A 56291-nucleotide genomic window follows, 5' to 3' on the forward strand; every position below is an offset into this window, starting at 1 on the left:
GGCCGCATCATCTTCGACAATCACCAGCAGGCGATCCGTCATGGTCCCGTCTCCTCCTCCAGCGCCACTGTACCGAGCGGTAGCCGCAGCAGGATGAGCGCACCGCCATCCGCGCCGTTGCTCGCGCTGACGCTTCCGCCCAGCTTGCGCACGACATTGACAACAAGGAAGAGGCCCAGGCCGTGGCCCTGTTTGCCTTTGCTCGACCGATAGGGCTTGCCGAAATCTTCCAGCATGGCGTCGGAAAAGCCGCCGCCATTGTCGCGCACGGCGATATTGAGCGAGCTGCTGTCCCGTCCGATCAGCAGGTCGATATAGCTCGCCCCGGCTTCCCGCGCATTGTCAAGCAGGTTGCCAATGGCCTGGCGGATGACCGGATCAGCGATGATCCGCGGATAGTCATGCGGTCCGAAATCGCAGCGCAGGGGCATGCCGGGATTGGCCCTGCGCCATTCCGTGGCGATGCCTTCGATGAAATCGGGCACATTGGTCACCGCCGGCGCCTCGCCCCGCGCCTCGCCCGAGGAAAGGAGTATGCCCGTAACGATTTCCTTGCAGCGCTGGACCGCCGCCTGCATTTCCTCGACCTCTTCGATCAGCGAGGGATGGACCGTGATCTCCGGCATATGCTTCCAGTCGCCCAGCACGACCGCAAGCTGGGAGAGGGGGGTGCCCAGCTCATGCGCCGCACCGGATGCAAGCAGGCCCATGCGAACGATATGCTCCTCCTCCGCCGCCTGTTGCCTCAGACGGGCGAGATAGGCGTCCCGCGCCTGGAGATTGCGGGTTACCGGCAGCACGAAGAGCACCAGCAGCACCGCGATCATCGTCAAACAGACCCAGGTGCCGACGATATGCAGGTCGAACAAATGCCCTTCCAGCGCGCCGTGCAGGTCAAGCGGCCGATAGTGCAGCGCCAGCAGCCCCGCGCATAGTGCCGATACGAAGACGATGCCCCAGATGCTCCAGCGGTCCAGCAGCACCGCGCCCAGTGCTACCTGCACCAGATAAAGCGAGATGAACGGGTTGGTCGCGCCCCCCGAAAGATAGAGCTGCGCCGTCAGCAGCAGCACGTCGAACAGCAGCGACAGGAACAGTTCTGCGTGGGAAACGTCCGTCCGCTTGCGCAGCGCGCCGAAACTGAGGCCATTCATCAATATCGCCATGCCGGCGATCAGCAGCATCGGTGCGATCGGCAGGCGGATGTCCATGACAAAATGCACGGCGAGGATGGTGATCAACTGCCCCGCAATAGCCAGCCACCGCAATTGCACCAGCAGCGCCAGATTCTTGCGACCCGCCGCGTGGGCGGGCCACTGGCTGGGCTGCCAGAGGGTGCTGATCGGCAGGTTCCGGTTCATTCCCGACGGTCTTTTCGCTCCTGGCGCATAACGAAGATGTACGCGCCCGCGACCATCGCCGCCAGCGCGAACCATGTGATCGCATATTGCAGATGATTGTTCGGAAATGCGACGACGGTCAGGCCGCCGACAGGGAAGGCGTCGGGATCGGCGGCGGCATCGGCGTCGATGAAATAATTGGCCAATGGTCCCCTGATCCCGCGTGCCACAGCGATGGCCGCGACGTCGCGGGAAAACCAGCGGTCGCTTGCCGGGTCGTTGGAGCGCAGGAAACCGCCGCCCGGCTCGCTGAGCCGCAGCAGGCCGGAAACCGTCACTTCTCCCGAAGGACGCATATAGTCGCGTCGGCGGTCGGGCGGCACGAATCCACGATTGATGATGACCGTGAACCCCTCATCGGTGATGAGGGGCGTCAACACCCAGAAACCCGCCCCCCGCACCGTGACGGCCTGCACCAGGGCAACGCTGTCGTGCACGAAGTGGCCGGAAATCCGTACCCGGCGATATTCGTCGACCCTTGCGGCCGTGCGGGGAGCGGGGATGGCGGGGGCATGAATGCGCGCGTCGACACGGGCGATCAGGTCACGCTTCCAGGCGAGGCGCTGAACCTGCCAGGCGCCGAGGGCACAAAATCCTGCAAAAAAGAAAAGGGCGATCAGCGTCAGGCCGATCAGAAAGGCCGGGGAGCGCCTGGAGCGCTCCCCGTCTTGGGCCGTTGTCACGGCATCTCGCTCATATTCTGCATGACGCGCATTTCCTGAGTCGGACCCATGTCCATCTCCATCTGCGCATGTGGCATCATGTTCGCGTTCAGATGATACATGACCCACAAGGATCCCGAGAGGACGATGACGACCAGCACCACGGTCAACATCATGGCCATGAACGACCAGCCCCCTTCGACGCGGGTGTTCATGTGCAGGAAGTAGATCATGTGGACGACGACCTGTACCGCGGCGAAGCCCATGATGACGATGCCGGTCAGTTGCGGATCGTGCAGCGCGCCGCTCATCACCAGCCAGAATGGAATGGCCGTCAGGATCACCGACAGGCCGAACCCGATCATGTAGCTGCCGATGCTGCCGTGCGAATGGGCGTCATGATGATCGTCATGATGGTGGTCATGGCCACCGTGCGGATGGACGGCGTCGTTCACCGGAGCACTCCCATCAGATAGACAAAGGTGAAGACGCCGATCCAGATGACGTCGAGAAAGTGCCAGAACATCGACAGGCACATCAGCCGCCGCTTGTTGGCCGGGATCAGGCCCTTCTTCGCGACCTGAACCATCAGCGTGATCAGCCAGACCGAACCGAAGGTGACGTGCAGTCCGTGGGTGCCGACCAGCGTGAAGAAGGAGGACAGGAACGCCGAACGCCACGGCCCCGCGCCCTCATGAATGAGGTGCGAGAATTCGTAGAGTTCGATGAACAGGAACGCCCCGCCGAACAGCAGCGTGACGAACAGCCAGCCCTGCGTCGCGCTGACCCGGTTCTTCTCCATGGCCAGCATGGCAAAGCCGTATGTGATCGAGGAAAAGAGCAGCATCGCGGTGTTGAGCGCGACGAGCGGAAGGTCGAACAGGTCCTTTGGTCCCGGTCCGCCGGCAAAGCTGCCGCCCAGCACCGCATAGGTGGCGAAGAGGATGGCGAAGATGAGACAGTCGCTCATCAGATACATCCAGAAGCCCAGCATGGTGCTGTGGCCTTCATGGAGGTGCGGTTCCTCAGGCAGGTGATAGGCCCGGGGTTCCATCGTTGCAGTGGCGCTGCTCATGCGTGTCAGACTCCCGCCGCGAGGATTTGCGTGCGCTCTTCCTCGGTGCGCGTCACATCCTCCGCCGGGATGTAGAAGTCGCGCTTGTAGTTGAAGGTGTGGCCGATGGCGACCGCGACGATCCCGATGAAACTCAGTGCCGCGAGCCACCAGATGTACCAGATGAGGGCGAAGCCGCACAGCGTCGCCAGCCCCGCCAGGATCACGCCTGCACCCGTGCTGCTCGGCATGTGGATCGGCTTGTAGCCGCTCAGCGGGCGCTGATAGCCGTTCTTCTTCATGTCCGCCCATGTGTCGCCGTCATACACGACGGGCGTGAAGGCGAAATTATACTCCGGCGGGGGTGAGCTGGTCGCCCATTCAAGGGTACGGCCGTCCCAGGGATCGCCGGTCGGATCGCGAAGCTCCTCGCGTTTCCAGATGGACACGGCGAACTGGATCAGCATGGCGCCGATGCCCATCGCGATGATGCCGGCGCCGATCGCGGCGATGACGAACCAGGGCTGCAGCGAGGGGTCGTCCAGCACGCGCAGACGGCGCGTGACGCCCATCAGGCCCAGCACGTAAAGCGGGCCGAAAGCCAGCCAGAAGCCGATGTTCCAGCACCAGAAGCTGACCTTGCCCCAGAAGACGTTCAACTTGAACCCGAAGGCCTTGGGCCACCAGTAGTTGATCGCCGCGAACAGGCCGAACAACACGCCGCCGATGATCACATTGTGGAAATGCGCGATCAGGAACAGCGAGTTGTGGAGCACGAAGTCCGCAGGTGGGACCGCCAGCAACACGCCGGTCATGCCGCCGACCGTGAAGGTCAGCATGAATGCGACGGCCCACATCATCGGCAGTTCGAAACGGATCTTGCCGCGGTACATGGTGAACAGCCAGTTGAACAGCTTGGCGCCCGTCGGGATCGAGATGATCATCGTCGTGATGCCGAAGAAGCTGTTGACGCTGGCGCCCGAACCCATGGTGAAGAAGTGGTGCAGCCACACCAGATAGGACAGCACCATGATGGTGCAGGTCGCATAGACCATGGAGGTGTAGCCGAAGAGCCGCTTGCCGCAGAAGGTCGAGACCACTTCGGAGAAGACACCGAACAGCGGCAGTATGAGGATGTAGACTTCCGGATGGCCCCAGATCCAGATGAGGTTGACGTACATCATCGGATTGCCGCCAAAATCATTGGTGAAAAAGGCGGTGCCGGCATAGCGGTCCAGCGATAGCAGGACGAGCGTGGCGGTCAGGATCGGGAAGGAGGCGACGATCAGGACGTTGGCGCAGAGCGAGGTCCAGGTGAACACCGGCATCTTCATGAGCGACATGCCCGGCGCGCGCATCTTGACGATGGTCGCGATCAGGTTGATGCCCGATAATGTCGTGCCGACGCCCGCCACCTGCAGCGCCCAGATATAATAGTCGACGCCGGTCGCCGGACTGTATGCGATGCCCGACAGCGGCGGATAGGCAAGCCAACCGGTCTGCGCGAATTCGCCCAGGAACAGCGACATCATGACCAGCACCGCGCCGCCTGTCGTCATCCAGAAGGAAAAATTGTTGAGGAAGGGGAAGCTGACGTCGCGCGCGCCGATCTGAAGCGGGACGATATAGTTCATGAGGCCGGTGATGAACGGCATCGCCACGAAGAAGATCATGATCACGCCGTGGGCGGTGAACACCTGGTCGTAGTGATGGGCATTCAGATAGCCTTCGGAGCCGTTGAAGGCCCAGGCCTGCTGGATGCGCATCATGATCGCATCGGCAAAGCCGCGCAGGAACATGACGAGGCCCAGCACCATGTACATGATGCCGATCTTCTTGTGATCGACGCTGGTGAACCATTCCTTCCAGAGATAGCCCCAGAGCCTGAAATAGGTGAGCGCCGCGACCAGCGCCGCGCCGCCCAGCACCACCGCGACGAAAGTCGCGACGACGATGGGCTCATGCCATGGGAAGCTGTCCCATGTCAGACGACCGAAGATCATCTGTGCTGTTGTCATTGTGCCAGTCATGGGCCTTACCGATGCTGCGCGTGCGCATCAGCGCCGCTGTGGGAAGAGTGATCGCCCGGAATCCGAGATGCGCCCCTTGCGCCATCGGCAGCCGGAGCGTCGGGAGCCGTCTCCTGCCCCTTGTTCTGGTCCGACTGTTCGATCACATGGCTGTCGGGAAAGTCGTAGCGCAGGCCGTTGGTGTCGCGCGCCGATTCCTTGCCTGCGCCGCCCATCATGTTGACGTGCATCAACTCGCTCATGCAGCGCTGGCCGGGGCGCGGGCAAAGATTGACCACGGCGTCGAACAGCTTGGGATCGACGGCCGAGAAATAGGCGACCGGCGCCTTCTCGCTGGGCTTGGCCAGGGTCAGATAGACGTTGCGGTCAAGGCTGGCACGGCTTGCCTTTACCCTGGCGGCCCAGGCGTCGAATGCGGCCCTGTCCAGCGCTCTGTAGGCGAAGCGCATGTGGGTGAAACCGGCGCCCGAATAGTTGGCGGATATGCCGGTGCCCGCGACCGGACGGTTTGCAACCGCGTGCAACTGCGTCTTCATGCCGGGCATGGCATAGATCTGGCCCGCGAGTTCAGGCACGTAGAAGCTGTTCATCACGGTGGAGGCGGTGATGTCGAACCGCACCGGCACATTCACGGGCAGCGCCAGCTCGTTGACCGTGGCGATGCCCAGTTCGGGGTAGATGAACAGCCATTTCCAATCGAGAGCGACGACCTCGACCGTCAGCGGCTTCACCTTGGGGTCGATCGCCGTCCTGGCGTCGATGCGCTCCAGCGGCCGATAGGGGTCGAGCTTGTGCGTGCTGACCCAGGTCAACGCGCCCAGGCAGATGATGATCAGCAGGGGCGCCGACCAGATCAGCAGTTCCAGCTTGGTGGAATGGTCCCAATCCGGATCATAATCCTTGTCCGCCGCCTGGTTCGCTGCGCGGTAGCGCCAAGCGAAGAAGACGACCAGCGCCATGACAGGGACGACGATCAGCAGCATCAGCGCGGTCGAAATCAGGATCAGATCGCGCTGCTGCACCGCAATATCGCCCGACGGGTTCATGACGACCCAGTTGCAGCCCGTGAGCGGCAGCGCCAGAATCGGAGCGGGCCAACGGAAAATCCAGGCCCGATCAAAGGGGAGGGGGTTTGACATGATCGGGCGCCTATCGTTTCCGCAAGGAGTCGAACAGTGGGCAATTTGTCCCATAGTGCGCAGATGCAAAAAATGCTTGAAGCATGGGATACTGCTTAGATTCCGTGGGTTTTCTGCTATGTTGGCTATCCGTAGCCGCCGGCAGAACAAAAGATGGTTCCGGTGGCTTAGCCAAGGAGCGGATGCCGATGAGTTCACAGGCCATGACCTTCACCTCCCGATCGCTGGAGGATGATGCGCGCCTGATCAATGCGCGGGACCACAAGATCGCGCCGGGTGATATTTCCATTGGTGTGATCATTGGTCGCACCTCCGAATTTTTCGATTTCTTCGTTTACGCCATCGCCTCGGTCATCGTGTTTCCGAGCCTGGTGTTCCCCTATGTGGATGCCCTGACCGGCACCCTCTATTCCTTCGCGATCTTTGCCGTCGCCTTCATCACGCGGCCGATCGGTTCGCTGATCTTCATGGCGATCGATCGTCGCTACGGCCGTGGAACGAAGCTGACCGTCGCGCTGTTCCTGCTCGGCGGTTCGACCGCGTCCATCGCGTTCATGCCCGGTTATGCGACCATTGGCCATTATGCTGCGTTAGTGCTGATCATCTTGCGAGCCGCACAGGGCATTGCGCTTGGCGGCACCTGGGATGGTCTGGCTTCGCTGCTGTCGCTGAACGCGCCGCAGCATCAGCGCGGCTGGTACGCGATGGTGCCCCAACTCGGTGCGCCGCTGGCCTTGCTGGTGGCGAGCGGGCTGTTCGCCTTCTTCCTGCTTACCCTGACGCGCGCGGACTTCCTTGACTGGGGCTGGCGCTATCCTTTCTTCGTCGCCTTTGCCATCAATGTCGTCGCGCTGTTCGCCCGGCTGCGCATCGTGGTGACGCATGAATTCGAGCGCCTGTTCGAGCAGAAGGACCTTCAACCGTCCGAAATCCTGCCGACTGTCAAGGCGGAAGGGCGCAACATCATCATCGGCGCCTTCGCTCCGCTGGCCAGTTTCGCCCTTTTCCACATGGTGACGGTGTTCCCGTTGAGCTGGGTCGCGCTCTTCACCAACCAGCCGCTGGAACGGTTCCTGATCATCGAGATGATTGGCGCGTCCGTGGGCTTGCTGGCGATCGTCGTGTCCGGCTTCATCGCCGACCAGATCGGCCGCCGCTCGCTGCTGGCATGGTCGGCGCTTGGGATCGCGATCTTCAGCGTCATGGCGCCGCTGCTGCTGAACGGCGGCGACCTGGGTGAGGTAGCCTTCATGATCCTGGGCTTCATGCTGCTCGGCCTCGCTTTCGGCCAGTCGTCCGGCGTGGTCGCGTCCAATTTCGCAACGGAGGCGCGCTATACCGGATCGGCGCTGACGTCCGACCTGGCCTGGCTGGTCGGCGCCGGTTTCGCGCCTTTGGTGGCCTTGCTGCTATCGGTGAAATTCGGGCTGGCCGCATCGGGCATCTACCTGCTGTCCGGCGCGGTGGCGACGATGGTAGCCCTTTACATCAATAAGGAACTGGCGGGGCGCGATCGCTAAGACGGCGACGCCATCCATGAAAAGGGGCCAGGAAAGGAAGCTTTCTCTGGCCCTTTTCATATTCGCCGGAATTGCGCAGAGGCAGCGGTCCTGTTCAAGGGCGCCGACATTTCCATCGGCGCGCATTCACATGTTTCGGACGGAATCCCGCATGCGCGCCAACGCCTTCCGGTCGAACCAGCCTGTCGGAAGGGAGCGGGGCCGGAACTGCGGCAACCATTGGGCATATAGGCTGTCCATACGCCCCGGCAGTCCCGAAACGCCTTCGCGGGCCATGATGTCCGAAACGATCCGGTTCTGATAAAAACGAACCGAATAATTGATCATCCGTCGATATTGCATGCGCAGGGTGGAAGGCCTCAGCAGGCTGACAGGCTCGCAGCGGAAACCCGCCTCCTCGCAGGCCAGGATGCGCTCCCGCCGCCAATCGGCGTCGCAACCCAGATCGGTGTGTGCCCATGCCGCCACCAGACCGTCGTCGCCGATCAGGTCCTCGGGCAGCCGCAGCCGCGTCGAACGGATCGCCGCGACGAAACGCCCCGACAGGGCGTAGAGATCGCCGAACAATCCCCGTTCCTCGCGCAACCGCTGGCGATAGGATTGTGCGGAACGCCCGTTCATCGGCATTCCAGCGGCCGCATTCGCCTCAGGCTGCGCGGCGAGATCGGACACCAGTGCGTCGATCGATCCAGCCTCGATCTCCGCATCGCCGTCCATGAAGACAACCGCATCCTCTCCGCCGCCCAGCAGGTGATGGACGAAATGGTTCCAGGTTCTTGCCTTGCCCCCAGCCGCCAGATCGTGAACGATGACATGGGCCCGCCCGCCGGATGCTTCCCGCGCTCGCGCCGCAGTATGATCGCTCGACCCGTTCACCAGAACATGGAACACGGTGTCCGCCCGATCGAGCGGCAGGGAAGCGAGGCAGAGTCCGATCCGCCGTTCCTCCTGATGCGCGAAGATGCCGACCGCGACGTTCATGATCCCTGGCGGAAATCCCAGCTTGGCTGGCCATGCCGGGTGACGTCCAGCCCCTCCGCCTCTTCGCGCGCGCTGATCCGGGCGGGACTGACCACAGACAGCATCAGCGCAATGATCGCTGTGCCGGCCATTGCCCAAAGCGCCACCGCCAAGATGCCGATCGACTGAGCCACGAAGGCGCCGCCAAGGCTGATGCCCGTTGCGAAACCGACTCCGCCCAAAGCGGGCAGCACGAAGAAGAGCAGCAGCAGCACGCCCGTCAGCCCGCCCAGTCCGTGGATCACGAAAATGTCGGCCGCATCGTCGATGCGCCGGCCCAGCAAGGCCTTGGCCAGACGGCAGATGATGGCGGCGATCATCCCGATCGCCATTGCCCCGCCCGGCCCGACCAGGGGAGCGCAGGCGGAGATCGCCACCAGCCCTGCCAACAGGCCCGAAACCAGCCCATTGGCGGTGACGCGTCCCTTGTCGATCCGTTCTACCAGCATCCATCCGAAGAGGCCCGCGCAAGCGGCGAAATGGCCGTTCAAAACAGCCGTCGCCGCATTGTCCGTCGCGCCGAACGACCATCCGCCCAATATGCCGGCCCAGCCGATCCACAACAGCAGGCCGCCTGAAATGCCCAGCACCGGGGCATGTCCCGAAGAGGGGGCGCGCCGTTTGCCGACGACGAGCGCCAGCGCCAGCGCGGAAAATCCGGCGGTCAGATGAACGACGAGCGCACCAGCGAAATCCATGACGCCCAGATTGGCGAGCCACCCGCCGCCCCAGACCCAGTGCACCACCGGCGCATAGACCAGCAACAGCCACAGCAGCGTGAACATTGCCATCCATCCCAGCCGCACCCGCCCGGCCACCGCGCCGGGTAGCAGGCCCGCGGCAAGCATCGCCAGCGCCATCTGGAACAGCACGAAAGTCGATTCCGGCACGGTCAACCCGTCGCGGAGCGCACCCAGATTGGCCAGCAACAGATGCGCCCTTCCGCCCAGCCATCCGCTGCCCGGCGCATAGGCCAGGCTGTAGCCGACAAGCGCCCACAGCAGCGAAACGCTGGCGGCAACCACCAATCCCTGCACGCCTGTCGTCAGGGCGCTACGCATGGGAGCCAGCCCCGCATGGCGCAGCGCCAATCCCGGCAGTGCCGCCAGCAGCACCAGCAGGGCGCACAGCATCATCCAGGCCGTATCGCCGCTGTCCGCCACGGCGACTTGCGCAAAAGCGGGCTGGGGCGTCACCATGATCAGGAACAGGGTAATGGCGGGCAGGCGATGCATAAGGAAATCCGGCGGTCCATATCCTGCCCGCCCTACCGCATCTGAGGTAAAGACTTGCCTAACCCTGGCTATTTCCTGGACGTTCCGGAGTTCATGAAGCCTAATAGGCCTCCCCGCCGCAACTGATCCGGCCCGTTCCGCGATTGTCGACGCTGCAGGCCGCTTTGCCGGCCACCGTCACGTCGCCTGATCCGGATGCCGAAACCTTGGCCGATACCTCCGCCGTTAGCGCCACATTTCCCGGGCCGTCATTCGCCACGGTGGCCTGGCGGACCCGCAGGCCTTCCGCCATCACCGCTCCGGGACCGGTGACCCGGATGGACGCGACGCCGGTCCGACCGGAGAGGGTCGCCCGGCCGGCTCCGGCCACGCCCAGGCTGAGTTGATCAAGATCCACCGCCGCGACGCTGATGTCCCCATTGCCGCCCAGCACGATCTCCCCGCGCAGCCCTTTCATCCGGCTGACCGACACCGATCCGCCGCCGGTCAGCACCACGCGGCCGAGATCTCCCGTCGATAGGCGCAACACCGCGCGCCCGCCGGATTTTTCGCCCGGCCGGGGCCGCTCCATGGTGACGGAGAGGAGGCGGCCGGACACGTCCACCTTCAGCCGGTCCAGCACTCCCTGATCGCCCTCCGCCCGGGCCGAAGCGCCCGCGCCAGTCGTGATCACCACCTCAACCGGTGCATCGACGCGGATGGCGTCAAAGCTGGTGATGGTGAAGCCGCGCGTGGCGGCCATGGCCGGAGCGATCCATGCCATCATGGCGCCTGACAGGAGCAGCAAACGAGGCAGCGACATGGCGATCTCCCAATCTTTAGCGTCGATTCTGATAGGGACGGGCCGTAGCGGTTCCAAGCCCCTTGTTCGTCGCACCGGATCAGGCAAGATCGTCCGGGTTTCGAAAAGGGGCATGTGGCTGATGCGCAAGTGGATTTTCGCTCTTCTGCTGGGCTTGATCAGCACTGCGGGCGCTGCCGCGCCGGATGATCGGGGCCAGGCCTGGTGGAACCATGTTCGCACGCTCGCCGACGATGGCTTTGAGGGGCGGGGCACTGGCAGGCCGGGCTATGACAGGGCGGCCGACTATGTGATCGGTCGGCTTCGGGCGCTGGGGCTGAAGCCTGCGGGAACCCACGGTTACAAACAGCCCATTGCCTTTACCGAGCAGGTGATCCTGTCGAAGGAGAGCCACGCTTCGCTGAAGGGAGCAGGTGGAGAGACTGCGCTGTCGGTGCCGGCTGACATCATTTTTTCCGGAGGAGGCGGCCCGGTCCCGGAAACCGTGACTGCGCCTCTGGTCTTCGCCGGCTATGGCCTGCACCTGCCGGAGGTGGGGCATGATGATTTTGCGGGCCTGGACCTTAAAGGCAAGATCGTGGTGGTCATATCGGGCGGCCCGGTCGGCATCTCCGGTGCGCTCAAGTCCCATGCGCGTTCGGAACGGGCGGCATGGTTGGCAAAGCAGGGCGCGCTGGGGCTGGTCCAGCTTGTGACGCCCAGGCAGGTCGAGATTCCCTGGGACAGGCGCGTGGCGCTGGCCAGCCAACCGGCCCTGTACTTCCGCGACGCGGCCCTGCGGGAGACCCTGACGCCCTTCCTGGTCGCTCAGTTCGACCCAGCGAAATCCGCGATGCTCTTTGCCGGTTCGGGCCATGATTTCGATCAGATCGCTGCGGCTGCCGACAGTTCCGGTCCGGTCCCGGCTTTCCCGCTTGCGCAGCATCTGGACGCCAGGGTGGCGGCGAAGCGAGCGGATCTCTCCTCGCCCAATATCCTGGCGGTCATGCCCGGCGCAGACCCGCGGCTCAAAAAGGAATATGTCGTCCTGTCCGCCCATCTCGACGGATATGGCATCGGCACGCCGATCAACGGGGATGCGATCTACAATGGCGCGCTCGACAATGCATCTGGCGTGGCAAGCCTGCTGGAAATTGCGCGGACGCTGGTCGGCGGGAAGGTGAAGCCGCGCCGATCCATCCTTTTCGCGATCGTCACTGCCGAGGAGAAGGGCCTGCTCGGCTCCAGCTATTTCGTGCGGCGTCCGACAGTGCGGCAAAGGGCGATGGTGGCTGACCTGAATTTCGACATGGCGCTGCCGATCTTCCCGCTCACCAGCGTGACCCCGATCGGCTATGACCAGAGCAGCCTGGGCAAGGACGCCGAAGCGGTGAGCATGGCAATGAACCTGCCAATCACGCCCGATCCCTTCCCTGATCGGAACGTCTTCGTCCGCTCCGACCAATATAGCTTCATCCGGATGGGTATCCCCGCGCTGTTCTTCAAATATGGGTTCAAGGCGGGCACGCCCGAGGCGGTGGTCGAACGGGCATGGCGCGCCAATATCTACCATTCGCCCAGGGACGATGCGAACCAGCCGGTGATGCCGGCCGAAGCGGCCAGGCTCAACGATTATGTCGCCGCCGTCGCGCTGCGTATCGCCAATGCTGATCGGCGACCGGCCTGGAACGAAGACAGCTTCTTCCGCCGCTTCGGCAAATAGAGCGCTGCTGCTTGATCCGAGGAGGGCAGGGGCCTAAACACCGGGCCATGACCCATGCCTCCTATCCGGCGCTTCGCCTGCGCCGCACCCGTGCCTCCGCCTGGAGCCGGGCAATGCACGCCGAGAACCGCCTGACGCCCAGCGACTTCATCTGGCCCCTGTTCGTCACCGAGGGACAGGGGGTGGAGGAACCGATCGGGTCGCTTCCCGGCGTTTCGCGCTGGTCGGTGGACCTGATGGTCGAGCGCGCGAGAGACGCGCAGGCGGCGGGCATTCCCTGCCTCGCGCTTTTCCCCAATACGCAGCCGGAGCGTCGCAGCGACGATGGGGAGGAGGCGCTCAATCCCGATAATCTGATGTGTCGTGCCATTCGCGCCATAAAGGATGCGGTGCCCGACATCGGCGTCCTTACTGACGTGGCCCTCGACCCCTATACAGCGCACGGGCAGGACGGGCTGCTGGACGAAGCGGGCTATGTCGTCAATGACGCCACCATCGACGTGCTGATCGGCCAGGCGCTGAACCAGGCCGCGGCAGGCGCGGACATCATCGCGCCCAGCGACATGATGGACGGCCGCGTCGGCGCCATCCGCGAGGCGCTGGAGGAGGAAGGCCACGCCAATGTGCAGATCATGGCCTATGCCGCCAAATATGCGAGCGCCTTCTACGGTCCGTTTCGCGATGCGGTGGGCTCCGGCGGGCTGCTGAAGGGCAACAAGAAGACCTACCAGATGGACCCCGCCAACAGTGCGGAAGCGCTGCGCGAGGTTGCGCTGGACATTGCGGAAGGCGCCGACAGCGTGATGGTGAAGCCGGGCCTGCCCTATCTGGACATCATCCGCCAGGTGAAGGATCGGTTCGAAGTACCGGTCTTCGCCTATCAGGTGTCGGGTGAATATGCGATGCTGGAGGCCGCCGCCGCCGTGGGGGCGGGGGACCGCGATGCGCTGGTGCTGGAAACCTTGCTGGCGTTCAAGCGTGCCGGCTGCTCAGGCGTCCTGACCTATCATGCGCTCCACGCGGCGCGGCTGCTGGGAGCCTGACATGGCCGATCATCCCCGCCATGAACATCCCGAAGTTTCGATCATCCCCTTCAACGGCAAGGCGCCCAGGATCCACCCCAGCGCCTTCATCGCGCCGGGATGCCGGATCATCGGAGATGTGGAGATCGGCCCGGACGTCAGCATCTGGTATAATTGCGTGATCCGGGCGGATGTGAACTTCGTCCATATCGGCGCCCGCACCAATATCCAGGACGGTTCGGTCGTGCATTGCGACAGCCCCGGCGATCATATCGACGGGCGGCCGTCCGAGGGTTGGCCGACGATCATCGGGGAGGATGTGCTGATTGGCCATATGGCGATGGTTCATGGTTGCGTGCTGAAGGACCGCGCCTTTGTGGGGCTGGGCGCCATCGTCATGAGCGGCGGTACGGTGGAGAGCGATGCCATGCTCGCGGCGGGCGCGCTGCTCTCGCCGGGCAAGACGGTGCCTCACCGCCAGCTTTGGGCTGGCCGCCCGGCCAAATATATGCGCGACCTGTCCGACGAAGTGCTGATCGACATGCGTGAAGGGGTCGAACATTATGTGCATAATGGCAAGGCGCATAAGGGCGCGGTGAAGGCAGCGTTCTCGGGGGAATGAGGCGCGCCTGCCGCGGAGGCGGGCCTGCCTTGCTGCGCATTACGGTTGAGCCAGTAGCCCCTTGAGCACATCGAGCCGGTCATTCTGGCTGTCGACAATCGCCAGCACCGATGCGCGCGCAGCATCGATCGTTTCGATGCCGCCGCTGACCTTCCCTTCGGCCGCCGCATTGCTGCGCTCGACATAGAGTACGTCCAGGCTGGCAAGCGCCGAAACGCTGCCGTTACGCGCCGATTCCAATGCGCTGAGCGCGGTCTGTGCCGCCACCCAGGCCTCGCTGGAAACCGCCGATCCCGAAGCAGCCCGCGCTGCCTTGTCCGCTGCTGGCCAGGCTTTGTCGAATGCGGTGCCGCCCGCCTGCGCCTGCGCGGTCAGCCGGTCGACACTCTGGACAAGCTCCGGTTCAGGCGCGACCGGGGAGGGCTGCGCCGCCGCCTCAGCAATGGGCGCATCCTCTATGGCGCGCTTGGCGAGCGAGGGGTAGCCCTGGAAGCTGCTGGCGCAACCAGAGAGAAACAGTGCCAGGGATGGAAGCAGCCGACGCAGATTCATGCTTCGCATCTAGGATGAGCCGTGCCGGGAGGCAAGCTTAGCGAGGCAGGGCGGCGGCTTCCCGCGCAAGCGCCTCGATCTTCGCCGGATCGACCGGCCCCTTGGGCACGACCCAGCTTCCGCCCACGCATTTGATGAAGGGCTCTGCCAGCCATTTGGGCGCGCTTTCCGCCGTGATGCCGCCGGTCGGGCAGAAGCGCGCCTGATGCAGCGGCGCCGCCAGCGCCTTGAGGGCCGGCAAACCGCCCGATGTTTCCGCGGGAAAGAATTTGAAGTGCGACAAGCCCATGTCCATGCCGCGCATGATATCGCCTGCCGTCGCCGTGCCGGGCAGGAACGGAATGCCCGCCGCGATGGCCGCCTTCCCGAGGGGTTCGGTCAGGCCGGGGCTGACGATGAAGCGCGCGCCCGCCTCCATTGCTTCATCCAGTTGCGTCGGATTGAGGACAGTGCCCGCACCGACGACGGCACCCTCGACCTGCGCCATTTCACGAATCACGTCCAGCGCCGCTGGCGTTCGCAGCGTCACTTCCAGCGCGGGCAGTCCGCCCTTCACCAGCGCCCGTGCGATAGGCAGGGCATCCTCGACCCGGTCGACCACCAGCACCGGGATCACCGGCGCCAGTTCCATCACCTGTTCAACGCTCAAGGCCATTATTTCTTCTCCCGAAAGGCTGCAGCCGCACCGTACAGCCCGATTTCGTCATGCAGGGCGAAGCGGATCGGCACCGACTTCATCAGGCTTTCAAATCGCCCCTTGGCAGTGAAGCGCTGATGGAAACTGGATTGCGGCAATATGTCCTTCATCCGCTGGGTCAGTCCACCCGCCAGCACCACCGTATGCGGTCCCTGCGCCAGCGCCAGGTCGCCCGCGACCGAGCCGTAGGACATGCAGAACCGTTCCAGCGCCCTGCGCGCAAATTCGTCGGTTCCCTCTATGGCGGCCTGCCACAGCTCGGCATCCTCCATCAGAACGACCCGGTCGTGGCCGATGGTCGCCATCGCCTTGTAGATGTTGTTGAGGCCCGGTCCCGACACGATACGTTCGGTCGATACGCGCAGGAACTTGTCGCGCAGATAGGCGAGGATCTTTTCCTCCAGCGGGTCGAGCGGGGCGAAGTCCAGATGTCCGCCCTCCGTCGCGATGACATGCGGCTCGCCATCGTCAAAGGCGATCATCGCAACGCCCAGCCCGGTACCGGGGCCAAGGATCGTCACTCCGCCATCGCGTGGAAAGGGCCTGTCTTCGCCGAACAGCAGCGGCAGATTTTCCTTGGGCAGGCGCGCCACGGCGTGGGCGACCGCCTCGAAATCGTTGACCAGCCGCAAATGCCGGAGGCCCAGTTCCTCGTCCAGCGTATCGGGCCGGATGACCCATGCGCTGTTGGTGAGCTTGATGACCTCGCGCCCGATCGCCGTCGCGAAGGCTATGGAAGCGGAGCTTGGCAGATTGCCGCCCTCGTCCTTGACGAAGGCCGCCCAGCAGGCCTGGAGGCTTGGATAGTCGGCTACCTTATATTTGCGCGCCTTTCCCAATGTGGGCACATTGCGGGCATCGAGCCGCGCGCGGGCGAAACGGGCGTTGGTGCCGCCAATGTCGGCGGCGATGATGTCGGTCATATCACTCTCCTCCCGTTCGGGCTGAACATGTCAGCGCCCTGCATTTCTCTTCAAGAAAATGAGCAGCCCTTCGACAGGCTCCGGGTGAACGGGAATAATTCAGTTTAAACTTCGGTTTCCATGGCTGCCAGTATGGGCGATGCGCCCGCTTCGGCAAGATCGCTATGGTGGCGGAACAGCGCGAACAATTCGCGGCCGGTGTCATAGGGGGCGGGGGGAGGTGTCGGCATTTCGCGACTGTCCCATTCGGCCGTGTCGACCAGCGCCTCGATCTGGCCGTTCTCGGCACAGACTCGCACCAGATCGCCGTCGCGCAGTTTGGCGATGGGGCCACCGCCCAAGGCCTCCGGCGACAAATGGATCGCCGCGGGCACCTTGCCCGAAGCGCCTGACATGCGCCCGTCCGTCACCAGGGCGACGCGGAAACCCCGATCCTGCAACACGCCCAGCGCAGGGGTCAGCTTGTGCAATTCCGGCATGCCGTTTGCCCTTGGCCCCTGGAACCGCACCACGACGATCACATCGCGTTCCAGTTCACCCGCCTTGAAGGCGCGCAGCACATCGTCCTGATCGTGGAAGACGGCCGCCGGAGCCTCGATGGTCCAGCGCTCCTTGTCGACCGCGCTCACCTTCATGACGCAGCGCCCCAGATTGCCGGCCAGAAGCCGCATGCCGCCGTCCGGATTGAACGCATCGGACACCGGCCGGAGGATCGACAGATCCCGCGATTCGGGCACATCCTTCCAGACCAGCGCTTCATTCTCCAGCACCGGCTCCTTGCCGTAATCCGCCAGGCCTTGCCGCGCTACGGTCAGGATGTCGCCGTGCAGCAGTCCGTTGCCGAGCAGTTCGCGGATCACATAGCTGATGCCGCCCGCCGCATGGAAATTGTTCACATCGCCCGATCCGTTGGGATAAACCCGCGCCAGCAGCGGCACGACGTCGGAAATCTCCGCGAAATCCGTCCAGTCGATGACAATGCCCGCAGCCCTTGCGATGGCCGGCAGGTGGATCGCGTGATTGGTCGATCCGCCGGTAGCCATCAGGCCGATGATCGCGTTGACGATCGCCTTTTCGTCGACGCAGTGTCCCAATGGTCGATAATCATCATTGGACTGTCCCTCCTTGGTCCAACCGATGCGCGACAATTGATGCACCGCCGCCCGCGTCAGCTCCTGTCGCAACTTAGTACCCGGATGGATGAAGGATGCGGCGGGCATGTGCAGTCCCATCATCTCCATCATCATCTGGTTACTGTTCGCCGTACCGTAAAAGGTGCAGGTGCCCGCGCCATGATAGCTGGCGCTTTCAGATTCCAGCAATTCCTCCTTGCCGACCTTGCCCTCGGCATAGAGCTGGCGGATGCGCACTTTCTCCTTGTTGGCGAGGCCGGAAGGCATCGGCCCCGCCGGAACCAGAATGGTCGGCAGGTGCCCGAAACGGAGCGCGCCGATCAGCAGGCCCGGCACGATCTTGTCGCAGATGCCCAGAAGCAGCGCGCCTTCGAACATCGCATGGGACAGGGCGATGGCGGTTCCCAGCGCGATGGTGTCGCGGGAAAAGAGCGACAGGTCCATGCCTGCCTGCCCCTGCGTCACGCCGTCGCACATGGCCGGAACGCCGCCTGCGACCTGCGCGGTGCAGCCGACCTCCCGCGCCGCCAGCTTGATCTGCTCGGGGTAGCGGCCATAGGGCTGATGCGCGGAGAGCATGTCGTTATAGGCAGTGACTATTCCGATGTTCATCGCTCCGCCCGTGCGGATGACAGCCTTGTCTTCGCCGCTTGCGGCAAAGCCGTGCGCCAGGTTTCCACAGGATAGTTGGTCACGATTGGTGCCCGCGTCACGGCCGCGCTCGATCAGGTCCAGATATTTCCGCCGCGATGCTGCGCTGCGCTGCGTGATGCGTTCGGTGACCTTGGCGATCACCGGATGAAGATCAGTCATTCCAACTTGCTCCGTCTCGTTCGATTAGGGCAATGGCTGAGGATGGCCCCCAGTTCCCGGAAGAATAGGGGGAGGGCTTCACGCCCGCTTCCTTCCACCCGTCGATGATCGAATCGATCCACGTCCATTGCGCCTCGACCTCGTCCCGGCGCACGAACAGCGTCGCGTCGCCGACCAACAGGTCCAGGATCAGCCGCTCATAGGCGATGCGGCGGCGTTGCCCGGCAAAGGCGGCGGTCAGCGACACGTCCAGCGTCACCTCCTCCAGATGCACGTCGCGCTCCAGCCCCGGTCTTTTGCTCATGATCAGCAGGCGGATATATTCCTCTGGCTGCAGGCGGATGATGAGCGTGTTCGGTTCCAGGCCGGTTCCGCCGTTGCGCCCGAAAATGGAATGGCGCACCGGCTTGAACTGGATCAATATTTCCGACTGGCGCGTCGGCATGCGCTTGCCCGTGCGCAGGTAGAAGGGGACGCCCTGCCAGCGCCAATTGTCGATATAGGCCTTCAGCGCGACGAAGGTTTCCGTGTCGGACGGCTTGCCCAATTCGTCGGCATAGCCGGTGACGATCTGCCCGCCGACCGCGCCCGGCGTATACTGGCCGCGCACGCTATGGGTCTTGACCGTCTCGGCGGTCATGGGGCGGAGCGAGCGCAACGCCTTCACCTTTTCGTCGCGCACGGCCGTGGGGTCCATGCGCGCCGGCGGTTCCATGGCGATGATCGACAGGATCTGGAGGACGTGGTTCTGCACCATGTCGCGCAAAGCGCCCACGCCGTCATAATAGGAAACCCGGCCTTCCAGCCCCACCGTCTCACCCACGGTAATCTGCACATGGTCGATGGCCGTGGCGTTCCACAGCGGTTCGAACATCACATTGCCGAAGCGCAAGGCGAGCAGGTTCTGGACCGTTTCCTTGCCCAGATAATGGTCGACGCGGAAAATCTGTTCCTCGGCGAACAGGGCGCCGATACCGTCATTCACTTGCTTGGATGATGCCAGATCCTTGCCGATCGGCTTTTCCATGGCGATTCGCGTGCGGGGGGTGATCAGGCCTGCTTCGGCCAGTCCCTGGGCGGTCGGCGCGAAGAGAGACGGGGGCGTCGAGAGATAAACGGACACGCCCTTGTCCAGCCGCCCGTCGAGCCGCTCTGCCAACGCCTTGAACTGGGCGCCATTGCCCGCCTCCACCGGTTGATAGACGATGATGTCGCGCAACTGCTTCGCGACTTCCGCATCATAGCGGTCAGCGGCAAGGAATTTCCGCAGCGCTTTGTCGATATCGTCGCGAAACTGGTCATCGGTCAGTTCTGACCGGCCCGACGCGATGATCAGGAAATCCTCCGGCAGCAGGGCGTCGGCCAGCAGATTGTACAGCGACGGGAAGATCATCCTGTGCGCCAGGTCGCCCGTGGCTCCGAACAACAGGAATGTGGCAGACGGTTCGGTCAAAGGTCTTCCCTTTTCCGTTAGTGTTTCAGGTCTGCACGAAAGCGCCCTTACACTTGGCCGCCCTCGTTACGCAAGCAGGCTATCCCGGCAAGGGTCATCTCGCAACCGCGAGAGGATGGAGGGAGTGTTTTTTGGCTGGACGCTGGCCGCCGATTTTGCCATTGGCGCTCCACCCTTGGCGTTTTCGAGGAAGATGGACCATCTTTCTCGCGGAACGCGGTTGAAGGGCATGCGGGCGTGGTGAAACTGGTAGACGCGCCGGACTCAAAATCCGGTTCCGAAAGGAGTGTCGGTTCGATTCCGACCGCCCGCACCATCTTTTTCGGATCCTGGCATCCGGCTGCCGGCCCGATGCAGGTTGCCTTCATTCATGGCTGGCTGATTTTTCTGCCTTGACCGGGGAGGTCAATTCCTTGCTGCGCCCTGCTGCCTGAACCAGGGGATCATCCGGGTGATGGCGTCTTCCACCCGGTCTGTGGATACAGCGAAGCTGAAACGGATGTGCCTGTGCCCGTCGACCGGGTCGAAATCGATTCCCGGCGCCGTCGCCACCCCGGTTTCGCGCAGCAGTTTCTGGCAGAAGGACAGGCTGTCGTTCGTGAGATGGCCGACATCCGCATAAATGTAGAAGGCGCCGTCCGGGGGAGCGATCTCCTCCAGTCCCAGGGCGGGCAGGGCAGCGAGCAGCAATTCGCGATTGCGCCGATAGGTCGCGACATGCACCTCCAGTTCATCGATGCAGTCAAAGGCCTTCAATCCGGCATGCTGGGCCAGGGAAGGGGGCGTCAGGAACAGATTTCCCATGCGCGCCCGCGCTGTTTCTATCAGATCGGGAGGAAAGACCACCCAGCCCAGCCGCCACCCGGCCATGGAAAAATATTTGGAAAAACTGTTCACGATGATGGCATCCGGCGTGAATTCCAGCATCGACCGTGCAGGTTCGCCATAGTTCAGCCCATGGTAGATCTCGTCCGAAATGATGCGGATAGCGCGCGCCCGGCAAATCTCGGCTATCCGCGCCATTTCATCGGCAGGAATGATGGTCCCGGTGGGATTGGCAGGGCTGGCGATGATCGTTCCGTCCACCCCCGAATCCAGCGCCTCCAGCGCCGCTGCGCTGATCTGATATCGTTCGGCGGATCCGCAGTCGATCTCCAGCGGCTCCAGGTAGAGCGCCTTCAACGTGTTGCGATACGCGACATAGCCGGGCCGGGCCGTCGCGACCCGCGCACCGGGCGCGAACAGGCTGGTCAGCGCCAGCACCAGCCCCGGCGACGCTCCGCACGTCAGCAGGATCTGTTCCGCTTCCACCGCCACGCCATAATATTCGCGATAGTGCCGTGCGATCCGCTCCTTCAGCGCCGGGCTTTCCCAATAGCCCATGGGATCGGTGTCGAGCACGGCATGGGCTGCCGCAATGGCAGCCGAGGGCGCACCCGTGGAAGGCTGCCCGAACTCCATGTGCAGGATGGATCGCCCTTCGGCCTCCAGCCTGTGGGCTTCGCGGCTGATGGCGATGGCGTGGAAAGGGTCGACCTGGGCAATCATGCGCCGCCTCTTATCCGCTCGGCAACCTTGTCACAATTGTTGCGTTGGCGATGGATGAATGAAACCATGCTCGATGCGCTACAATATTATGGCGCAGGCGCCGCCACCATTGCCGCCTTCATCGTCTCCCTCAATCTTGGTCGCCGCGTCACGGGTTGGGCGTTCGTCCTGTTCGTGACGTCCTCCATCGCCCTGATCGGCTGGGGCTTTCTCTCGGAGGACAGCGAAGGCATAGGCTTTCAGAATATAGCGCTGCTCCTGATCAACCTCGTCGGCGTCTGGCGTTATCTCATCTCCCGGCACAAGCCGCGCGACTGAATGTCAGGCCGAAATCCAAACCTCCACCGAAACGGCATGCTGGCATAGCGCGAGCCTGATCGGCAGTTCCTCGACGGGGCCGCCCGCCAGCGCCCGGTCATAGACCGCCCTCTTTGCCGGCCCGCCAATCTGGAGGAAGATATGTCGGCTGGCGAGAATGGCTCTTGCGCTTAACGACAACCGCTGGTGCGGGGCATCGGGCGGCATGACCGCCAGCGTCAGGGCGTCGGTGGAAAGCCCCTCCGCCAGTTCCTTCGCATCGGGAAACAAGGAAGCGGTATGCCCATCCTCACCCATGCCCAGCAGTACGATGTCGAGCGGCCAGGGCAAGCTTGCAAAGGCGGTCTCGCATTCCGCCTGTCCCGCATAGGCGTCCGCCGCATTGTTCTTCATCGGCACGAAACGCGCCGCCGCAGCCTTTCCCCGCAACAGCGTTTCGCGGATCAACCGTTCATTGCTGTCCGCATGGTCAGGAGCGACCCAGCGTTCGTCGACCAGCGTCACGATCACCTTGCCCCAATCCAGGGTCGTGTCGGAAAGAGCCTCCAGCACGGGTCGGGGCGACCGTCCGCCTGACAGCGCGATGGTCGCAACGCCCCGCCTGGCTATGGCATCGTCCAGAATCGTGACGATCCGTCGCGCCATGTCCGTTGCAGCCAGCGCGCCTTCAATGAAAAGATGTTCGGTAGGCATGTCGTTCGATCTCGGTGGACAGGAAGGCGCAGGCAGAACTCGGCGTTCACTCGCCGCGAATTTCGGTCAGCTTGCGCTCCCAGGCGAGGGCGTGGGTGACGATCTGGTCGAGATCGGCGAACCGGGGCGTCCAGGGAAACTCGGCCATGATCGCCCGATTGTCGGAGATCAGCGCATCCGGGTCGCCCGCCCGGCGTCCTTCCATCCGCCGGTCGATCTTGAGGTTCGTCACCCGGTCGACCGCGTCCAGCACCTCCAGCACCGAGAAGCCGCGCCCATAGCCGCAGTTGAGCAGGTAATTCTGCTCCGGTCTGGCCATCAACGCCTCCAATGCCAGGACATGCGCCGCCGCCAGATCGGTGACATGGATATAGTCGCGCACGCCGGTCCCGTCGGGCGTATCAAAGTCCGTTCCGAACACCGAAACATGGCTGCGCTTGCCCAGCGCGGCCTCGACCGCCACCTTGATCAGATGCGTTGCCCCCGCGGTCGATTGCCCGGTGCGCCCTTCGGGATCGGCCCCGGCCACATTGAAATAGCGCAGGGCGCAGAAGTTCACCGCATGCGCCGCGCTGACGTCGCGCAGCATATATTCGGTCATCAGCTTCGACATGCCATAGGGGTTGATCGGTCGCTGCGGCGTGCTTTCCTTGACGGGGCTTTCTTCCGGAATGCCATAGGTCGCCGCCGTCGAGGAAAAGATGAAATGCGGCACGCCCACCGCGACCACGCTCTCGATCAGGTCGCGGGTCTTGGCGCTGTTGTTATGATAATATTTGAGCGGGTTCTCGACCGATTCAGGCACCACCACCGATCCGGCAAAGTGCATCACCGCCTTTATGCCATGGTCCCGCAGCGTCTGCCGGACCAGCGGCTGGTCGGAAATGTCGCCCTCGACGAAGGTCACATCGTCGGGCACCGCCCAGCGGAATCCCGTCACCAGATTGTCGATCACGACCACGCCATAGCCAGCGTCCCGCAGCGCCAATACGGCATGGCTACCGATATAGCCCGCTCCGCCCGTGACCAGAACCGTCGGCATTTCGCTCATAAAAATAAGGTCTCCCCGGAGATATCCGGGAAGACCTAAACTAGTGGGGCAACGATTTACAGCCCATTCACGCTGCGGCGCGAGATGAAGCGGGGCGATAGAAGGTCGCGCCGCTTGCCGCCATGTCCAGCAACTGCGCGGTCGGCGCGAAGCGGTCGCCATGCATGGCGGCCAGTCGCTCCAGAACGGCCACGACATGGCCGATGCCGACCGTGTCCATATGGCTGAACGGCCCGCCGGTATAGGGCGCGAAGCCCCAGCCGAAGATCGCGCCGATATCACCATCCTCCGGCGTTTCCAGCACGCCTTCCTCAAAGCAGCGCGCACATTCGATGAGCTGGCGATAGAGCAGGCGCTCCTTGACTGCCTCCACATCGGGCTGCACGGCGGCGCGGGGGAACATATCCTCCAGACCGGCCCAGAGATGCTTCTTCTGCCCTTCGGGATAGTCATACCAGCCCTTGGCGCTTTTCCGCCCCAGTCGGCCGAGCTCGACCATGCGCGCCATTACTGCGTCGGACGGCTGCGCGACATAGGCATCGCCCAGTTCCTTCTGCGCGGCGACCACGATCTTGTGGCCCAGCTCGATGGAAACTTCGTCCCCCACCGCGAGCGGCCCCACCGGCATGCCCAGTTGCCGCCCGGCATTTTCGATCAGCGCGGGGTTGATCCCCTCGGCCACCATCTCCACGCCTTCCTGCACATAGGTGCCGAAGCAGCGCGAGGTGTAGAAGCCGCGCGAGTCATTGACGACAATCGGCGTCTTCTTGATCTGGGCGACGAAGTCGAGCGCCTTGGCGATGGCGGCAGGCCCGGTTTCCTTGCCAAGGATGATCTCCACCAGCGGCATCTTCTCGACCGGTGAGAAGAAGTGGATGCCGATGAAATTCTCCGGCTTCGACCATGCCTTCGCCAGCCTGGTGATCGGCAGGGTGGAAGTGTTGGAGCCAAAGATCGTATCCGCGCCCAGCACCTCCTCGACCTTCTTGGTCACTTCAGCCTTGATCGCGACATCCTCAAACACCGCCTCAATCACAAAGTCCGCTCCCGCGAGCGCGGCATAGTCTGTCGTGGGCGTCACGCGGGCCAGCGTCTCCGCCATCTTTTCCGGCGTCATGCCCTTGCCCAGGCGCTTCTTCAGCACATCCTCGACATGCGCCTTGCCCTTTTCCGCAAAGGCCTGATCACGGTCGAACAGCACGACCTCGATGCCCGCCTGCGCGGCAACGGTGGCTATCCCTGCACCCATCATGCCCGCGCCCAGCATGGCGAGTTTCCTCGTCGGCGCCTTGGGCTGGTCCTTCGGGCGCCGCGCGCCACGCTCGGCTGCCTGCTTGTTGACGAACAGGCTGCGGATCATGTTCGCCGCCTGCGGATCGGCGGCGACCTTGGCGAAATATTTGCTTTCGACCCGGATCGCCCGATCGATTGGCAGGAAGGCCCCTTCATAGACGGCGGAGAGCAGCGCGATCGGCGCGTTCATGTTACGCTGCGTCTGCTTGAGTGTCATCGGAAGGGCACCCGCCATGGTCTGCACGAAGGCCGGATTGAACCCACCCGCGCCGCCGGGGAATTTGAATCCCTTGACGTCCCATGGCTGAACCGAGGCGCTGGGATTGGCCTTCACCCATTCGCGCGCGGCCTGAACCGCCGTGCCCTGCGGCACGACCTGATCGACGACCTTCATCATCGCGGCGTCAGCTGGGCGGAACAGCTTGCCCTGCAACATGTACATCAGCGACGCCTGCACGCCCATGATGCGCGGCAACCGCTGCGACCCGCCGCCGCCCGGGAACAGGCCGATCAGGATTTCCGGCAATCCAAGCTGCGTCCGGGGACTGTCGCCCACGACACGGCGATGGCAGGCGAGCGCCAGTTCGAACCCGCCGCCGACGCATGTGCCCTCAATGGCGCAGGCTACCGGCTTGCCGCATGTCTCCAGCCGTCGGAACAACTGGTTCAGGACAAAGACCTTGTCGAAGATTTCAGCGGGAGAGGGGCGCCTGCCGCTTTCGCTGACCAGCATGGACCCGAAATATTTCAGGTCCATGCCCGCCATGAAGCCGCTGTCCTTGCCGGATGCGATGACGGCGCCCTTGATCGCCTCTTCAGAGGAGATGCGCGTGATCGCCTCTTCCAGATCGGCTAGGAATTCCGGGCCGATGACGTTCATCGACTGATCGGGAACATCGATCGTCAGGGTGGCAATGCCATCCGCGTCAATGTCGAAAGTGATGGTCTGCATTGGAGGCAACCTTTCCTATCTCCGTTCGTGCCGCTTGGAGGCCGGGCCTGTCGAAGACCGGTATCGAAGCATTTAATCCTTCGACCCGCCATTCCGACAGGCTCGATGGTCACTCGGCACGGACGGTTCCTATGTTCAAACGCGTTCGATGATGATGCCGGTGCCCATGCCTGCGCCGACGCACAGGTTGATGAGCGCGGTGCCCTTGCCGCTGCGCTCCAGTTCATCCAGCGCCGTGCCGAGCACCATTGCTCCGGTAGCGCCCAATGGATGGCCCATCGCGATCGCGCCGCCATTGACGTTGATCTGGCCATGATCGAGGTCCATCGCCTGCATGTAGCGCAACACCACGCTGGCAAAGGCCTCGTTCAACTCCCACAGATCGATGTCGGACTTGCTCATGCCCGCCCGGTTCAGCAGCTTGCCCGCGACGAATTCCGGCCCGGTCAGCATGATCAGTGGTTCCGAGCCGATAGAGGCCATAGCCTTTATCCTGGCGCGGGCCTTCAGCCCATATTTCTCGCCCATCGCCTTGTTGCCGACCAGCACCGCGGCCGCGCCGTCGACGATGCCGCTGCTGTTGCCGGCATGGTGGACGTGATTGACCTTCTCCAGCTCCGGATAGTGGAGCAGCGCCACGGTGTCGAAGCCGGGCATTTCCTCGCCCAGTGCCGCAAAGCTGGGCTTGAGTGCGGCCAGCGACTGCATCGTTGCGTCCGGCCGCATATGTTCGTCATGGTCGAGCACGACCTGGCCGATCACGTCCTTGACCGGCACGATCGACCTGGCGAAGCGCTTCTCATCCCAGGCCGCCTTGGCGCGGCGCTGGCTTTCGACGGCATAGGCGTCGACATCGTCCCGGCTGATCCCGAACTTGGTCGCAATCACGTCGGCGCCGATGCCCTGCGGCGCGAAATAGGTCTTGTATGCGACCGCGGGGTCCATCGCCCAGGCGCCACCATCCGACGCCATCGGCACTCGGCTCATCGACTCCACCCCGCCACCGATGGCAAGTCCTGCCTCGCCGGAATAGACCTTCGCGGCCGCCATGTTCACGGCCTCCAGCCCCGAAGCGCAGAAGCGATTGATCTGCACGCCCGGCACGGTCTGGGCATAATCGGCATTCAGCACCGCGACGCGGGCAATGTCCGCGCCCTGCTCGCCCACCGGGGTGACGCAGCCCAGGATGACGTCATCGACATCCGCGGTATCGATTTCCGTTCGGTCTCGTACCGCTTCCAGCATCTGCGTCGCCAGCTGGATGGGGGTGATTTCGTGCAGCGACCCGTCGGCCTTGCCCCGGCCTCGGGGCGTCCTGACGGCATCATAGATATAGGCTTCCATGCTATTCGTTCCTCTCCGCTGGGCGCCGGATGTTCGCTGCGAATGTATTTACGTTTACGTAAAGTGCAAGTCTCAATCGCCACCCCGCCCGACCGTAACGTCATCGGGCTGCGACGGTTGCTCTGCATCAACCGGCTGATCGCTTTGTCATTTTACCGATTCGCGGATTTGACCCGTTGGCCTTATTCCGCTTCATGGAGGGCGTGTCAGAATCGGACCCTTCCCAAGCGCCTTCGCCCTTGTCGATCCCGATCTTCCGGGCGATCTGGTGGGCCAGCCTCGCTTCCAACTTCGGCGGGCTGATCCAGTCGGTCGGCGCGCAGTGGATGATGACCTCATTGTCCGCCTCGCCCCAGATGATAGCTCTGGTTCCGGCCGCGACGACACTGCCGATCATGTTGCTCTCGCTTTGGGCAGGCGCCGTGGCGGACAATAGTGACCGGCGCGTGGTGATGCTGCTGTGCCAGCTTTTCATGCTCCTCGTTTCCGCCCTGCTGGCTCTGTTCGCCTGGATGGGGTGGGTGACCCCATGGGCGTTGCTGGGCTTCACTTTCCTTGTCGGCTGCGCCACCGCGATCAACGGACCGGCCTGGCAGGCGTCAGTGGGGGACATGGTGCCCAGGGCGGCCTTGCCCAACGCCGTTTCGCTCAATTCCATGGGTTTCAACATGGCGCGCAGCATCGGGCCGGCGCTGGGAGGGGTGATCGTGGCGGCGGCCGGTGCGGCGGCGGCCTTCCTGGTCAACGCGATCAGCTATGTGGGTCTGGTTGCGGTGCTCGCCCGCTGGCGTCCTGAACGGCCACCTCAGCTCCTTCCGCGCGAACGCATCGGTCTCGCGATGCGGGCCGGAGTCCGCTATGTCGCCATGTCGCCCAATATCCAGATCGTCCTGCTGCGAAGCGCGGCGTTCGGCATCGGGGCAAGCGCGGTGTCGGCGATGATGCCGCTGGTCGCGCGCGACCTGCTGGGTGGTGGAGCATTGACCTTTGGCGCGCTCAGTGGGGCCTTCGGCATCGGTGCGGTGCTGGGGGCGTTGTCGACGGGGCAGTTGCGACGCCGTTTTTCGGTCGAGGCCATTGTCCGCTCGGCTGCCATCGCCCTGGCGGCCGGGACGATGCTGATGGCCGTCAGCCATTGGCTGGCCCTGGCGCTGGCGGGTTTGCTGCTGGCGGGTGCCGGCTGGGTGGTCGCCCTTTCGACCTTCAACGTTTCCGTCCAGATGTCGGCGCCCCGCTGGGTCGTGGCGCGCGCCGTGGCTCTCTATCAGATGGTGGCCTTCGGCGGCATGGCCGGCGGCGCATGGCTGTTCGGCACGCTGGCGGAGGATCATGGCGTGCTCGTAGCGCTCTACGGCGCGGCGGCTGTCCAGTTCGCCTCGGCCATGATCGGATATATCCGGCCGCTCGCGCAAATAGGCGAACAGAATCTCGATCTTCAAAATCTGTGGCGGGAACCGCAGACGATGGTTCCGATCGAGCCCCGGAGCGGTCCTGTCGTCGTCACCATAGAATATCGCATAGCTGCCGGATCGGTGGTGCCCTTCCTTGCAGCGATGAGCGAACGTCGCCGCATACGCCGTCGCGATGGCGCCCATGGATGGTCGCTGCTGCGCGATCTGGGCGATCCGGAACTGTGGCTGGAGCGCTATCATGTGTCCACCTGGCTGGACTATGTCCGCCACAACAGTCGCCGGACGGTGGCCGACAGGGCGAACAGCGAAGCGATCCACGCCCTACACTGTGGGGCCAATCCGCCGATCGTGCATCGCATGCTGGAACGTCAGACGGGTTCGCTACCGCTTGGGCGTTCGGCCGATCCGCGGGAAATGGGCGATCCCATGACCGATCCCACCCGTTCCAGCTGATCTACGATTTCGGCTCCGTCCGTGGCTCAGGATCCAGATCCTCGGGCGTGTCGATGTCCCGCAGGTTGGCACCCATGGTTTCGATCTGCACACCGTGGCTGAGCAGCGCCCTTGCCCCCTGGTCGCCGCGCAAGGCCAGAAGTTCGGGAAAATGCTTGCGCCCGATGAATGCGGGGGGCGAGGATGAAAAGCCGTCGGTGCTCGCGACGACGGATCGGATGTCCTCGGCCGCGAGGCAGATCCGGTTGTAATGCGTCTGGGGCACGTCGGGCATGTCCGCCAGGCAGACCAATATGCCGCGGCATTTTCGTATCGGCATGACATGTTCGACGGCGCGGATGATGCTGCCCGACATGCCGTCTTCCGGACGGTCATTGACGATGATGGTATAGCCGCGCCGTTCCAGCCGGCGATGCAGGACCGGGGCCTGGCTTATGGGACGCACCACCGCCACCAATTCCCCAAAGATCATGGAGGCGATGGTTTCCAGCGCATGGACGAAGACGGCCTTTCCGCGCAGGTCGGCCATCAGCTTGTCTTCTTCCCCGAAACGGGAGGAAGTGCCCGCTGCAAGGAGGACGGCGGCGATCTGTTCGGTCCGCATGGTTCCGCTGCGATGATGTGTTGCGACCCCGGTTCACCCGGTTTGGTCAGCATGTGCCACCGACGGCATGGCATGTCCAGCTTGGCAAAGGGGGCTGGCGTTCGTGCGAATCAGTCGCCATATGCCGCTGAGCAACAGAGGAGTGGTGCCGTCCATGGAATATGATCCCGACGCGGAAACTGCGGGCGAGTCGGTCAAGATCCCGGTTCCCGCGAACGTGGCCGATGCTATCCGGACATTGATCCGCTGGTCTGGCGACGATCCGGAGCGGGAAGGACTGATCGAGACGCCTGAACGCGTGGCACGCGCGTGGAAGGAATATTGCCGGGGTTATGAAGATGATCCGGCCTATCATCTTTCGCGCATCTTCCATGAGGTTGGCGGTTATGACGATGTCGTCCTGTTGAAGGACATTCCGTTCCAGTCGCATTGCGAGCATCACATGGCGCCCATCGTGGGTGTTGCGCATATCGCCTATCTGCCTGGCCAATATGTCGTGGGGATATCGAAGCTGGCGCGCGTGCTGCACGCGTTCGCCCATCGCCTTCAGGTGCAGGAGCGACTGACTTCGGAGGTCGCCAATTGTATCTGGGAGAATCTGAAGCCCCAGGGCGTCGCCGTTGTGGTCGAAGCGACGCATGGTTGCATGACCGGTCGGGGCGTTCGTACGCCCAACGTCGTCATGAAGACCAGCCGCATGCTGGGCGTGTTCCGCGATGATGAGAAGAGCCGTGAAGAAGTGCTCAAGCTGATTGCATCGTGACCGAGCCGGAAGTTCCTGCCTATCGGCCCCTTGGGGGCTCCCGGCAGCGCGAGGAACAGGCCGGCGCGCGTCCGCTGGCGCAAAAGCGGCTCGTGCTGGTGACGGGCGGCCATCGGCGGCTGGGTGGCATCATCTCCGCCGCATTCGCGCAGGCCGGCTATTCGCTGGCGATCCACGGCAGTCACGATACCCGGCTGGATTCCCATCTGGCGCTGACGCTGGAAGATAATGCGACTGAATGGGACGGCTTCACCGTCGATTTCGCCGATCCGGAAGGGGCGGAGGAGTTGGTGGCGCTGGTGGCTGAGCGCTTTGGCAGGCCGCCGGACGTGCTCGTCAACAGCGCGGCGATATTCGGACAGGATCGGCTCGACAGTGTCAATGCCGGCGACCTGATGCGCCATTATGCCGTCAACTGCGCCGCGCCCACGCTGCTCACCAAAGCCTTTGCCACGGTTCCTGCGGGAACGGGCGATCGGTGCATCGTCAACATCCTCGACCAGCGGATCGACCACCCGCATGGTGACCAACTCGCCTATACGCTTTCGAAAATGGCCCTGGCGGGACTGACGCGGCTCTCCGCCTCCACACTGGCGCCGCAGATCAGGGTCAATGCCGTCGCGCCGGGTCTTACCATCGCGACGCCGGATTATGACCACGATCAGATGGAAAGACTGTCGACCCTGATGCCGCTGGCGCGTTTGCCGCAGGCGGAGGAGATCGCCCAGGCCGTGCTCTATCTGGCGGGTGCCAGCGCCGTGACGGGCCAGACGCTCTACATCGACGGTGGCGCGCATTTGCGAAGCTATGACCGGGATTTCATGCATCTGTGCCGATAGCGGCTGCGAAGATGCGGCTCCTCAAGGACTGGCCAAGCGCCGTCTCGCTGCATAGAGCGGATCGCAATGGGTCAATGAAGGGAGACTGCAATGGCATTCGAAACGATCCTGGTCGAACAACGGGATGCGGTGACTTTGGTCACGCTCAACCGCCCGCAGGCGCTGAACGCGCTGAACAGCCAGGTGCTGAAGGATCTTGGCGCAGCCTTTGCCGCCTATGATGCCGATCCGGCACAGCGTTGCCTTGTCCTGACCGGCAGCGAAAAGGCCTTCGCCGCGGGCGCCGACATCAAGGAGATGGTGGAGAAGGAAGCAGCGGACTTCTTCCTGGAGGATTTCTTCTCCGGCTGGCAGAGCAAGGTCGTCGCGACCCGCAAGCCGTGGATTGCTGCTGTTGCCGGTTTCGCGCTGGGCGGCGGGTGCGAACTGGCGATGATGGCGGACTTCATCCTGGCGGCCGACACGGCGAAATTCGGTCAACCCGAGATCAAGCTGGGCGTAGCGCCGGGCATGGGCGGGTCGCAGCGCCTGACCCGTGCCGTGGGCAAGGCGAAGGCGATGGAAATGTGCCTGACGGGCCGCATGATGGGCGCGGAAGAGGCGGAAAGCGCCGGGCTGCTCGCCCGGATCGTTCCCGCCGCCGAACTGCTCGACGATGCGCTCAAGACCGCCGCGACCATCGCCGGCATGCCGCCCATGGCCGCGATGGTGAACAAGGAAATGGTCAATCTGACATTTGAGACCGGGCTGGCCCAGGGGATATTGACCGAGCGTCGCCTGTTCCAGATCCTGACCGCGACCGAGGACAAGAAGGAAGGCATGGAAGCCTTCGTCGAAAAACGCGCGGGCGTCTGGAAGGGGCGCTGATCGGCGGGAGGGCGCGCCCTGGAAGCGCGCCTTCGCTAGAGCGATTTCCAAGCGATCGGAACCGATCGCTGGTTAAGAAATCGCGGAAAACAAGGAATCAGAGCGGCGATCTGATTCAATCAGATCGAAACCCGCTCTAAAATCGCTGAGGGAGGGGTAGGCCGCTTACTTCCCCTCCAGCATCTCGATCATCAGCGAAAAGTCCCGCGCCGCTTCGCCGCGATTGGCGAGCAATTGATAGAGCGACTCGGCGGCATTTCCCATCGGGACGCTCGCCCCCACCGAAGCGGCCGCTTCACTAGCCAGCTTCAGATCCTTCAGCATCAGCCCGACGGCGAAGCCGCCCTGATAGCCATTGTCTGACGGGCTTTGCGGCCCGACACCGGGCACCGGGCAATAGCTGGTCATCGACCAGCTCTGCCCAGACGACACGCTGGAGATATCGTAGAAGGTTTGCGGATCCAGGCCGAGCTTCTTCGCCATGGCAAAGGTTTCGCAAGTCGCGACCATCGTCGCGCCCAGCAGCATGTTGTTGCAGATCTTGGCGGCCTGGCCATTGCCGGCGCCGCCGGCGTGGATCACCGCCTTGCCCATGGCGGACAGGATCGGCTTGGCTCGGCCGAACGCCTGATCGGTGCCACCGACCATGAAGGTCAGCGTGCCACCATTGGCTGCCGCGATACCGCCTGAAACCGGGGCATCGACCATTTCGAACCCTTTCTTGGCGGCAGCCTCCTCCACGCGCCGCGCCGTCGCGACATCGATGGTCGAACAGTCGAGGAACAGCGCATCCGCCTTCGCCGCGTCGAAGACGTCGCCCGTGTAGACGCCCTCCACATGCTTGCCCGCGGGAAGCATGGTCACGACGGCATCGGCGCCCGCAACCGCCTCCGCCGCGCTGGCGCAGCGCACCGCGCCGGCTTCGGCCGCCTTGGCCAGCGCCTCTTCCGACAGGTCGAAGGCCCGCACGGCAAAGCCGTTCTTCAGCAGGTTGACGGCCATGCCGCCGCCCATGTTGCCCAGGCCGATAAAGGCGATTGTCTGGCTCATTTCAGGCACTCCTCCTGTCTTGGAGCGCGCTGCGTCAAGCCCGACGCAACTGTGCGCTCCCGTTCTTCCTTGCCGCATCCGACCTTGCAGAGGGCCTTTCGTCGCCATTCTGCGCGATGCGCCAGATTCCTAAGTTTCCGCGACTTCCTGATCAGCGACCGATTGCAATCGCCTGCACATCGCCTCTAACCGTCCAGTTGCGGCAGCGGCGTCCATTCCTTTTCCGGGGGCAGGGGCGCGAACAGGCTGTCGACAAGTTCTTCCGTCACATCCTGCGGCCGGGCCGGGCTCCATTTCGGCGCATTATCCTTGTCGAAGATGACGGCCCGCACGCCTTCAATGAAATCAGGACGGCGGATGACATGATAGCCGATGCGATATTCATTGCGCATATTGTCCGCAAAATCGGTGAAGGCCGCGCCCTCCACCATCTGCCGGAGCGCGACCTTGACCGTCTGTGGGGACTTGGTGGCGAGGGTGGCCGCCTGCTCCCGCGCCCAATCCGATCCGTCCGCTTCCAACGCAGCCAATATGTCCTCGAGCCGATCGGATGCGAAGAGGCGGTCTATCTCTTCCCGATGTGCTTCCCAGGCTGAGGGTGGTGGCACCTCGGCCATCTCATCCAGGATTTCCGCCAATGCATGGGGGCTGGCAATGATCCGGGCCTTCACTGCTTCCAGCTTATCCGACGCCATATAGTGGGTGGCGATGCCGATGGCGGCGCAATCCGCGCCCTTGATCCGCGCACCGGTCGTGGCAAGCCAGACCCCGGTCCGTCCCGGCATGCGCGGCAGGAACCAGCCGCCGCCCACGTCGGGGAACAGGCCGATGCCCGTTTCCGGCATGGCGTAGGTCGTCCGCTCCGTCGCAACGCGATAGCGCGCCGGATCGGAAATCCCGACGCCGCCGCCCATGACAATACCGTCGATGAAGGCGACGATCGGCTTTTCATAGACGAACAGCAGATGATTCATGCGATATTCGGTGAAGAAGAAGCGCTCGGCTTCGGAACAGTCGCCCTTGGCGCTGTTGGCGATCATGGCGATGTCGCCCCCGGCACAGAAACCGCGTGAGAGCCGGGGATCACCATCGGGCGAAGGCGCATGGTCGAGCATGACGGCAACGACCGAATGATCCGTTCTCCATGCCAACAGGGCATCGATGATGGCGCTGCACATCTGCGTGTTCAACGCATGGATTGCCTTCGGCCGGTTCAGCCTGATGCGTCCCACGCCATTGTCGACGGAAATCAGAACTTCATCAGTCATAAAATCTCCCGCGCTCATTGTCGCAGCATGTCGCGGGCGATGATCATGCGCATCACCTGGTTTGTGCCTTCCAGGATCGAATGCACGCGCAGGTCACGCCAGAAACGTTCAATGGGATAGTCCATCAGATAGCCATAGCCGCCATGCAGTTGCAGCGCCCGGTCGACCACGGAGGATCCGGTGTCGGTCGCCAGCCGCTTGGCCATGGCGGCGAAGCGTGTCTTGTCCGGCGCATTCTCCGTCACCTTGACGGCCGCTGCATAGAGCAGGGTGCGCGCCGCCTGCAATTCCGTTTCCATGTCTGCCAGCATGAATTGGGTGTTCTGGAAATCGGCTATGCTCTGGCCGAACTGCTTGCGCTCCTTGGTGTAGGCAAGGGTTTCGTCGATGCAGCGCTGGGCGCCGCCGAGCGAGCAGGCCCCGATGTTGAGCCGGCCGCCGTCCAGCCCCATCATCGCTATGCGGAAACCTTCGCCCTCACCACCGACCAGATTTTCCACCGGCACCCGCACGCCATCGAAATTGACCTGGGCGGTCGGCTGCGAATGCCAGCCCAGCTTGCGCTCCAGCGCGCCGAAGCTGACCCCGGGCATATCCTTTTCGATGACGAGGCAACTGATGCCCTTCGGCCCTTCGTCGCCGGTGCGGACCATGACGACATAGATTTCATTTTCTCCGCCGCCGGAGATGAACTGCTTGGAGCCGGTGACGACATAATGATCGCCGTCCCTTGCCGCCCGCGTCTTGAGCGCCGCTGCGTCGGACCCCGAGCCCGCTTCGGTCAGGCAATAGCTGCCGATCCGCTCCATCGGTACCATGGAAGGCAGATATTTGTCCTTCACCACCTTGCTACCGAAACGGTCGATCATCCAGGAAGCCATGTTGTGGATCGAAATGAAGGCGCTGGTCGACGGGCAGCCATAGGCCATCGCCTCCATGATCAGCGCCGCCTCCAACCGTCCAAGGCCGATGCCGCCGGACTCTTCCGATACATAAATGCCGCCAAAACCCAGCTCCGCCGCAGCGCGGATGGTGTCGCGGGGAAAGATATGCTTTTCGTCCCACTCCGCCGCAAAGGGCGTGATCGCATCAGCGGTGAACCTGCGCGCCATCTCCTGAATGGCCAACTGGTCCTCGGTGAGATCGAACTGGCTCACAAACTCTCCTGACGTGCGATTTGAACTTCCCTCTAGATATGATGCGGAATTGCACGCAACAACGCAGTTTTGCATAGCATCCCCGCGATTTTGCAGTTAGCGGGCGATGAATGTTCGATTGGGACGATCTCAGGGTATTTCTGGCCGTGGCGCGTACGCGCAAGATCGCGCCGGCAGCGCGGTCCCTGGGCATTGATGCGACGACGATCGCCCGGCGGCTCGCCCGTCTGGAGCGCGCTCTGGGGCCTGAACTGTTCGAAATGGGGGCGGGCGAGCGCATATTGACCGCGCACGGACAGGCGCTGCTGCGCCACGCCGAGAATGTGGAAAGCGCGGCGCTCGCGGCCATGGAGGAGGCGACGGGGCGAGGGCATCATCTGGGGGGCCAGGTGCGCCTGTCCGTGGCGGAGGGGTTTGGCACCTGGGTGCTGGCGCCGGGCCTTGCGGATTTCAACCGGCGCCATCCGGGCATCCGGCTCGATCTCATCACGGCATCGGGATTTCTCAATCCTTCGAAGCGCGAAGCCGACATGGCGGTCATGCTGGCGCGTCCGCAGCGTGGCCGGCTGTCGGTTCGGCGGATGGGCGACTATCGCCTGCATCTCTATGCGTCTCCCGCTTATCTGGCTAAGGCCGGAACGCCGCGCAATCCCGCCGACCTGCGCGCTCATGTGCTGGTCGGCTATGTGCCTGAATTCATCTTTTCGCCCGAACTCGACTATCTGGATGAGGTGGAGGCGGGGCTGGAGGCCAGTCTGCGCGCCACCAGCATCAACATGCAGCATCGCATGATCGCCGAAGGCGCCGGCATCGGCGTATTGCCCGATTTCATCGCCGCCCATGATTCCGCCCTGGCGCCGGTCATCGCCGATCAGGTGGAGATCATGCGCAGTTTCTGGCTGGTCACCCATGGCGACCTCAAGAAACTGCCGCGCATTGCGGCCGTCGCGCAATGGTTGCAGGATCGTATCGAAACCTTGAAAGCATGAGGGCGCTTTGCCAACCGGCTGCCTAAAATTCATCGACGACGCTTGTCCGGCTCGCTAAGGGAGTCCCATGATACGAACATGGTCGCGTTTCGCTCATGCAGCATAAACCAAGGTGGAGTCGGGCAGTTGCCCTGCCCAACAGCGACTTTCGCACGCGGGCGGCCGAATATCTGGATTTCCTGGCCGCTTGGGTGAAGAAACCGCGCCAGACCGCCTCCGTCGTTCCCAGCAGCCGATATCTCGCCAGATTGATGGTGGAACATATCGATCCGGAGGATGGTCGCGTGATCGAGCTGGGCGGCGGCACGGGCGTTTTCACGCGCGCCATATTGGGCACTGGCCTGCCGCCTGAAAAGCTGGAGGTCGTGGAGATCAATCCCGCCTTCGCACGCGGGCTAAGGCGTCACTTTCCGCATGTTTCGGTGCTGGAAACGCCCGCCCAGATCGTTTCCACGGCAACCGCGGGAGAGGCGGGGGAATATCAGTCGGTGATCAGCGGCCTGCCGTTGCTGGCCATGGACCGCCAGATGCACGCCGACATCCTGTCCGAAAGTTTTCGCATGCTTCGTCCGGGCGGGGCCTTCATCCAGTTCACCTATTCCTTGCGCCCGCCGGTGCATCGGGAAATACTGGATGCGCTCGGACTGGACGTGGTCCGGATCGGGCAGACGGTTCGCAACTTCCCACCCGCCACCGTTTTCCGCTTTTTCCGCAAAGGCGAATAGACGGCGGTTGCGCCCGGGGCGCGGCACCCTATCTTTGCGCTTCAAAGAATAGGGGGGCATTGCCGCGCATGGCGTCCATCATCACCGTTTCCGGCCTGACCAAGAGCTATGCTTCGGGTTTTCAGGCGCTCAAGGGCGTCGACCTGGAGATAGAGGAGGGCGAGATATTCGCGCTGCTTGGGCCGAACGGCGCCGGCAAGACGACCATGATCTCCATCATCTGCGGTAATGTAAGGCCGACCGGCGGCACCGTCACCGTAGCCGGGCACGACATCATCCGCGCCTATCGCGGTTCGCGATCGGCCATCGGGCTGGTGCCGCAGGAACTGCACACCGATGCCTTTGAGCGGGTGATCGACACCGTCACCTTCTCCCGCGGCCTGTTCGGCAAGCCGCGCAACGACGCCTATATCGAGAAGGTGCTGCGCGACCTCTCGCTCTGGGACAAGCGCCACAGCAAGATCCTGGAACTGTCCGGCGGCATGAAGCGCCGCGTGATGATCGCCAAGGCGCTCTCGCATGAACCGCGCGTGCTGTTCCTGGATGAACCGACCGCGGGTGTCGACGTCGAATTGCGGCGGGACATGTGGAAGTTGATCGGGGAACTGCGCCAGACCGGCGTCACCATCATCCTTACCACCCATTATATCGAGGAGGCGGAGGAGATGGCCGATCGCGTCGGCGTCATCAACAAGGGGGAGCTGGTTCTGGTCGAGGAGAAGACCGCTCTCATGAAGAAGCTCGGCAAGAAGACGCTGACGATCGTGCTGGCGGAGCCGCTGTCCGTCGTCCCGCCGGAGCTTGGCGAATGGCAGGTCACACTGAAGGCGGACGGCCATGAGATCGAATATATATTCGATACCCAGGCGGAGCGAACCGGCGTGTCGTCCCTTTTGCGCAGGCTGGGTGACCTGGGTCTGGGCTACAAGGATCTCAACACCGAACAGAGCAGCCTGGAGGATATCTTCGTCAGTCTGGTCCATCAGGAGCAGGCGGCATGAGTGGCTTCAACTCCGAGGGCGCAAGCCGTTTCAACCACCGTGCCATCTGGGCGATCTACAAGTTCGAATTGCACCGTTTCCGCCGCACATTGCTGACCGGACTGCTGGTGCCGGTGATCACCACCTCGCTCTATTTCGTGGTGTTCGGCGGCGCGATCGGTTCGCGCATGACGCAGATCGACGGCATTCCCTACGCGGCTTTCATCGTGCCCGGTCTGATCATGATGTCGATGTTCACCGAGAGCATCTTCAACGCGAGCTTCGGCATCTACATGCCGAAATTCACTGGCACCATCTATGAACTGTTGTCGGCTCCCGTTTCGGCGGTGGAGACGATCATCGCCTATGTCGGCGCGGCGGCTACCAAGTCGCTGATCGTCGGCACCATCATCTTCGTCACGGCCCATCTTTTCGTCGACATCCATGTCGCCCACCCGGTCGCGATGGTCGCCTTCATGATGCTGATCGCCATCAGCTTCTGCCTGTTCGGTTTCATCCTGGGCATATGGGCGCAGAGTTTCGAGCAGTTGCAGGTCATCCCCCTGCTGCTGATCATGCCGATGACCTTCCTGGGCGGCGCCTTCTATTCTATCCATATGCTGGCGGAGCCGTGGCGAACGATCACGCTGTTCAACCCGATCGTCTACCTCATCTCCGGTTTCCGCTGGACCTTCTTCGGACGGGGTGATGTCAGCATCGAGTTCAGCCTGCTGTTCGTCGCCGGCATGCTGGCGTTGTGCCTGGCCGCGATCGGCTGGATGTTCCGGACGGGCTATCGCCTCAAGAAATAGCGAACGGGCAGGCTCCCCTCTGACGCCGCTGCCCGGATTCGGGATCGATGGCAGGACGGTTCAGCTCAACCGGTCGATCGCCTCTGCATCCAGGCCGCCGGGAATGATCATGATCGGGCAGGGCAGCTTGCCCGCATCTGCACCCGCGAAGTGGGAGACCAGGACGCCCGGATGGCCACTGGCGGCCGCGCCCAGCACCAGTGCCGCGACATCGTCCATTTCATCCAGCGTGCGGCGTACGATCGTCACCGGATCCCCCTGGCGCACGGTGATGCTGGGACGGATGCCGGATTCGTCGGTCAGCGTGCCAGCGGCGCTTGTCACCAGGGCTTCGGCGCGCTGAAGTGCCTCATCCTCCATGGTTGCCTGCACGCCGCCCCACTGGACGAACTCGGCAGGGGGAATGAGGGCCAGGATGCGAACCGCACCGGCCGTCTTGGCGGCCCGTCGCGCGGCGAAACGGAGCGCCGTCTCCGCCTCTGGTGATTCGTCCACCACAACCAGATATGTCCGCATCTGCTGCGTCCCCACAGAGTAACGACCATTTGGTCTTCTTCAGAACCGGCGCGCGCTGAACCCATATGGTTAGCTGTGAACCAGTGTGGTGAAATGTGGCGGATTATGGGCGGCTGCGCAAGGCTTGCCCTTGACCGTTCCGGCCAAAGCGCCGAAACGAAGCCCATCAGCCCCACGCCGGATAAGATGAGAGGCCTTCCACCCATGAGTAAGACGATCCAGATGCCCGCCCTTTCCCCGACGATGGAAGAAGGGACGCTGGCGAAATGGCTGGTGAAGGAGGGGGATACGGTATCCTCCGGCGACCTGCTCGCGGAGATCGAGACTGACAAGGCGACCATGGAATTCGAAGCGGTCGATGAGGGCGTCGTTGCGAAGATACTGGTTGCCGAAGGATCGGAAGGTGTGAAGGTCGGCACCGTCATCGCCATCATCGCGGAAGAGGGCGAGGATGTGTCTCAGGCAGCAGCAGGAAATGCCGCTCCCAAGGCGGCGCCCGCGGAGCGTGCCGCCCCGCAGGCCCAGCCGGTCGCCGCGCAGGCACCTGCGCCCGCGGCCAAGGCGGAACCGGCGCAAGCCGGGGCCGGGAAGGACCGCGTGAAGGCCAGTCCGCTGGCCCGTCGCCTGGCCGAAGCCAAGGGCCTCGACCTTGCTGGCCTTACCGGTACGGGCCCCAATGGTCGTATCGTGAAGGCGGACCTTGAAGGCGCTGCACCTGCAGCAAAGACGCCTGCTCCCGCATCCGTCGCAGCGCCTGCGGCTGCATCTGTGACTGCTCCTGCCGCTGCGCAGGATTTCGGCATCCCGCATGAAGTCATCAAGCTCAGCGGCATGCGCAAGACGATCGCGCGGCGCCTGACGGAATCCAAGCAGCAGGTGCCCCATATTTACCTGACCGTGGATGTTCAGCTCGACAAATTGTTGAAGTTGCGCGGCGAACTCAACGCCGGCCTGGCCTCGCGAGGTGTCAAGCTGTCGGTCAACGATCTTCTGATCAAGGCGCTTGGCGTGGCGCTGATCCAGGTGCCGGAATGCAATGTGCAGTTCGCCGGCGATCAGATGCTGCAATTCCAGCGGGCGGACATTTCGGTCGCCGTGTCCATCCCAGGCGGGCTGATTACCCCGATCGTGACCGAGGCCGACAGCAAGGGCGTTGCCGCCATCTCGACCGCGATGAAGGACCTCGCCAGCCGCGCCAAGGACGGCAAGCTGAAGCCGGAGGAATATCAGGGCGGCACCGCCTCGCTCTCCAATATGGGCATGTTCGGCATCAAGCAGTTCGAGGCCGTGATCAATCCGCCGCAGGGCATGATCCTGGCCATTGGCGCCGGCGAAAAGCGGCCCTTCGTCATCGACGACTCCCTTCAGATCGCGACGGTCATGTCCGCCACCGGCAGCTTCGACCATCGCGCCATTGACGGGGCCGACGGCGCCCGCCTGATGCAGGTGTTCAAGGAGTTGGTCGAAAATCCGATCGGTATGCTGGCCTGATGTCCCCGCTGGATGAGCAGCCACCGACGGAAAGTCCGGCGGTGCGGGTCATCGCCATGCCCGCCGATACCAATCCCTATGGGGATATTTTCGGCGGCTGGCTGATGAGCCTGATGGACTCGGCGGCGGGTTCCGTCGCCGCCCGCCATAGCCATGGCCGCGCGGTTACCATCGCGGTCGAGGGCATGACCTTCCTGCGTCCGGTGGTGGTCGGCGATGAGGTTTCCGTGTTCGCAAAGCTTATTTCGGTGGGCCGTACCTCCATGAAGATCGAGGTCGAAGCCTGGCGACGGACCCGTCATGACGACCGTTCCTATCGCGTGACCAAGGCGACCTTCACCTTCGTGGCGATCGGAGAAGATCGCCAGCCCCGTTCCGTGCCCGCCTTCCCGGCGGCGTAAAAAACAAAAAAGAAAAGCGAGATAGATCATGGCTGAAAATTATGATGTTATCGTTCTGGGTTCCGGCCCCGGCGGCTATGTCGCCGCCATTCGCGCCGCCCAGCTGGGCCTGAAGACCGCGATCGTCGAGCGCGAAAATCTCGGCGGCATCTGTCTGAACTGGGGCTGCATCCCGACGAAGGCCTTGCTCCGGTCGGCAGAAATCTTCCACTATATGCAGCATGCTGGCGACTATGGCCTGGCGGCGGAGAAGATCAGCGCCGACATCGCAGCGGTGGTGAAGCGCTCGCGCGGCGTTGCCAAGCAGCTCAATCAGGGCGTCACGCACCTGATGAAGAAGAACAAGATCACCGTCCATATGGGTGAGGGCAAGCTGACCGGGAAAGGCAAGCTCAGCGTCACGCGCGACGGCAAGACCGAGGAACTGACGGCGAAGAACATCATCCTCGCCACCGGCGCGCGTGCGCGCGACCTGCCCGGTACGCCGGCTGACGGCAAGCGGGTCTGGACCTATCGCCATGCCATGACGCCGCCGGAAATGCCCAGCAAGCTGCTGGTCATCGGATCGGGCGCGATCGGTATCGAATTCGCCAGCTTCTACAATGACATGGGCGCTGACGTGACCGTGGTCGAGATGATGGACCGCATCGTGCCGGTAGAGGATGCCGATGTGTCAGCCTTCCTCGAAAAGGCGCTGAAGAAGCAGGGCATGACCATCCTGACCGGCGCCGGCGTCAGCGATATCAAGGTCAGCGCGAACGGCGTGAAGGCGAAGCTGAAGGACAAGGCGGGCAAGGAGACGGCTGCCGAATTCAGCCATATGATCGTCGCCATCGGCATCGTTCCCAATACCGAGAATATCGGCCTCAAGGAACTGGGCGTCGCCATGGACGAGCGCGGTTTCCTGAAGACCGACGAAATGTGCCGCACCAATGTCGAGGGATTGTGGGCGATCGGCGACATCACCGCGCCGCCGTGGCTGGCGCACAAGGCGAGCCATGAGGGCGTGATCACGGCCGAAGCCATTGCCGGCAAGCATCCACATGCCATGGACCCCCGCAACATCCCTGGCTGCACCTATTGCCATCCGCAGATCGCCAGCGTCGGCCTGACCGAAGCGAAGGCCAAGGAAGCCGGTTATGAGGTGAAGGTCGGCATGTTCCCCTTCATCGGCAATGGCAAGGCCATTGCGCTTGGCGAGGCCGAAGGTTTCACCAAGACGGTCTTCGACGCCAAGACCGGCGAATTGCTGGGCGCGCACATGGTCGGTGCCGAGGTGACCGAGATGATCCAGGGCTACACGATCGGCAAGACGCTGGAGACGACGGAAGCGGAACTGATGCATACGGTCTTCCCGCACCCGACGATCTCGGAATCGATGCATGAAAGCGTGCTCGCCGCTTATGGGCGCGCGCTCCATATCTGATCGGCGTAAAGCCGTGGAGAAAGGCGCGGGGGCTTTGGCCCTCGCGCTTTTTTGCGTTTTGGGGATTGCCCTTCTCCAGCGGCAGGGATGGCTGGATGGGTTGAACTTCGGACTCATGGGCGCTGCGGGACGTGCGCGGGACAGTGGCGTCGGTGCGATCGTCACCCGGATCATGCAACTCGCTTCGGCCGTGGGCGGAACGGCCGGGCGCTTCGCATTGCTGGCTGCCTGCTGCGTGGCGCTATGGCGCATGGCGCGGGCGCGTGCCCTGTGGTTGCTTTGCGCGGTTGTGGGCGGGACGCTGCTGAATCTTGCGGCCAAGCAGATATTTGCCGCGCCCCGGCCCGATCTGTTGCCGCATCTCGACCTTGTGCACAGCTACAGTTTTCCGAGCGGCCATGCGGCGGGGAATATGATCTTCTTCGGGGCACTGGCGATCCTGGGCGGGCGGCGCTCTGTCTATGTCCTGATGGCGACGGCAATCGCGCTGATCGGGATCAGCCGGGTGTGGCTGGGCGTCCATTGGCCCAGCGACGTGCTGGCCGGATGGATCGAAGGGCTGGGCTGGCTGGCGCTGTGTCGCGTCTGGCTACCAGCGGGGGGAGGGCAGGAGGAGTCGGCGGATCGGGTCATGATGCGGGGGCATTCCGTCGGCGGTGACGAAGCCATGGACCCAGAAGCTGTCGAACACCGTGGCGGCGGCAATGCACAGTAGCAGCAATGCTGATCCGCCGAACAGCACGCCGGCACCGCGGAAGGGCGCGGCGGGCATGAGGGCGAGTAGCGCGAGAGGCAGGATGGGCAGGAAATAGCGTCCCTGCGTGCCCTGAATATAGTCCGCGCCGAGCGGCGTGCCCGTGAGGTACATGGCGGTTTCTATCAGCAGCGCAACCCCGGCGGCGACGGCGAGCCACCAGAGTCTTTGTCGCCAGGAAAGACCTGTGCCCGCCCCGCTGCAAACCGCGCCGGCCAGCATCGCGAGTGCCAGCGGATAGGCCAGCAAAGGCAGCAGGATAGCGTTCCAGCCAAAGCGGCCCACGATCTGAAACGCATAGACCGGCGCGCGTTCTGTCACGCTGGTCGCCAGGACATGAAGATAGGCCAGCGGGTCGTGCAGGATCACGGCAAATTGCCGGGCGAGCGGGGCTGTCGTGACCATTTCCCCCGTTTTGCGCGACATAATATGGTAAAGCGCCTGGCTCCCGCCGGAGAACTTCATCCACATAAGGAAGGCGAGCGCACCGACCGCCATCGCGGCCAGGAGGCAATAAGGGCGAAGATCACGGCGGCTCTCTGGCCTGCGCAATCCAGCCGCCATCAACGGCAAGTAGACGCCCTTCGCCAACGCCAGCAAAGGTGCCAATAGAAGGAAGGCGAGGCCGCGCTTGGCCGTAAATCCCATAAAGCCCGCCCGCAGCGCCAGGGCGAGGCCCAGAAAGCCCGTGCCGTTGATGACCGCATCGGGGGAGAGCGAACCATTTTGATAACAGAAGGTCGGCAGCAACGCCGTGCCGATCATGGCAAAGCGACCGAAGGGCATGAGGCGGAGCGCAACAGCAAGCGCGATCAGCGCAAACAGCGCATTCACGATCCGGCCGCTGTAGAATGCACCCAAAGGTGGCAGGCCCAAAGCCTCACCGATTGTCAGCCCGATGGCGCCCGGCAGATAGAGGGTGGGCGCATAATTTGCCACATTGGGGAAATCGGCAAAGCTGCGCTCGTCGCTACGGGTTTTCCCCTCATTCCATGCCGTTTTCAGCATCGAAGGGTGGAACAGGCGAACACCGGGGGAGGTTTGCGCCGTAAAATGGACATCGTGCAGGTCGATGGCCGAGCGAGGAAGGTCCGCGCCGATCATCTCGCCACGCCTTTGGGCCAGTATGCCGCCCTCGGAAAGGAACAGCGCCTTTACATAATGCTGGTTCTCATCAGGAGCCTGAAAGGGCGGCGTGACGCAGGCAAAGAAGAGCGTCGAGATGCAGATCAACGCATAGAGCCGCTTTTCCAGGCCGGTCCATGGCGCGTGGTCCACCGTCACCGGACCTGCCAAGCTGGATATTCGTCCGTCCCGTCGCATCGATTGCCCCCTGCCCCGGGGTGGCCTAGCGGCAAGCCCTTAATATTTCGCGCCGATGGCTGATCTGCATCGACAATTTGAGTAGCGCCCGCGTCAGGGCGGGATCAGTCCTCTTCGCGGATTTCCCGTTTTGCGGGCGGGTGCAGTCGCAGACGGCTGACGCGGCGTCCGTCGCTGTCCAGGATTTCGAGCTTCCAGCCGCTTTGGTCATGCTCGATGATTTCGCCCGGCTCGGGAACGCGACCGGCGATCACGAAGGCAAGGCCGCCCAGCGTATCGACATCCTCCTCGATGTCCGCCAGCCTTTCGTCGATTTCCTTCGCGACATCCTCCAGCTCGGCGCGCGCATCGGCTTCCCAGAGGCCGCCTTCCAGCGGAACCAGCATCGCTTCGGGTTCCTCATCATGCTCGTCCTCCACCTCGCCGACGATTTCCTCGACCAGATCCTCGAAGGTGAGCAGCCCTTCCGTGCCGGAATATTCGTCGAGCACGATGGCGAGATGGGTGCGCTTGGCCCGCATTTCCGCGAGCAGATCGAGCGCGCCCATGCTTTCCGGGACATAAAGCGGCTGGCGGATCAGCGGCTCGAGCGTGTCGGGCACCGGCGCCTTGCCCGCCAATATGGCGAAGGCGTCGCGAATGTGGATCATGCCGACGATGGTGTCCAGATTTTCGCGATAGACCGGAATGCGGCTGTGTCCCGCTTCAGCGAACAGCGCGGCGAGATCGGTGAAACTGGCCTTTTCCTCGATCGCGACGATGTCGGCGCGGGGGACAGCCACGTCATCGACCGTATGTTCGGAAAAATGCAGGAGGTTGCGGACCATCTGGCGTTCGATGGCGGACAGGTCGCCCTTGGCAGGAGGGGCGGCGCCTTCCTCCTGCTCCTCCTCATCATATTCGTCGAGCGCATCCTCCAGCTCGCGGCGGAGGCTGTGGCTTTCCTCATCGCCAAAGAGCAGCGACTTCAGGCCGCTCCATAAACCGCCCTCGTGGCTGCTACTGTCCGATTCCTTCGAACCGTTGCCGTCCTTGGGACCGCCTTCCGCCATTGTACTTCCTGTTCCCTTGTTCAAAGCATCGCGTGTAAAGACCTTGCCCTGACCCTCAAAGGGCAGACGGCCTTCCGCTAAAGCCGATGCCGTGCAATATCAACGGTCCCCATAGGGATCGGAAATGCCCAGACTGATCAGCGACTGGGTTTCCAGCGCTTCCATCGCTTCGGCCTCGGCATCCTCCATATGATCATATCCCAGCAAATGAAAAGTCCCATGGACGATCAGATGCGCGGCATGATCGGCGATGGAGATGCCTTTCTCGGCGGCTTCCCTGGCGCAGACTCCTTCCGCCAGCACGATATCGCCCAGCAGCACCTCGCCATCGTCAGTGTTGGCCGTGCCCTCCAGCAGGTCGGCCTGAACCATGGGGAAAGACAGGACGTTGGTCGGCCGGTCCTTGTCCCGATAGGCGCGATTGAGACCATGCACCTCTTCATCATCGGTCAGCTTTACCGCGACCTCGTAAAAGGCCTCGTCCGTCGCGAAGGACGCATAGGGGCTGTGGACGATCGCAGCCGTCACAGCGCGCTGGGCCAGGATTTCCCAGTCGGTATCGGGCCAGCCCTCTTCGTGCAGGACGGCGACTTCAATCATTTCGGGCACTCCACGCCATGCGGATTTCAGGCATCGGGGCCCTCATAGGCCTGGACAATGCGGCCGACGACCGGGTGGCGCACCACGTCGCTGATGCCGAAAGGCACGACGGAGATGCCATCCACCCCCTCCAGTCGCGCAACGGCGTCCGCCAGGCCGGAAATGCCGGGCTGCGGCAGATCGACCTGACGGGGGTCGCCGCAGATGACCATGCGGCTGCCTTCGCCAAAACGCGTCAGGAACATCTTCATCTGGGCGACGGTGGTGTTCTGCGCTTCGTCCAGCACGATGAATGCATTGGACAGGGTGCGGCCACGCATGAAGGCGAGAGGCGCGATCTCGATCTCGCCCGATGCAATGCGGCGTTCAACCTGCTCGGCCGGCAGCGTGTCATAGAGAGCATCATAGATGGGGCGAAGATAGGGGTCGACCTTCTCCTTCATGTCGCCAGGCAGGAAGCCGAGCCGTTCACCCGCTTCAACGGCCGGCCGGGAGAGGATCAGGCGATCGACGCTGCCGGTAATGAGCTGGCTCACCGCCTGCGCGACCGCGAGATAGGTCTTGCCGGTGCCTGCCGGGCCCAGCGCGAAGATGATGTCGTTGCGGGTGAGCGCTTCCATATAGGTCACCTGCGTCGCGGAACGCGGGACGATGGTCTTCTTGCGCGTCCGGATCATGACCTTGGGCGGTTCGGCCACGTCATGCCGAATGATGCCGTCCAGCGTCGGTTCGGCGGACATGGCGATCACGGCTTCCACCGCACCGGCATCGATTTCCTGGCCGGCGACGATGCGGTTGTACAGGCCGGTCATCACGTCGCGTGCGCGCGCTGCAGCCTCGGCGTCCCCCTCGATCTGGAGCTTGTTACCGCGGGCCGCGATGTAGACGCCCAGGCGGTTTTCGATGGCTACCAGATTCTGGTCATATTGGCCGAAAAGAGCACCCAGCAGGTGCGGCCGGTCGAAAGTGACTTCAAGTCGTGCGCGCTCGGCGACTTCGGCCCGGTGGGTATGATTGGGTTTTTTCGACATTCAGCAGCCTCCCTTTTCATCAGTCACACTCGCGTAGGCGAGTATCCATCTCCCGTCGGCTAAGCCTGGTGGACAGGGCTGGAGATGGGTTCCCGTTGTCACGGGAACGACTGTAAGTAGGTTCAAGCGGCCTTCCTCCTGCTGGGTTGTCCGGCCAGACTGTTCGGGCCGGCGCTGATGATATCGACTTCCGCCATGTCGCCGATGGAAAGTTCCGGCGCAGTGACGTGGACGGACTGAAGCCAGGGCGTCTTGCCGATAAGCTGGCCCGGATGACGGCCCTTGCGCTCCAGCAAGATGTCGGTGCGGCGGCCGACCGTGGCCGCATTGAACTCGACCTGATGACGGTTGATCAGCGCCTGAAGGCGGGCAAGCCGTTCATCCATTACCTCCGCCGGGATCTGCCCGTCCATGTCGGCGGCAGGCGTACCGGGGCGCGAACTATATTTGAAGCTGTAGCATTGCGCATAGCGGACCTGTTCCACGATCCTCAGCGTATCCTCGAACTCGGCCTCGGTCTCGCCGGGGAAGCCGACGATGAAGTCGCCGGAAAGCGCTATATCCGGTCGTGCCGCCCGCACGCGATCGATGATGCGCAGATAGCTGTCTGCGCTATGGCTGCGGTTCATCGCCTTCAGCACGCGGTCGTTGCCCGACTGCACGGGCAGGTGGAGAAAGGGCATCAGCTTGGGTTCGTCGCCATGGGCAGCGATCAGTCCGTCACTCATGTCGTTGGGATGGCTGGTGGTGTAGCGGATCCGTTTCAGCGCATCGATCCTGGCCAGTTCGCGGACGAGGCCGTCCATGCCCTGGGCCCGTCCCTTGTCGTCCTCGCCGGTCCAGGCGTTGACGTTCTGGCCTAGCAAGGTGATCTCCCGCACGCCGCCGTCAACCAGCGCCTTCGCCTCGTCCAGGATCGCCGACCAGCTTCGGCTTATCTCCGCGCCACGCGTATAGGGTACCACGCAATAGGTGCAGAATTTGTCGCAGCCCTCCATGATCGTCAGGAAGGCGGTGGGCCGCGCCTGTTTGGTGCGTGCGGGGAGGGCGCCGAACTTGGACGCCAGCGGCATGTCCGTGTCGACGGCCTGCTCGCCGCGCCGCGCTTGGTCGATCAGGTCTGGCAGCCGATGATAGGCCTGGGGGCCGACGACGATGTCGACATTGCGGGCACGACGCTGGATTTCGCCGCCCTCCGCCTGCGCGACGCAGCCGGCGACGGCGATCATTGGGCGGCTGCCGTCCTCGCGGGTCATGCGGCCGATATCCGAATAGACCTTGTCCACCGCCTTTTCGCGGATGTGGCAGGTGTTGAGAATGACCAGATCCGCTTCTACGCCTTCGGCTGCTGCGGTCATGCCGCGCTCTCCCAGCATTTCTGCCATGCGCTCGCCATCATAGACGTTCATCTGGCAGCCGAAGGATTTGACGTGGAATGTCGCTGGAGTCTTTTTGGCGTCGTACCGATTCATGCGATCCAGCTATACAAGGGCTGCGGCTCAAGTAAAAGGCGCCAGGTGCGCAATGATGCTGCTGGCTATTCTTTCCTGTGCCATGGCAGTCAAGGCCTTGCGATCGGGGCAGATTGCCGGATCGAACGGCTCCAGGAAGCGCAGTGTGACGTCAAGCTTGCCGCTGCGTTCCAGTAGTCTCTTGACGTTCGCCCCGGCCGGCTCGTTGCCATGCCAGCTGATCTCGGCGGTCGCCGGGCCATAGTCGATATGGACCGGCTGAATCCGGACTGATCGCGGAGGGGGAAGGAGTACAGCCAGCAGGGCGGGCTTGAACGGCAGGAGGCCGCTGCCGTCGCTGGTCGTGCCTTCCGGGAAAAGCGCAACCGGTTGATGCCCGGCCAAGGCCGCCCGCAGGGTGTCGAGCTGGGAGGAAAGCGCTCCCCGCCTGTCGCGGGCGACAAAAAGCGTATTGTTCTGCGCTGCCAACCAACCGATGACCGGCCAGCGCGCTATGCCGTCATGCGCGACGAAGGCCGCGCCCGTGGCGCCGCCCAGGACCAATATGTCCACCCAACTCACATGATTGGCGATGATGAAGCTGTCGCCCTGAAAGGGATGACCATCGATCCGCACGCGGGCTCCGACGGCGCGGCCCGCCAACGCCAGAAAGCGCGGCGGCCAGGGTGACCGGCGGCCAATCGCGCGCCAGAACAGATGTGGGATCAGGCAGAGCAGCAGGCTCGCGGCCAGGGCCGCCAGGCGCATGATGCGACGGAATGCAGCCAAGCTGCCTCAGCTCTTGCGGTCGAGCGCGACGCCGTACAGTTCCATCCGATGGTCGACCAGGCGAAAGCCGAGCTTTTCCGCGATCTGCTTCTGAAGCTGCTCCAGTTCAGGATCGACGAATTCGATGACATTGCCGGTTTCGACATCGATCAGATGGTCGTGATGGGATTCGGGCGCAGCCTCATAGCGGGCGCGGCCATCCCCGAAATCGTGCCGGTCCAATATGCCCGCTTCCTCGAACAGGCGGACGGTGCGATAGACGGTCGCGATGGAGATGCCCGGATCGATCGCTGCGGAGCGCCTGTGCAACTCCTCCACATCCGGATGATCGCTCGCGTCGCTCAGCACCTGGGCAATGACGCGGCGCTGTTCGGTGATGCGCAGGCCCTTTTCATGGCAAAGGGCTTCGACGTCGATCTTGCGGTTCATGCAGGCTCACTTGGCTGGAATTCACGTGGACCGGAAAGAGCCTAGCGGCTTTCCTCCCACTATAAAAGGGGCGCGCCATCGGGCGCTCCCCTTTTTCCTTGGGCTTTACCTGTGTTTGCGCGCTTATTTGGGTGCGCGGACGCGACGGCGCTTGGTGCCGAGGCCGATTTTCTTGGCAAGGCTGCGGCGCTGTTCGGCATAGTTGGGAGCGACCATCGGATAGTCCGCCGGCAGGCTCCATTTCGCGCGATAATCTTCCGGCGTCATTTGATAATGAGTCATCAGGTGGCGCTTCAGCATCTTGAGCTTCTTGCCGTCTTCCAGGCAGATGATGTAGTCGGGCTTGATCGAAGATCGGACCGACACCGCCGGTTCCGGCTTCACTTCAGGCACCGCAGCCGGCGAAGCAAGGCCGGAAAGCGCGGCATGCACATTCTGGATCAGGGTAGATACGTCGGAGACGGCGACGCTGTTGTTCGAGACATGGGCCGCGACAATATCCGACGTCAAAGTAATGAGCAGTTCGCTCTGCGCTGATTCGATTTCCATTTCTTTTCCCTGCGAAGGCTATTGGTTGCGCGACCCGCCCGAGGAAAATCATTTCAGGAGCGGTATGGGTCAGCTATACCGATGATTTACGTTTTGCAAGGGCGGATGAAAATCACCTGAGCATATCGATACGAAAGCTCAGTGCATCATGAAGTTGTCCATCGTTGCCGCGATAGTAACCGGGGCGGCGATGTACATATTCAAATCCGGCTTTTTCATACAGGCTTATTGCCGTATTCGACGCGCGCACTTCCAGATTCATCGACGTAATGCCCCGCTTGCGCGCCGTTCTGAGGCTATCGCGCAGCAGTGCCTCGCCAATGCCTCTTCCGCGCCAGAGCGGGCTGACGGCCAGCAACAATAATTCGCATTCGTCGAGCACCGAGCGCACGAGGGCAAAGCCGACCGGCGCGGCATCGATCCGGGCGATGGTGAGCCATGTTCCGGGCATCGTCATCACCCCGGCGAGTTGCGGCAGCGTCCATGCTTCGCCAAAAGCCGGGTCGAAGGCGCGCGCCATGATTTCCATGGCGTCGCTCATGGCGTTCCGTTCGCCATCCTCATAGGAATGGAGCGTCAGGCCTGGGGTCATGGTGCGGCCCGTTCCGCCATAGGCCGTGCATCGGCCCCGCGGCAGTAAATGGGGGAGGGCGGCAGGGGTGCCAATCCTGCCACCAATGGATAGTCGGCGGCATCGGGATAAAGGCTGACCGCCATGCCATGGCCGCGCGCGGTCACCAATGTTTCGGCGCCGGTGCCGTAGACGGTGGAATGCTCCAATTGGTGCGCCAGTTCGGCAATGGGCGTGGAAGCCGCCTTGCCGAGCGGTTCAAGCCCATCTGCGGAAAAGGTCTGCCAGAACAATTCGCCATGGCCGCCCGTGATGGTGACGGCCACAGGTCCGCTTTGATGATATGCCGCGGCGGCCTTCGCAGCGATGATCCCGAGAGCGCTGTAGCCATGCAGCGGAATGCCCCAGGCCAGCGCCAGCGCCCGCGCCGCGGCCACGCCGATCCGCACACCCGTAAAGCTACCGGGGCCGACATCGACGGCGATCGCATCGGCACGGCCGCCGTCTGGCAAGGCGGCAATGGCGGGCAGCAGGGCCTCCGCGTGCCCGCGTCCGACGATCTCATGAAAATGACCGAGGGGCACATCATCATCGAGCAACGCCACGGACAGCGCCTGTGTCGCGGTGTCGATGACCAATATGCGCAAAGAAAACCCCTGTAGACCGCTCGCCTGATGCGATGCCCGGCTATGCGGTTAATCGATCGGCGCGGCTTTGCCAATCATTCCCGGCAAACTGTTTTTTCGCTCAGACAGCGCGAACTTCCGTCACTTCGGGCACATAATGCTTGAGTAGCTGTTCGATGCCGTTCTTCAACGTCGCTGTGGAGGAAGGGCAGCCCGAACAGGCACCCTGCATGCGCAGATAGACGGTGCCCTTGTCGAACCCGCGATAGATGATGTCACCGCCGTCATTGGCCACTGCTGGACGAACGCGCGTGTCGATCAACTCGCGAATCTGCGCGATGATCTCCTCATCTTCCGGATCGTCGGCGAATTCTTCTTCTTCCGGCACGAAAATCTCGCCGGCGGAGCCGGGCGCGAACAGCGGCATGTTGGCAGTGAAATGTTCGAGCAGGACGGAAAGAATGTCGGGTTTCACGTCGCTCCACTGCGCGCCGGGCGCGATGGTGACGGAAATGAAGTCTCCCCCGAAGAAGACGCCTGTCACGTCGCCCAGCCCGAACAGCGCGTCGGCCAGCGGCGATGCCTCCGCCTCTTCCGGTGTGGCGAAATCACGGGTGCCCATGCCCATGACCACGCGGCCGGGAATGAACTTGACGGTGGCCGGATTGGGCGTCGCTTCTGTCTCGATCAACATGCCCGCTATGTGGAGAGAAGACTGCGCAAGATCAAGCTTTCGTGCTAAATTGCGTCTCGCAAAACGCTTGGCGCCGTCGATTGAGCCCCGCCTGATGTCGAAGGGAGAGAGAAGATGAGCAACGAGACCGATATCCGCCACCGCTTCTGGACGGAATTGTCGCAAAGCCCGTTCCTGATGGTCGGCCTGAGAGGATCACCGGATCACAGCATGCCCATGACGGCGCAGCTCGATCCCGGCGCAAATCATTGCTTCTGGTTCTATACGACGCGGGAGAATCGGTTGGCCAAGGGCGGGCCGGCCATGGCGCAGTTCGCGGGCAAGGGGCATTTCCTGTTCGCCTGCGTCGACGGCACCCTGGTTGAGGAGGCGGACCCGGCGGTAATAGATCGCTATTGGACCAATGATGTCGCGAGCTGGTATCCCGGCGGGAGGCAGGACCCGCATCTGATGATGCTGCGCTTCGATCTTGGCCGCGCGGAAATCTGGCGAGCGGACATGTCGTTGGGCGGCATGTTCCGGCAGATGTTCGGCGGAGACGTGCGCGAGGAGATGCGAAGCAAGCATGTCGAGGTGACGCTTTAGGGGAGGCGAAAGGCGCCGCTTGCTTTTTCCCGACATTCCCGCCATATGCGCTGCAACGCAGCAGCGGGCTTCATGCCCCCATCAGCGATTGGCAGCGTGATCGCTTCGGCCCGGACGGGTATCGGGGCCGGCCAATGAAAGTCTGCGCCAAGCTTTGAGGCTTCCCTTTTCACGCGGGTCGTTTCGTAACCCGCCTTGCGTCCCGGCCCTGCCGGCAGGCGCCGGGGCTCATTTGTGAGTTATCATTCATGCAATTTACCGACCTTGGCCTTGCCGAGCCGATCCTGAAGGCGCTCGCCGCCAAGAAATATGGTTCGCCAACGCCCATCCAGGCGCAAGCCATTCCCGTGTTGCTCAAGGGCAAGGATCTGTGCGGCATCGCGCAGACCGGCACCGGCAAGACCGCCGCCTTCGCGCTGCCCAGCCTTGATCACTTCGCCCGCAATCCCAAGCCGACACCGCTGCAGGGTTGCCGCATGCTCGTATTGTCGCCGACGCGTGAACTGGCGGCGCAGATCGCGCAGAGTTTCCGTGACTATGGCCGCTTCCTGAAGCTGTCCGTGGAGGTCGTGTTTGGCGGCGTGCCGATCAACCGGCAGATCCGGGCGTTGGGACGGGGCGTCGATATCGTCGTCGCGACGCCGGGCCGTTTGCTCGATCTGATCGACCAGCGCGCCTTCACGATCAAGGATACCGAGATTTTCGTCCTCGATGAAGCCGACCAGATGATGGACATGGGCTTCATCCACCCGTTGAAGCGCATCGCCAAACTGCTGCCGAAGGAGCGGCAGAACCTGTTCTTCTCCGCCACCATGCCGGGTGAGATCGAGGCGCTGGCCAGTCAGTTCCTGCACGATCCGGTGAAGGTCAGCGTTGCCCCGCAATCAACGACGGCCGAGCGGGTCCGGCAGCAGGCGACCTTTGTCAATCAGGTGGAGAAGCAGGCGCTGCTCAACCTGACGATCCAGAATGAGGATATTGATCGCGCGCTCATCTTCACCCGGACCAAGCATGGCGCCGACCGGGTCGTGCGCTTTCTGGAAGGCGCAGGCATTCAGGCGGTCGCGATCCATGGCAACAAGAGCCAGGCGCAGCGCACCACCGCGCTCCAGGCCTTCCGCCATGGCCATGTGAAGCTGTTGGTAGCGACCGATATCGCGGCGCGCGGCATCGACGTGTCGGGCGTCAGCCATGTCATCAATTTCGAGCTGCCCAATGTGCCGGAGCAATATGTCCACCGTATCGGCCGCACGGCGCGGGCGGGCGCGGATGGCGTCGCAATCAGCTTCGTGGCGGACGACGAGCGGCCTTATCTGAAGGCCATCGAGCGCACGACCAAGGTGAAGCTGGACGTTGTGCCGCTGCCGGAGAATTTCGTCGAGGCGGTGCGCAATCTTCCCAAGGCCGCGCCGCAGCGCAAGGGGCGCGAGCAGACGCCGGAGCAGAAAGTGCGCCGCGCCGACGGCCAGCGCCGTTATCAGGACCAGCAGAAGCAGCAGCGCGGCAATGCCGAGCGGGCGCATCGGCCGGACGGCGAAGCCGCGAACCCGGCAAAGAAGAATTTCCGGCGGCGTCGCGGGGGCGGCGGTGTCGGCACCCATAAGGGTGCGGTTCAGAAGACCGGCGGGCGGTGAATGGCGGCCCGACTGCGGGTTTAATGATATCCGATGTGCTCCTGCCCAGGTAGGAGCCCGGTTCGCGCGATAGGATTGCAGATCGGCGGCGGGGGACCAGGTGCTCGCCGCCGCAGAACCTCCGGATGCCCAATCCGGAGGGATTTTGCGCAGCAGTCGGCGCGCTTCGTGCTTTGTCAGTGGCCATTCAGGAAAATCTCTTTAGGCTGCGCGGCCATGAGCTTTCCTTTCCGGCGTTCTGCCGCTTCGCTGTCCGTCCTTGCCCTTCTGCTTTCGGGCATTACCGCGCCTCTCTCGGCGAAAAGCGATCCAGCCGCCACGCCGGTCGCGCCGGGTTCCAGCCATGCACAGGTCAGGCCATGGCTCTATGAGAACAGCGACGTGCCCATCGATCCGGCCTGGCGCTTTGGCACATTGTCCAACGGCTTGCGCTACGCTGTCCGCCGCAACGGCGTGCCGCCGGGGCAGGTGTCGGTCAGGCTGCGGATCGACGCCGGCTCTCTGATGGAGCATCCCGATGAACTGGGATACGCCCATTTCATGGAGCATCTGACCTTCCGCGGTTCCCGCCATGTGCCGGACGGCGAATCCAAGCGCATCTGGCAGCGGCTGGGCGTCACCTTCGGCAGCGACAGCAATGCGCAGACGACCGCCACGGGAACGACCTATGCGCTCGACCTGCCGCAGACGACCCCGGCCAGCCTCGGCGAAAGCATGAAGATCCTGGCCGGCATGATGACCGATCCCAATATCGTCGACAGCGCCGTTGATGCAGAACGGGCCGTCGTGCTGGCGGAAAAGCGGGAAAGCGACGGGCCGCAGATGCGGATTTCCGACGCCACCCGGCGGCATTTCTTCGCTGGCCAGCCGCTGGCCGATCATAGCCCGATCGGCACGGTCGCGACGCTGAATGCTGTCACGGCCGCGAAGATGGAGGCTTTCCACCAGCGTTGGTACCGACCGGAAAATGCCGTGATCTCGATTGCCGGCGATATTGATCCGGCCGTGGCGGAGCAATTGATCAAGGATAATTTCGGTCCCTGGACCGTCCCGGGCAAGGGGGCACCGCTACCCGATTTCGGCGAACCCGATCCCAAGGCGCCTGCGACCCGGGTGACGGTGGAGCCGGGCGCGCCGACGGGCCTGACCATGGCCTGGCTGCGTCCCTGGAAGCCGCATGCCGACACCATCGTCTACAATCAGGACAAGCTGACCGACATGCTGGCGCTGCAGATCATCAGCCGCCGTCTGGAACAGGCTGCGCGCAGTGGTGGCAGCTTTCTTCAGGCGAGTGTGGATCAGCAGGATATCAGCCGTTCCGCCGACGGCACCTTCGTCACCATCGTGCCGGCGGGAGAGAATTGGGAAAAGGCGCTGGGCGATGTCCGCGCGATCATAGAGGATGCGAAGGACACCCCGCCGAGCCAGATCGAAATCGACCGTGAATATGCCCAGATGGACACCGCGCTCGC

Annotated in this window: 55 protein-coding genes, 1 tRNA gene and 1 pseudogene (2 of these 57 running past the window's edge); 21 read left to right on the top strand and 36 right to left on the bottom strand. The window is 63.2% G+C overall.

Features of this window, described 5'->3' with window-relative positions:
* The 7 genes in view from MRBLMA1_RS01380 to cyoA are tightly spaced (at most 5 nt apart) and all read right to left on the bottom strand, a layout consistent with a single transcriptional unit that may run on beyond the window.
* On the bottom strand, positions 1-42 hold the start of the coding sequence (locus tag MRBLMA1_RS01380) for a response regulator transcription factor (RefSeq protein WP_133652204.1). It extends 489 nt beyond the left edge of the window; the window shows 42 of its 531 coding nt (coding positions 1-42); its start codon is at positions 40-42; its stop codon lies beyond the left edge, outside the window.
* The gene (locus MRBLMA1_RS01385; protein ID WP_133652203.1) at positions 39-1361 is read right to left on the bottom strand and encodes an ATP-binding protein; all 1323 of its coding nucleotides are present in this window, start codon (positions 1359-1361) and stop codon (positions 39-41) included. Before MRBLMA1_RS01385 ends, MRBLMA1_RS01380 begins: the two co-directional genes overlap by 4 nt.
* Positions 1358-2083 (bottom strand): SURF1 family protein, encoded by a 726-nt coding sequence (locus MRBLMA1_RS01390; protein WP_363734607.1) that lies wholly within the window; start codon positions 2081-2083, stop codon positions 1358-1360. The genes MRBLMA1_RS01385 and MRBLMA1_RS01390 overlap by 4 nt, the downstream gene beginning before the upstream one ends.
* Complete coding sequence (cyoD, locus tag MRBLMA1_RS01395; protein ID WP_363734608.1) at positions 2080-2517, bottom strand: cytochrome o ubiquinol oxidase subunit IV; 438 nt, start codon at positions 2515-2517, stop codon at positions 2080-2082. Before cyoD ends, MRBLMA1_RS01390 begins: the two co-directional genes overlap by 4 nt.
* Positions 2514-3137 (bottom strand): cytochrome o ubiquinol oxidase subunit III, encoded by a 624-nt coding sequence (gene cyoC / locus MRBLMA1_RS01400; RefSeq protein WP_133652200.1) that lies wholly within the window; start codon positions 3135-3137, stop codon positions 2514-2516. The genes cyoD and cyoC overlap by 4 nt, the downstream gene beginning before the upstream one ends.
* A gap of 5 nt (positions 3138-3142) precedes the next feature.
* A complete protein-coding gene (gene cyoB / locus MRBLMA1_RS01405; protein ID WP_363734609.1) occupies positions 3143-5146 on the bottom strand; it encodes a cytochrome o ubiquinol oxidase subunit I in 2004 nt (667 codons plus the stop codon).
* A 5-nt stretch (positions 5147-5151) separates the two neighbouring features.
* Positions 5152-6285 carry a ubiquinol oxidase subunit II gene (gene cyoA / locus MRBLMA1_RS01410; RefSeq protein WP_363734610.1) on the bottom strand — a complete coding sequence of 378 codons (1134 nt, stop codon included), beginning with the start codon at positions 6283-6285 and terminating at the stop codon, positions 5152-5154.
* 188 nt (positions 6286-6473) lie between these two features.
* Here cyoA and MRBLMA1_RS01415 point away from each other — a divergent pair, with 188 nt between their 5' ends.
* Entirely contained in the window at positions 6474-7805 is a 1332-nt protein-coding gene (locus MRBLMA1_RS01415; protein ID WP_133652197.1) for an MFS transporter, read from the top strand.
* A gap of 126 nt (positions 7806-7931) precedes the next feature.
* On the opposite strand, the gene MRBLMA1_RS01420 is transcribed toward MRBLMA1_RS01415, so the two are convergent.
* The 3 genes from MRBLMA1_RS01420 to MRBLMA1_RS01430 form a co-directional block, all read right to left on the bottom strand.
* Positions 7932-8786, bottom strand: a complete 855-nt coding sequence (locus MRBLMA1_RS01420; RefSeq protein ID WP_363734611.1) for a glycosyltransferase — start codon at positions 8784-8786, stop codon at positions 7932-7934.
* On the bottom strand, positions 8783-10060 hold the full coding sequence (locus MRBLMA1_RS01425) for an ammonium transporter (RefSeq protein ID WP_363734612.1): 1278 nt from the start codon (positions 10058-10060) through the stop codon (positions 8783-8785). Before MRBLMA1_RS01425 ends, MRBLMA1_RS01420 begins: the two co-directional genes overlap by 4 nt.
* Positions 10061-10160: 100 nt before the next feature.
* A complete protein-coding gene (locus MRBLMA1_RS01430) occupies positions 10161-10862 on the bottom strand; it encodes a head GIN domain-containing protein (RefSeq protein WP_363734613.1) in 702 nt (233 codons plus the stop codon).
* Between the two features lie 121 nt (positions 10863-10983).
* Between MRBLMA1_RS01430 and MRBLMA1_RS01435 the strand changes: the two genes are divergently transcribed.
* Genes MRBLMA1_RS01435 through MRBLMA1_RS01445 form a run of 3 tightly spaced genes read left to right on the top strand, consistent with a single transcriptional unit; the run spans position 10984 to position 14208 of the window.
* Entirely contained in the window at positions 10984-12564 is a 1581-nt protein-coding gene (locus tag MRBLMA1_RS01435) for a M28 family metallopeptidase (protein WP_363734614.1), read from the top strand.
* Between the two features lie 47 nt (positions 12565-12611).
* Positions 12612-13607, top strand: a complete 996-nt coding sequence (hemB, locus tag MRBLMA1_RS01440; RefSeq protein ID WP_363734615.1) for a porphobilinogen synthase — start codon at positions 12612-12614, stop codon at positions 13605-13607.
* Between the two features lies 1 nt (position 13608).
* Positions 13609-14208, top strand: a complete 600-nt coding sequence (locus MRBLMA1_RS01445; RefSeq protein WP_363734616.1) for a gamma carbonic anhydrase family protein — start codon at positions 13609-13611, stop codon at positions 14206-14208.
* A gap of 39 nt (positions 14209-14247) precedes the next feature.
* Here the strand turns inward: MRBLMA1_RS01445 and MRBLMA1_RS01450 are convergent, their stop codons facing one another.
* The 5 genes from MRBLMA1_RS01450 to zwf all read right to left on the bottom strand — a co-directional run bounded on the left by MRBLMA1_RS01450 (position 14248) and on the right by zwf (position 19779).
* Positions 14248-14760 carry a hypothetical protein gene (locus MRBLMA1_RS01450; RefSeq protein ID WP_363734617.1) on the bottom strand — a complete coding sequence of 171 codons (513 nt, stop codon included), beginning with the start codon at positions 14758-14760 and terminating at the stop codon, positions 14248-14250.
* 37 nt (positions 14761-14797) lie between these two features.
* Positions 14798-15415, bottom strand: coding sequence for a bifunctional 4-hydroxy-2-oxoglutarate aldolase/2-dehydro-3-deoxy-phosphogluconate aldolase (eda, locus tag MRBLMA1_RS01455; protein ID WP_363734618.1), 618 nt, complete (start codon positions 15413-15415; stop codon positions 14798-14800).
* Positions 15415-16380 (bottom strand): glucokinase, encoded by a 966-nt coding sequence (gene glk / locus MRBLMA1_RS01460; RefSeq protein WP_363734619.1) that lies wholly within the window; start codon positions 16378-16380, stop codon positions 15415-15417. Before glk ends, eda begins: the two co-directional genes overlap by 1 nt.
* Positions 16381-16484: 104 nt before the next feature.
* Entirely contained in the window at positions 16485-18326 is a 1842-nt protein-coding gene (gene edd, locus MRBLMA1_RS01465; protein ID WP_363734620.1) for a phosphogluconate dehydratase, read from the bottom strand.
* Positions 18319-19779, bottom strand: coding sequence for a glucose-6-phosphate dehydrogenase (zwf, locus tag MRBLMA1_RS01470; protein WP_363734621.1), 1461 nt, complete (start codon positions 19777-19779; stop codon positions 18319-18321). The genes edd and zwf overlap by 8 nt, the downstream gene beginning before the upstream one ends.
* Before the next feature lie 231 nt (positions 19780-20010).
* Between zwf and MRBLMA1_RS01475 the strand changes: the two genes are divergently transcribed.
* Positions 20011-20095: transfer RNA gene (locus tag MRBLMA1_RS01475), tRNA-Leu, on the top strand.
* An 89-nt stretch (positions 20096-20184) separates the two neighbouring features.
* On the opposite strand, the gene MRBLMA1_RS01480 is transcribed toward MRBLMA1_RS01475, so the two are convergent.
* Positions 20185-21327: an aminotransferase class I/II-fold pyridoxal phosphate-dependent enzyme gene (locus MRBLMA1_RS01480; RefSeq protein ID WP_363734622.1), complete on the bottom strand. Its 1143-nt coding sequence runs from the start codon at positions 21325-21327 to the stop codon at positions 20185-20187.
* Positions 21328-21381: 54 nt separating this feature from the next.
* Between MRBLMA1_RS01480 and MRBLMA1_RS01485 the strand changes: the two genes are divergently transcribed.
* On the top strand, positions 21382-21645 hold the full coding sequence (locus tag MRBLMA1_RS01485; RefSeq protein WP_133652184.1) for a hypothetical protein: 264 nt from the start codon (positions 21382-21384) through the stop codon (positions 21643-21645).
* A gap of 3 nt (positions 21646-21648) precedes the next feature.
* Here the strand turns inward: MRBLMA1_RS01485 and pgl are convergent, their stop codons facing one another.
* From pgl to MRBLMA1_RS01505, 4 genes are all read right to left on the bottom strand, one after another.
* A complete protein-coding gene (gene pgl / locus MRBLMA1_RS01490; RefSeq protein ID WP_363734623.1) occupies positions 21649-22338 on the bottom strand; it encodes a 6-phosphogluconolactonase in 690 nt (229 codons plus the stop codon).
* Between the two features lie 46 nt (positions 22339-22384).
* On the bottom strand, positions 22385-23389 hold the full coding sequence (gene galE, locus MRBLMA1_RS01495; RefSeq protein ID WP_363734624.1) for a UDP-glucose 4-epimerase GalE: 1005 nt from the start codon (positions 23387-23389) through the stop codon (positions 22385-22387).
* Positions 23390-23456: 67 nt separating this feature from the next.
* Positions 23457-25634, bottom strand: a complete 2178-nt coding sequence (locus MRBLMA1_RS01500; protein WP_363734625.1) for a 3-hydroxyacyl-CoA dehydrogenase NAD-binding domain-containing protein — start codon at positions 25632-25634, stop codon at positions 23457-23459.
* 135 nt (positions 25635-25769) lie between these two features.
* Positions 25770-26978 (bottom strand): acetyl-CoA C-acetyltransferase, encoded by a 1209-nt coding sequence (locus tag MRBLMA1_RS01505; protein ID WP_363734626.1) that lies wholly within the window; start codon positions 26976-26978, stop codon positions 25770-25772.
* A 194-nt stretch (positions 26979-27172) separates the two neighbouring features.
* Between MRBLMA1_RS01505 and MRBLMA1_RS01510 the strand changes: the two genes are divergently transcribed.
* Positions 27173-28843 (top strand): MFS transporter, encoded by a 1671-nt coding sequence (locus MRBLMA1_RS01510; RefSeq protein ID WP_363735368.1) that lies wholly within the window; start codon positions 27173-27175, stop codon positions 28841-28843.
* 1 nt (position 28844) lies between these two features.
* Here MRBLMA1_RS01510 and MRBLMA1_RS01515 read toward each other — a convergent pair whose 3' ends face one another.
* Positions 28845-29447: a nucleotidyltransferase family protein gene (locus MRBLMA1_RS01515; RefSeq protein WP_363734627.1), complete on the bottom strand. Its 603-nt coding sequence runs from the start codon at positions 29445-29447 to the stop codon at positions 28845-28847.
* A gap of 154 nt (positions 29448-29601) precedes the next feature.
* Between MRBLMA1_RS01515 and folE the strand changes: the two genes are divergently transcribed.
* From folE to MRBLMA1_RS01530, 3 genes are all read left to right on the top strand, one after another.
* Positions 29602-30210 carry a GTP cyclohydrolase I FolE gene (gene folE, locus MRBLMA1_RS01520; protein WP_363734628.1) on the top strand — a complete coding sequence of 203 codons (609 nt, stop codon included), beginning with the start codon at positions 29602-29604 and terminating at the stop codon, positions 30208-30210.
* Positions 30207-31049 carry an SDR family oxidoreductase gene (locus MRBLMA1_RS01525; protein ID WP_363734629.1) on the top strand — a complete coding sequence of 281 codons (843 nt, stop codon included), beginning with the start codon at positions 30207-30209 and terminating at the stop codon, positions 31047-31049. The genes folE and MRBLMA1_RS01525 overlap by 4 nt, the downstream gene beginning before the upstream one ends.
* A 90-nt stretch (positions 31050-31139) precedes the next feature.
* Positions 31140-31916 carry an enoyl-CoA hydratase-related protein gene (locus MRBLMA1_RS01530; protein WP_363734630.1) on the top strand — a complete coding sequence of 259 codons (777 nt, stop codon included), beginning with the start codon at positions 31140-31142 and terminating at the stop codon, positions 31914-31916.
* A gap of 165 nt (positions 31917-32081) precedes the next feature.
* Here the strand turns inward: MRBLMA1_RS01530 and mmsB are convergent, their stop codons facing one another.
* The 3 genes from mmsB to MRBLMA1_RS01545 form a co-directional block, all read right to left on the bottom strand.
* The gene (mmsB, locus tag MRBLMA1_RS01535; RefSeq protein ID WP_414714746.1) at positions 32082-33074 is read right to left on the bottom strand and encodes a 3-hydroxyisobutyrate dehydrogenase; all 993 of its coding nucleotides are present in this window, start codon (positions 33072-33074) and stop codon (positions 32082-32084) included.
* Positions 33075-33151: 77 nt separating this feature from the next.
* Positions 33152-34234: an enoyl-CoA hydratase/isomerase family protein gene (locus tag MRBLMA1_RS01540; RefSeq protein ID WP_363734632.1), complete on the bottom strand. Its 1083-nt coding sequence runs from the start codon at positions 34232-34234 to the stop codon at positions 33152-33154.
* A 14-nt stretch (positions 34235-34248) separates the two neighbouring features.
* Positions 34249-35391, bottom strand: a complete 1143-nt coding sequence (locus MRBLMA1_RS01545) for an acyl-CoA dehydrogenase family protein (RefSeq protein ID WP_363734633.1) — start codon at positions 35389-35391, stop codon at positions 34249-34251.
* 110 nt (positions 35392-35501) lie between these two features.
* Between MRBLMA1_RS01545 and MRBLMA1_RS01550 the strand changes: the two genes are divergently transcribed.
* The 4 genes from MRBLMA1_RS01550 to MRBLMA1_RS01565 all read left to right on the top strand — a co-directional run bounded on the left by MRBLMA1_RS01550 (position 35502) and on the right by MRBLMA1_RS01565 (position 38897).
* The gene (locus MRBLMA1_RS01550) at positions 35502-36380 is read left to right on the top strand and encodes a LysR family transcriptional regulator (RefSeq protein ID WP_363734634.1); all 879 of its coding nucleotides are present in this window, start codon (positions 35502-35504) and stop codon (positions 36378-36380) included.
* 95 nt (positions 36381-36475) lie between these two features.
* The gene (locus tag MRBLMA1_RS01555) at positions 36476-37105 is read left to right on the top strand and encodes a class I SAM-dependent methyltransferase (protein WP_363734635.1); all 630 of its coding nucleotides are present in this window, start codon (positions 36476-36478) and stop codon (positions 37103-37105) included.
* A 68-nt stretch (positions 37106-37173) separates the two neighbouring features.
* Positions 37174-38106, top strand: coding sequence for an ABC transporter ATP-binding protein (locus tag MRBLMA1_RS01560; RefSeq protein WP_363734636.1), 933 nt, complete (start codon positions 37174-37176; stop codon positions 38104-38106).
* Positions 38103-38897, top strand: a complete 795-nt coding sequence (locus tag MRBLMA1_RS01565) for an ABC transporter permease (RefSeq protein ID WP_363734637.1) — start codon at positions 38103-38105, stop codon at positions 38895-38897. The genes MRBLMA1_RS01560 and MRBLMA1_RS01565 overlap by 4 nt, the downstream gene beginning before the upstream one ends.
* Before the next feature lie 60 nt (positions 38898-38957).
* On the opposite strand, the gene MRBLMA1_RS01570 is transcribed toward MRBLMA1_RS01565, so the two are convergent.
* The gene (locus tag MRBLMA1_RS01570; protein ID WP_363734638.1) at positions 38958-39413 is read right to left on the bottom strand and encodes a universal stress protein; all 456 of its coding nucleotides are present in this window, start codon (positions 39411-39413) and stop codon (positions 38958-38960) included.
* 204 nt (positions 39414-39617) lie between these two features.
* Here MRBLMA1_RS01570 and MRBLMA1_RS01575 point away from each other — a divergent pair, with 204 nt between their 5' ends.
* From MRBLMA1_RS01575 to MRBLMA1_RS01590, 4 genes and pseudogenes are all read left to right on the top strand, one after another.
* The gene (locus MRBLMA1_RS01575) at positions 39618-40904 is read left to right on the top strand and encodes a pyruvate dehydrogenase complex dihydrolipoamide acetyltransferase (protein WP_363734639.1); all 1287 of its coding nucleotides are present in this window, start codon (positions 39618-39620) and stop codon (positions 40902-40904) included.
* Positions 40904-41305: an acyl-CoA thioesterase gene (locus tag MRBLMA1_RS01580; protein WP_363734640.1), complete on the top strand. Its 402-nt coding sequence runs from the start codon at positions 40904-40906 to the stop codon at positions 41303-41305. Before MRBLMA1_RS01575 ends, MRBLMA1_RS01580 begins: the two co-directional genes overlap by 1 nt.
* 28 nt (positions 41306-41333) lie before the next feature.
* Positions 41334-42731, top strand: coding sequence for a dihydrolipoyl dehydrogenase (lpdA, locus tag MRBLMA1_RS01585; RefSeq protein ID WP_363734641.1), 1398 nt, complete (start codon positions 41334-41336; stop codon positions 42729-42731).
* 250 nt (positions 42732-42981) lie between these two features.
* Positions 42982-43284 (top strand): annotated as a pseudogene (locus tag MRBLMA1_RS01590) (phosphatase PAP2 family protein); the annotation flags it as partial.
* A gap of 36 nt (positions 43285-43320) precedes the next feature.
* Here the strand turns inward: MRBLMA1_RS01590 and MRBLMA1_RS01595 are convergent.
* The 11 genes from MRBLMA1_RS01595 to MRBLMA1_RS01645 all read right to left on the bottom strand — a co-directional run bounded on the left by MRBLMA1_RS01595 (position 43321) and on the right by MRBLMA1_RS01645 (position 52600).
* Positions 43321-44808, bottom strand: a complete 1488-nt coding sequence (locus MRBLMA1_RS01595) for a DUF2142 domain-containing protein (RefSeq protein ID WP_414714747.1) — start codon at positions 44806-44808, stop codon at positions 43321-43323.
* 104 nt (positions 44809-44912) lie between these two features.
* Positions 44913-45860 (bottom strand): hemolysin family protein, encoded by a 948-nt coding sequence (locus tag MRBLMA1_RS01600; RefSeq protein WP_363734643.1) that lies wholly within the window; start codon positions 45858-45860, stop codon positions 44913-44915.
* Between the two features lie 99 nt (positions 45861-45959).
* Positions 45960-46460: an rRNA maturation RNase YbeY gene (gene ybeY, locus MRBLMA1_RS01605; protein WP_363734644.1), complete on the bottom strand. Its 501-nt coding sequence runs from the start codon at positions 46458-46460 to the stop codon at positions 45960-45962.
* A 26-nt stretch (positions 46461-46486) separates the two neighbouring features.
* Positions 46487-47491: a PhoH family protein gene (locus MRBLMA1_RS01610; RefSeq protein WP_363734645.1), complete on the bottom strand. Its 1005-nt coding sequence runs from the start codon at positions 47489-47491 to the stop codon at positions 46487-46489.
* Between the two features lie 122 nt (positions 47492-47613).
* Entirely contained in the window at positions 47614-48963 is a 1350-nt protein-coding gene (gene miaB, locus MRBLMA1_RS01615; RefSeq protein WP_363734646.1) for a tRNA (N6-isopentenyl adenosine(37)-C2)-methylthiotransferase MiaB, read from the bottom strand.
* A gap of 27 nt (positions 48964-48990) precedes the next feature.
* The gene (locus MRBLMA1_RS01620) at positions 48991-49731 is read right to left on the bottom strand and encodes a lysophospholipid acyltransferase family protein (protein WP_363734647.1); all 741 of its coding nucleotides are present in this window, start codon (positions 49729-49731) and stop codon (positions 48991-48993) included.
* 6 nt (positions 49732-49737) lie between these two features.
* Positions 49738-50160, bottom strand: a complete 423-nt coding sequence (locus tag MRBLMA1_RS01625) for a Fur family transcriptional regulator (RefSeq protein ID WP_133652157.1) — start codon at positions 50158-50160, stop codon at positions 49738-49740.
* A 123-nt stretch (positions 50161-50283) separates the two neighbouring features.
* A complete protein-coding gene (locus MRBLMA1_RS01630; RefSeq protein WP_363734648.1) occupies positions 50284-50709 on the bottom strand; it encodes a MucR family transcriptional regulator in 426 nt (141 codons plus the stop codon).
* Between the two features lie 112 nt (positions 50710-50821).
* The gene (gene rimI / locus MRBLMA1_RS01635) at positions 50822-51301 is read right to left on the bottom strand and encodes a ribosomal protein S18-alanine N-acetyltransferase (protein ID WP_363734649.1); all 480 of its coding nucleotides are present in this window, start codon (positions 51299-51301) and stop codon (positions 50822-50824) included.
* Positions 51298-51927, bottom strand: coding sequence for a tRNA (adenosine(37)-N6)-threonylcarbamoyltransferase complex dimerization subunit type 1 TsaB (tsaB, locus tag MRBLMA1_RS01640; RefSeq protein WP_363734650.1), 630 nt, complete (start codon positions 51925-51927; stop codon positions 51298-51300). Before tsaB ends, rimI begins: the two co-directional genes overlap by 4 nt.
* Positions 51928-52027: 100 nt before the next feature.
* The gene (locus tag MRBLMA1_RS01645; RefSeq protein ID WP_133652153.1) at positions 52028-52600 is read right to left on the bottom strand and encodes a NifU family protein; all 573 of its coding nucleotides are present in this window, start codon (positions 52598-52600) and stop codon (positions 52028-52030) included.
* A 114-nt stretch (positions 52601-52714) separates the two neighbouring features.
* On the opposite strand from MRBLMA1_RS01645, the gene MRBLMA1_RS01650 reads away from it, so the two are divergent.
* From MRBLMA1_RS01650 to MRBLMA1_RS01660, 3 genes are all read left to right on the top strand, one after another.
* Complete coding sequence (locus MRBLMA1_RS01650) at positions 52715-53185, top strand: pyridoxamine 5'-phosphate oxidase family protein (protein ID WP_363734651.1); 471 nt, start codon at positions 52715-52717, stop codon at positions 53183-53185.
* 248 nt (positions 53186-53433) lie between these two features.
* Complete coding sequence (locus MRBLMA1_RS01655) at positions 53434-54819, top strand: DEAD/DEAH box helicase (protein ID WP_363734652.1); 1386 nt, start codon at positions 53434-53436, stop codon at positions 54817-54819.
* Between the two features lie 216 nt (positions 54820-55035).
* Positions 55036-56291: the beginning of a M16 family metallopeptidase gene (locus MRBLMA1_RS01660; protein ID WP_363734653.1), read on the top strand. The gene runs 1636 nt beyond the window's last position; 1256 of the gene's 2892 nt are visible here — the first part of the coding sequence; its start codon is at positions 55036-55038; its stop codon lies off the right edge, out of view.

Origin of the sequence: Sphingobium sp. LMA1-1-1.1 (assembly GCF_040676365.1) — a bacterium.
Taxonomy (GTDB): Bacteria; Pseudomonadota; Alphaproteobacteria; order Sphingomonadales; family Sphingomonadaceae; genus Sphingobium.

Coding starts and splice junctions, on each gene's coding strand:
- MRBLMA1_RS01385 (WP_133652203.1), bottom strand. CDS start 1,361: ATGAACCGGAACCTGCCGATCAGCACCCTCTGGCAGCCCAGCCAGTGG.
- cyoC (WP_133652200.1), bottom strand. CDS start 3,137: ATGAGCAGCGCCACTGCAACGATGGAACCCCGGGCCTATCACCTGCCT.
- cyoB (WP_363734609.1), bottom strand. CDS start 5,146: ATGACTGGCACAATGACAACAGCACAGATGATCTTCGGTCGTCTGACA.
- cyoA (WP_363734610.1), bottom strand. CDS start 6,285: ATGTCAAACCCCCTCCCCTTTGATCGGGCCTGGATTTTCCGTTGGCCC.
- MRBLMA1_RS01415 (WP_133652197.1), top strand. CDS start 6,474: ATGAGTTCACAGGCCATGACCTTCACCTCCCGATCGCTGGAGGATGAT.
- MRBLMA1_RS01420 (WP_363734611.1), bottom strand. CDS start 8,786: ATGAACGTCGCGGTCGGCATCTTCGCGCATCAGGAGGAACGGCGGATC.
- MRBLMA1_RS01425 (WP_363734612.1), bottom strand. CDS start 10,060: ATGCATCGCCTGCCCGCCATTACCCTGTTCCTGATCATGGTGACGCCC.
- MRBLMA1_RS01430 (WP_363734613.1), bottom strand. CDS start 10,862: ATGTCGCTGCCTCGTTTGCTGCTCCTGTCAGGCGCCATGATGGCATGG.
- MRBLMA1_RS01435 (WP_363734614.1), top strand. CDS start 10,984: ATGCGCAAGTGGATTTTCGCTCTTCTGCTGGGCTTGATCAGCACTGCG.
- hemB (WP_363734615.1), top strand. CDS start 12,612: ATGACCCATGCCTCCTATCCGGCGCTTCGCCTGCGCCGCACCCGTGCC.
- MRBLMA1_RS01445 (WP_363734616.1), top strand. CDS start 13,609: ATGGCCGATCATCCCCGCCATGAACATCCCGAAGTTTCGATCATCCCC.
- MRBLMA1_RS01450 (WP_363734617.1), bottom strand. CDS start 14,760: ATGAATCTGCGTCGGCTGCTTCCATCCCTGGCACTGTTTCTCTCTGGT.
- eda (WP_363734618.1), bottom strand. CDS start 15,415: ATGGCCTTGAGCGTTGAACAGGTGATGGAACTGGCGCCGGTGATCCCG.
- glk (WP_363734619.1), bottom strand. CDS start 16,380: ATGACCGACATCATCGCCGCCGACATTGGCGGCACCAACGCCCGTTTC.
- edd (WP_363734620.1), bottom strand. CDS start 18,326: ATGACTGATCTTCATCCGGTGATCGCCAAGGTCACCGAACGCATCACG.
- MRBLMA1_RS01480 (WP_363734622.1), bottom strand. CDS start 21,327: ATGATTGCCCAGGTCGACCCTTTCCACGCCATCGCCATCAGCCGCGAA.
- MRBLMA1_RS01485 (WP_133652184.1), top strand. CDS start 21,382: ATGAATGAAACCATGCTCGATGCGCTACAATATTATGGCGCAGGCGCC.
- pgl (WP_363734623.1), bottom strand. CDS start 22,338: ATGCCTACCGAACATCTTTTCATTGAAGGCGCGCTGGCTGCAACGGAC.
- galE (WP_363734624.1), bottom strand. CDS start 23,389: ATGAGCGAAATGCCGACGGTTCTGGTCACGGGCGGAGCGGGCTATATC.
- MRBLMA1_RS01500 (WP_363734625.1), bottom strand. CDS start 25,634: ATGCAGACCATCACTTTCGACATTGACGCGGATGGCATTGCCACCCTG.
- MRBLMA1_RS01505 (WP_363734626.1), bottom strand. CDS start 26,978: ATGGAAGCCTATATCTATGATGCCGTCAGGACGCCCCGAGGCCGGGGC.
- MRBLMA1_RS01510 (WP_363735368.1), top strand. CDS start 27,173: ATGGAGGGCGTGTCAGAATCGGACCCTTCCCAAGCGCCTTCGCCCTTG.
- MRBLMA1_RS01515 (WP_363734627.1), bottom strand. CDS start 29,447: ATGCGGACCGAACAGATCGCCGCCGTCCTCCTTGCAGCGGGCACTTCC.
- folE (WP_363734628.1), top strand. CDS start 29,602: ATGGAATATGATCCCGACGCGGAAACTGCGGGCGAGTCGGTCAAGATC.
- MRBLMA1_RS01530 (WP_363734630.1), top strand. CDS start 31,140: ATGGCATTCGAAACGATCCTGGTCGAACAACGGGATGCGGTGACTTTG.
- mmsB (WP_414714746.1), bottom strand. CDS start 33,074: ATGGCGACGAAAGGCCCTCTGCAAGGTCGGATGCGGCAAGGAAGAACG.
- MRBLMA1_RS01540 (WP_363734632.1), bottom strand. CDS start 34,234: ATGACTGATGAAGTTCTGATTTCCGTCGACAATGGCGTGGGACGCATC.
- MRBLMA1_RS01550 (WP_363734634.1), top strand. CDS start 35,502: ATGTTCGATTGGGACGATCTCAGGGTATTTCTGGCCGTGGCGCGTACG.
- MRBLMA1_RS01555 (WP_363734635.1), top strand. CDS start 36,476: ATGCAGCATAAACCAAGGTGGAGTCGGGCAGTTGCCCTGCCCAACAGC.
- MRBLMA1_RS01560 (WP_363734636.1), top strand. CDS start 37,174: ATGGCGTCCATCATCACCGTTTCCGGCCTGACCAAGAGCTATGCTTCG.
- MRBLMA1_RS01565 (WP_363734637.1), top strand. CDS start 38,103: ATGAGTGGCTTCAACTCCGAGGGCGCAAGCCGTTTCAACCACCGTGCC.
- MRBLMA1_RS01570 (WP_363734638.1), bottom strand. CDS start 39,413: ATGCGGACATATCTGGTTGTGGTGGACGAATCACCAGAGGCGGAGACG.
- MRBLMA1_RS01575 (WP_363734639.1), top strand. CDS start 39,618: ATGAGTAAGACGATCCAGATGCCCGCCCTTTCCCCGACGATGGAAGAA.
- MRBLMA1_RS01580 (WP_363734640.1), top strand. CDS start 40,904: ATGTCCCCGCTGGATGAGCAGCCACCGACGGAAAGTCCGGCGGTGCGG.
- lpdA (WP_363734641.1), top strand. CDS start 41,334: ATGGCTGAAAATTATGATGTTATCGTTCTGGGTTCCGGCCCCGGCGGC.
- MRBLMA1_RS01595 (WP_414714747.1), bottom strand. CDS start 44,808: ATGCGACGGGACGGACGAATATCCAGCTTGGCAGGTCCGGTGACGGTG.
- MRBLMA1_RS01600 (WP_363734643.1), bottom strand. CDS start 45,860: ATGGCGGAAGGCGGTCCCAAGGACGGCAACGGTTCGAAGGAATCGGAC.
- ybeY (WP_363734644.1), bottom strand. CDS start 46,460: ATGATTGAAGTCGCCGTCCTGCACGAAGAGGGCTGGCCCGATACCGAC.
- MRBLMA1_RS01610 (WP_363734645.1), bottom strand. CDS start 47,491: ATGTCGAAAAAACCCAATCATACCCACCGGGCCGAAGTCGCCGAGCGC.
- miaB (WP_363734646.1), bottom strand. CDS start 48,963: ATGAATCGGTACGACGCCAAAAAGACTCCAGCGACATTCCACGTCAAA.
- MRBLMA1_RS01625 (WP_133652157.1), bottom strand. CDS start 50,160: ATGAACCGCAAGATCGACGTCGAAGCCCTTTGCCATGAAAAGGGCCTG.
- MRBLMA1_RS01630 (WP_363734648.1), bottom strand. CDS start 50,709: ATGGAAATCGAATCAGCGCAGAGCGAACTGCTCATTACTTTGACGTCG.
- rimI (WP_363734649.1), bottom strand. CDS start 51,301: ATGACCCCAGGCCTGACGCTCCATTCCTATGAGGATGGCGAACGGAAC.
- MRBLMA1_RS01645 (WP_133652153.1), bottom strand. CDS start 52,600: ATGTTGATCGAGACAGAAGCGACGCCCAATCCGGCCACCGTCAAGTTC.
- MRBLMA1_RS01650 (WP_363734651.1), top strand. CDS start 52,715: ATGAGCAACGAGACCGATATCCGCCACCGCTTCTGGACGGAATTGTCG.
- MRBLMA1_RS01655 (WP_363734652.1), top strand. CDS start 53,434: ATGCAATTTACCGACCTTGGCCTTGCCGAGCCGATCCTGAAGGCGCTC.